At 59.7% G+C, this 53,706-nt stretch carries 67 protein-coding genes (2 of these 67 cut by a window edge); 25 read left to right on the top strand and 42 right to left on the bottom strand.

What is annotated here, in order from left to right; translation table 11 throughout:
- Window positions 1-434, top strand: partial view of an electron transfer flavoprotein subunit beta/FixA family protein gene (locus tag ACR0C6_RS18920; protein WP_171637528.1) — the 3' portion only. Its footprint begins 325 nt before the window's first position; 434 of the gene's 759 nt are visible here — the last part of the coding sequence; its start codon lies beyond the left edge, outside the window; its stop codon occupies window positions 432-434.
- Window positions 434-1,363 carry an electron transfer flavoprotein subunit alpha/FixB family protein gene (locus tag ACR0C6_RS18915; protein WP_480620673.1) on the top strand — a complete coding sequence of 310 codons (930 nt, stop codon included), beginning with the start codon at window positions 434-436 and terminating at the stop codon, window positions 1,361-1,363. The genes ACR0C6_RS18920 and ACR0C6_RS18915 overlap by 1 nt, the downstream gene beginning before the upstream one ends.
- Window positions 1,364-1,413: 50 nt before the next feature.
- Here ACR0C6_RS18915 and ACR0C6_RS18910 read toward each other — a convergent pair whose 3' ends face one another.
- Window positions 1,414-2,217: a DUF6473 family protein gene (locus tag ACR0C6_RS18910; RefSeq protein ID WP_480620672.1), complete on the bottom strand. Its 804-nt coding sequence runs from the start codon at window positions 2,215-2,217 to the stop codon at window positions 1,414-1,416.
- A gap of 162 nt (window positions 2,218-2,379) precedes the next feature.
- Between ACR0C6_RS18910 and ACR0C6_RS18905 the strand changes: the two genes are divergently transcribed.
- Window positions 2,380-3,255: a 3-hydroxybutyryl-CoA dehydrogenase gene (locus ACR0C6_RS18905; protein WP_152457106.1), complete on the top strand. Its 876-nt coding sequence runs from the start codon at window positions 2,380-2,382 to the stop codon at window positions 3,253-3,255.
- A gap of 84 nt (window positions 3,256-3,339) precedes the next feature.
- Here ACR0C6_RS18905 and ACR0C6_RS18900 read toward each other — a convergent pair whose 3' ends face one another.
- Genes ACR0C6_RS18900 through ACR0C6_RS18865 form a run of 8 tightly spaced genes read right to left on the bottom strand, consistent with a single transcriptional unit; the run spans window position 3,340 to window position 9,098 of the window.
- A complete protein-coding gene (locus ACR0C6_RS18900; protein ID WP_480620670.1) occupies window positions 3,340-4,230 on the bottom strand; it encodes a lysophospholipid acyltransferase family protein in 891 nt (296 codons plus the stop codon).
- 39 nt (window positions 4,231-4,269) lie between these two features.
- Window positions 4,270-4,539: an HPr family phosphocarrier protein gene (locus ACR0C6_RS18895; protein ID WP_152457104.1), complete on the bottom strand. Its 270-nt coding sequence runs from the start codon at window positions 4,537-4,539 to the stop codon at window positions 4,270-4,272.
- A gap of 16 nt (window positions 4,540-4,555) precedes the next feature.
- Window positions 4,556-4,948, bottom strand: a complete 393-nt coding sequence (locus tag ACR0C6_RS18890; protein ID WP_480447476.1) for a PTS sugar transporter subunit IIA — start codon at window positions 4,946-4,948, stop codon at window positions 4,556-4,558.
- On the bottom strand, window positions 4,945-5,826 hold the full coding sequence (gene rapZ / locus ACR0C6_RS18885; protein ID WP_171120239.1) for an RNase adapter RapZ: 882 nt from the start codon (window positions 5,824-5,826) through the stop codon (window positions 4,945-4,947). Before rapZ ends, ACR0C6_RS18890 begins: the two co-directional genes overlap by 4 nt.
- Window positions 5,823-6,293 carry an HPr kinase/phosphorylase gene (locus ACR0C6_RS18880; protein ID WP_171364565.1) on the bottom strand — a complete coding sequence of 157 codons (471 nt, stop codon included), beginning with the start codon at window positions 6,291-6,293 and terminating at the stop codon, window positions 5,823-5,825. Before ACR0C6_RS18880 ends, rapZ begins: the two co-directional genes overlap by 4 nt.
- A gap of 4 nt (window positions 6,294-6,297) precedes the next feature.
- Window positions 6,298-8,016, bottom strand: coding sequence for a sensor histidine kinase (locus ACR0C6_RS18875; RefSeq protein ID WP_152457100.1), 1,719 nt, complete (start codon window positions 8,014-8,016; stop codon window positions 6,298-6,300).
- A 32-nt stretch (window positions 8,017-8,048) separates the two neighbouring features.
- On the bottom strand, window positions 8,049-8,753 hold the full coding sequence (locus tag ACR0C6_RS18870; protein ID WP_480447475.1) for a response regulator transcription factor: 705 nt from the start codon (window positions 8,751-8,753) through the stop codon (window positions 8,049-8,051).
- 21 nt (window positions 8,754-8,774) lie between these two features.
- Window positions 8,775-9,098, bottom strand: a complete 324-nt coding sequence (locus ACR0C6_RS18865; protein ID WP_171169149.1) for a hypothetical protein — start codon at window positions 9,096-9,098, stop codon at window positions 8,775-8,777.
- Here ACR0C6_RS18865 and ACR0C6_RS18860 point away from each other — a divergent pair.
- The 3 genes from ACR0C6_RS18860 to ACR0C6_RS18850 all read left to right on the top strand — a co-directional run bounded on the left by ACR0C6_RS18860 (window position 9,097) and on the right by ACR0C6_RS18850 (window position 11,923).
- Window positions 9,097-10,695, top strand: coding sequence for a phosphoenolpyruvate carboxykinase (locus tag ACR0C6_RS18860; RefSeq protein WP_171205751.1), 1,599 nt, complete (start codon window positions 9,097-9,099; stop codon window positions 10,693-10,695). The two genes, ACR0C6_RS18865 and ACR0C6_RS18860, sit on opposite strands and share 2 nt — an antisense overlap.
- Before the next feature lie 358 nt (window positions 10,696-11,053).
- Entirely contained in the window at window positions 11,054-11,344 is a 291-nt protein-coding gene (locus tag ACR0C6_RS18855; RefSeq protein ID WP_171205750.1) for a hypothetical protein, read from the top strand.
- Window positions 11,345-11,368: 24 nt separating this feature from the next.
- Complete coding sequence (locus ACR0C6_RS18850; protein WP_480447474.1) at window positions 11,369-11,923, top strand: hypothetical protein; 555 nt, start codon at window positions 11,369-11,371, stop codon at window positions 11,921-11,923.
- A 4-nt stretch (window positions 11,924-11,927) separates the two neighbouring features.
- Here the strand turns inward: ACR0C6_RS18850 and ACR0C6_RS18845 are convergent, their stop codons facing one another.
- A complete protein-coding gene (locus ACR0C6_RS18845) occupies window positions 11,928-12,692 on the bottom strand; it encodes a TSUP family transporter (protein ID WP_480620666.1) in 765 nt (254 codons plus the stop codon).
- 144 nt (window positions 12,693-12,836) lie between these two features.
- Between ACR0C6_RS18845 and ACR0C6_RS18840 the strand changes: the two genes are divergently transcribed.
- The 3 genes from ACR0C6_RS18840 to ACR0C6_RS18830 all read left to right on the top strand — a co-directional run bounded on the left by ACR0C6_RS18840 (window position 12,837) and on the right by ACR0C6_RS18830 (window position 15,765).
- Window positions 12,837-14,528, top strand: coding sequence for an acyl-CoA dehydrogenase family protein (locus tag ACR0C6_RS18840; protein WP_480620664.1), 1,692 nt, complete (start codon window positions 12,837-12,839; stop codon window positions 14,526-14,528).
- 249 nt (window positions 14,529-14,777) lie between these two features.
- A complete protein-coding gene (locus ACR0C6_RS18835) occupies window positions 14,778-15,332 on the top strand; it encodes a hypothetical protein (RefSeq protein WP_480447472.1) in 555 nt (184 codons plus the stop codon).
- Window positions 15,333-15,372: 40 nt separating this feature from the next.
- Entirely contained in the window at window positions 15,373-15,765 is a 393-nt protein-coding gene (locus ACR0C6_RS18830; protein ID WP_480620662.1) for an META domain-containing protein, read from the top strand.
- On the opposite strand, the gene recO is transcribed toward ACR0C6_RS18830, so the two are convergent.
- Window positions 15,749-16,474: a DNA repair protein RecO gene (gene recO / locus ACR0C6_RS18825; protein WP_480620660.1), complete on the bottom strand. Its 726-nt coding sequence runs from the start codon at window positions 16,472-16,474 to the stop codon at window positions 15,749-15,751. The two genes, ACR0C6_RS18830 and recO, sit on opposite strands and share 17 nt — an antisense overlap.
- Window positions 16,475-16,668: 194 nt before the next feature.
- Here recO and ACR0C6_RS18820 point away from each other — a divergent pair, with 194 nt between their 5' ends.
- Entirely contained in the window at window positions 16,669-16,920 is a 252-nt protein-coding gene (locus ACR0C6_RS18820) for a hypothetical protein (RefSeq protein ID WP_152457090.1), read from the top strand.
- A gap of 290 nt (window positions 16,921-17,210) precedes the next feature.
- Entirely contained in the window at window positions 17,211-17,600 is a 390-nt protein-coding gene (locus ACR0C6_RS18815; protein WP_152457089.1) for a VOC family protein, read from the top strand.
- A gap of 56 nt (window positions 17,601-17,656) precedes the next feature.
- Here the strand turns inward: ACR0C6_RS18815 and ACR0C6_RS18810 are convergent, their stop codons facing one another.
- The 3 genes from ACR0C6_RS18810 to era all read right to left on the bottom strand — a co-directional run bounded on the left by ACR0C6_RS18810 (window position 17,657) and on the right by era (window position 19,325).
- Window positions 17,657-17,980 carry a SemiSWEET transporter gene (locus ACR0C6_RS18810; RefSeq protein ID WP_152457088.1) on the bottom strand — a complete coding sequence of 108 codons (324 nt, stop codon included), beginning with the start codon at window positions 17,978-17,980 and terminating at the stop codon, window positions 17,657-17,659.
- A gap of 110 nt (window positions 17,981-18,090) precedes the next feature.
- Window positions 18,091-18,420, bottom strand: a complete 330-nt coding sequence (locus ACR0C6_RS18805) for a DUF1491 family protein (protein WP_480620658.1) — start codon at window positions 18,418-18,420, stop codon at window positions 18,091-18,093.
- Complete coding sequence (era, locus tag ACR0C6_RS18800) at window positions 18,417-19,325, bottom strand: GTPase Era (RefSeq protein WP_480620656.1); 909 nt, start codon at window positions 19,323-19,325, stop codon at window positions 18,417-18,419. The genes ACR0C6_RS18805 and era overlap by 4 nt, the downstream gene beginning before the upstream one ends.
- 159 nt (window positions 19,326-19,484) lie before the next feature.
- Here era and ACR0C6_RS18795 point away from each other — a divergent pair, with 159 nt between their 5' ends.
- Complete coding sequence (locus tag ACR0C6_RS18795; protein ID WP_480620654.1) at window positions 19,485-20,867, top strand: multicopper oxidase family protein; 1,383 nt, start codon at window positions 19,485-19,487, stop codon at window positions 20,865-20,867.
- 2 nt (window positions 20,868-20,869) lie between these two features.
- Here the strand turns inward: ACR0C6_RS18795 and ACR0C6_RS18790 are convergent, their stop codons facing one another.
- The 10 genes from ACR0C6_RS18790 to folK form a co-directional block, all read right to left on the bottom strand.
- Window positions 20,870-21,388: a GNAT family N-acetyltransferase gene (locus ACR0C6_RS18790; RefSeq protein WP_171229133.1), complete on the bottom strand. Its 519-nt coding sequence runs from the start codon at window positions 21,386-21,388 to the stop codon at window positions 20,870-20,872.
- Between the two features lie 4 nt (window positions 21,389-21,392).
- On the bottom strand, window positions 21,393-22,085 hold the full coding sequence (gene rnc / locus ACR0C6_RS18785) for a ribonuclease III (RefSeq protein WP_152457083.1): 693 nt from the start codon (window positions 22,083-22,085) through the stop codon (window positions 21,393-21,395).
- Window positions 22,082-22,921 (bottom strand): signal peptidase I, encoded by an 840-nt coding sequence (lepB, locus tag ACR0C6_RS18780; protein ID WP_480620652.1) that lies wholly within the window; start codon window positions 22,919-22,921, stop codon window positions 22,082-22,084. The genes rnc and lepB overlap by 4 nt, the downstream gene beginning before the upstream one ends.
- 60 nt (window positions 22,922-22,981) lie before the next feature.
- Window positions 22,982-23,401 (bottom strand): holo-ACP synthase, encoded by a 420-nt coding sequence (acpS, locus tag ACR0C6_RS18775; RefSeq protein WP_171642249.1) that lies wholly within the window; start codon window positions 23,399-23,401, stop codon window positions 22,982-22,984.
- On the bottom strand, window positions 23,398-24,021 hold the full coding sequence (locus ACR0C6_RS18770) for a LysE family translocator (protein WP_480620650.1): 624 nt from the start codon (window positions 24,019-24,021) through the stop codon (window positions 23,398-23,400). The genes acpS and ACR0C6_RS18770 overlap by 4 nt, the downstream gene beginning before the upstream one ends.
- Window positions 24,018-24,764, bottom strand: a complete 747-nt coding sequence (locus ACR0C6_RS18765) for a pyridoxine 5'-phosphate synthase (RefSeq protein ID WP_480620648.1) — start codon at window positions 24,762-24,764, stop codon at window positions 24,018-24,020. The genes ACR0C6_RS18770 and ACR0C6_RS18765 overlap by 4 nt, the downstream gene beginning before the upstream one ends.
- Window positions 24,757-25,455, bottom strand: a complete 699-nt coding sequence (locus ACR0C6_RS18760; RefSeq protein ID WP_152457077.1) for a DUF2062 domain-containing protein — start codon at window positions 25,453-25,455, stop codon at window positions 24,757-24,759. Before ACR0C6_RS18760 ends, ACR0C6_RS18765 begins: the two co-directional genes overlap by 8 nt.
- Window positions 25,456-25,471: 16 nt before the next feature.
- Entirely contained in the window at window positions 25,472-27,604 is a 2,133-nt protein-coding gene (locus tag ACR0C6_RS18755; protein ID WP_480447467.1) for a RelA/SpoT family protein, read from the bottom strand.
- Between the two features lie 26 nt (window positions 27,605-27,630).
- A complete protein-coding gene (rpoZ, locus tag ACR0C6_RS18750) occupies window positions 27,631-27,984 on the bottom strand; it encodes a DNA-directed RNA polymerase subunit omega (RefSeq protein ID WP_117869873.1) in 354 nt (117 codons plus the stop codon).
- A gap of 94 nt (window positions 27,985-28,078) precedes the next feature.
- Window positions 28,079-28,648 (bottom strand): 2-amino-4-hydroxy-6-hydroxymethyldihydropteridine diphosphokinase, encoded by a 570-nt coding sequence (gene folK, locus ACR0C6_RS18745; protein ID WP_480447466.1) that lies wholly within the window; start codon window positions 28,646-28,648, stop codon window positions 28,079-28,081.
- Window positions 28,649-28,789: 141 nt separating this feature from the next.
- Here folK and ACR0C6_RS18740 point away from each other — a divergent pair, with 141 nt between their 5' ends.
- From ACR0C6_RS18740 to ACR0C6_RS18710, 7 genes are all read left to right on the top strand, one after another.
- Window positions 28,790-29,365 (top strand): LabA-like NYN domain-containing protein, encoded by a 576-nt coding sequence (locus ACR0C6_RS18740; RefSeq protein ID WP_117869875.1) that lies wholly within the window; start codon window positions 28,790-28,792, stop codon window positions 29,363-29,365.
- Between the two features lie 190 nt (window positions 29,366-29,555).
- A complete protein-coding gene (ispH, locus tag ACR0C6_RS18735; RefSeq protein ID WP_480447465.1) occupies window positions 29,556-30,506 on the top strand; it encodes a 4-hydroxy-3-methylbut-2-enyl diphosphate reductase in 951 nt (316 codons plus the stop codon).
- On the top strand, window positions 30,503-30,955 hold the full coding sequence (locus tag ACR0C6_RS18730; RefSeq protein WP_152457073.1) for a DUF3429 domain-containing protein: 453 nt from the start codon (window positions 30,503-30,505) through the stop codon (window positions 30,953-30,955). Before ispH ends, ACR0C6_RS18730 begins: the two co-directional genes overlap by 4 nt.
- Window positions 30,952-31,539, top strand: coding sequence for a class I SAM-dependent methyltransferase (locus ACR0C6_RS18725; RefSeq protein WP_480620645.1), 588 nt, complete (start codon window positions 30,952-30,954; stop codon window positions 31,537-31,539). Before ACR0C6_RS18730 ends, ACR0C6_RS18725 begins: the two co-directional genes overlap by 4 nt.
- The gene (gene rnhA / locus ACR0C6_RS18720) at window positions 31,532-31,999 is read left to right on the top strand and encodes a ribonuclease HI (RefSeq protein ID WP_171232686.1); all 468 of its coding nucleotides are present in this window, start codon (window positions 31,532-31,534) and stop codon (window positions 31,997-31,999) included. Before ACR0C6_RS18725 ends, rnhA begins: the two co-directional genes overlap by 8 nt.
- The gene (locus ACR0C6_RS18715) at window positions 31,996-32,619 is read left to right on the top strand and encodes a trimeric intracellular cation channel family protein (RefSeq protein ID WP_171642261.1); all 624 of its coding nucleotides are present in this window, start codon (window positions 31,996-31,998) and stop codon (window positions 32,617-32,619) included. The genes rnhA and ACR0C6_RS18715 overlap by 4 nt, the downstream gene beginning before the upstream one ends.
- A gap of 65 nt (window positions 32,620-32,684) precedes the next feature.
- Window positions 32,685-33,287, top strand: coding sequence for a COG3904 family protein (locus ACR0C6_RS18710; protein WP_480620643.1), 603 nt, complete (start codon window positions 32,685-32,687; stop codon window positions 33,285-33,287).
- A gap of 1 nt (window position 33,288) precedes the next feature.
- Here the strand turns inward: ACR0C6_RS18710 and speB are convergent, their stop codons facing one another.
- The 6 genes from speB to def (ACR0C6_RS18680) are packed head-to-tail and all read right to left on the bottom strand — an operon-like array spanning window position 33,289 to window position 36,578.
- The gene (gene speB / locus ACR0C6_RS18705) at window positions 33,289-34,110 is read right to left on the bottom strand and encodes an agmatinase (protein ID WP_480620641.1); all 822 of its coding nucleotides are present in this window, start codon (window positions 34,108-34,110) and stop codon (window positions 33,289-33,291) included.
- Between the two features lie 60 nt (window positions 34,111-34,170).
- Entirely contained in the window at window positions 34,171-34,407 is a 237-nt protein-coding gene (locus ACR0C6_RS18700; RefSeq protein ID WP_171120279.1) for a GlsB/YeaQ/YmgE family stress response membrane protein, read from the bottom strand.
- A gap of 1 nt (window position 34,408) precedes the next feature.
- A complete protein-coding gene (locus tag ACR0C6_RS18695; RefSeq protein ID WP_170344822.1) occupies window positions 34,409-34,645 on the bottom strand; it encodes a hypothetical protein in 237 nt (78 codons plus the stop codon).
- A gap of 6 nt (window positions 34,646-34,651) precedes the next feature.
- Window positions 34,652-35,566, bottom strand: coding sequence for a methionyl-tRNA formyltransferase (gene fmt / locus ACR0C6_RS18690; RefSeq protein WP_480620639.1), 915 nt, complete (start codon window positions 35,564-35,566; stop codon window positions 34,652-34,654).
- 2 nt (window positions 35,567-35,568) lie between these two features.
- Window positions 35,569-36,063: a peptide deformylase gene (gene def, locus ACR0C6_RS18685; RefSeq protein ID WP_152457064.1), complete on the bottom strand. Its 495-nt coding sequence runs from the start codon at window positions 36,061-36,063 to the stop codon at window positions 35,569-35,571.
- Entirely contained in the window at window positions 36,060-36,578 is a 519-nt protein-coding gene (gene def, locus ACR0C6_RS18680; protein ID WP_480447460.1) for a peptide deformylase, read from the bottom strand. Before def (ACR0C6_RS18680) ends, def (ACR0C6_RS18685) begins: the two co-directional genes overlap by 4 nt.
- A gap of 94 nt (window positions 36,579-36,672) precedes the next feature.
- Between def (ACR0C6_RS18680) and ACR0C6_RS18675 the strand changes: the two genes are divergently transcribed.
- Window positions 36,673-37,845 carry a MalY/PatB family protein gene (locus tag ACR0C6_RS18675; protein WP_171120287.1) on the top strand — a complete coding sequence of 391 codons (1,173 nt, stop codon included), beginning with the start codon at window positions 36,673-36,675 and terminating at the stop codon, window positions 37,843-37,845.
- A gap of 165 nt (window positions 37,846-38,010) precedes the next feature.
- Here ACR0C6_RS18675 and ACR0C6_RS18670 read toward each other — a convergent pair whose 3' ends face one another.
- A complete protein-coding gene (locus ACR0C6_RS18670) occupies window positions 38,011-38,364 on the bottom strand; it encodes a hypothetical protein (RefSeq protein ID WP_170344817.1) in 354 nt (117 codons plus the stop codon).
- A 213-nt stretch (window positions 38,365-38,577) separates the two neighbouring features.
- On the opposite strand from ACR0C6_RS18670, the gene ACR0C6_RS18665 reads away from it, so the two are divergent.
- Complete coding sequence (locus tag ACR0C6_RS18665; protein WP_480447459.1) at window positions 38,578-39,567, top strand: glutathione S-transferase family protein; 990 nt, start codon at window positions 38,578-38,580, stop codon at window positions 39,565-39,567.
- Here the strand turns inward: ACR0C6_RS18665 and ACR0C6_RS18660 are convergent.
- Entirely contained in the window at window positions 39,549-39,911 is a 363-nt protein-coding gene (locus ACR0C6_RS18660) for a response regulator transcription factor (protein ID WP_117869888.1), read from the bottom strand. The genes ACR0C6_RS18665 and ACR0C6_RS18660 overlap by 19 nt on opposite strands.
- 185 nt (window positions 39,912-40,096) lie before the next feature.
- Between ACR0C6_RS18660 and cobD the strand changes: the two genes are divergently transcribed.
- From cobD to ACR0C6_RS18645, 3 genes are read left to right on the top strand one after another with little or no spacing between them, the layout of a single operon-like run.
- The gene (cobD, locus tag ACR0C6_RS18655; RefSeq protein ID WP_152457059.1) at window positions 40,097-41,062 is read left to right on the top strand and encodes a threonine-phosphate decarboxylase CobD; all 966 of its coding nucleotides are present in this window, start codon (window positions 40,097-40,099) and stop codon (window positions 41,060-41,062) included.
- Entirely contained in the window at window positions 41,059-41,979 is a 921-nt protein-coding gene (gene cbiB, locus ACR0C6_RS18650; RefSeq protein ID WP_480447458.1) for an adenosylcobinamide-phosphate synthase CbiB, read from the top strand. The genes cobD and cbiB overlap by 4 nt, the downstream gene beginning before the upstream one ends.
- Before the next feature lie 12 nt (window positions 41,980-41,991).
- Entirely contained in the window at window positions 41,992-43,155 is a 1,164-nt protein-coding gene (locus tag ACR0C6_RS18645) for a lytic murein transglycosylase (RefSeq protein ID WP_480620636.1), read from the top strand.
- Between the two features lie 13 nt (window positions 43,156-43,168).
- Here the strand turns inward: ACR0C6_RS18645 and ACR0C6_RS18640 are convergent, their stop codons facing one another.
- The 5 genes from ACR0C6_RS18640 to ACR0C6_RS18620 form a co-directional block, all read right to left on the bottom strand.
- Window positions 43,169-43,966 carry a class II glutamine amidotransferase gene (locus ACR0C6_RS18640; protein ID WP_152457056.1) on the bottom strand — a complete coding sequence of 266 codons (798 nt, stop codon included), beginning with the start codon at window positions 43,964-43,966 and terminating at the stop codon, window positions 43,169-43,171.
- 135 nt (window positions 43,967-44,101) lie between these two features.
- Complete coding sequence (locus ACR0C6_RS18635; RefSeq protein ID WP_152457055.1) at window positions 44,102-44,452, bottom strand: hypothetical protein; 351 nt, start codon at window positions 44,450-44,452, stop codon at window positions 44,102-44,104.
- A gap of 53 nt (window positions 44,453-44,505) precedes the next feature.
- On the bottom strand, window positions 44,506-47,961 hold the full coding sequence (locus tag ACR0C6_RS18630; RefSeq protein WP_480620634.1) for a chromosome segregation SMC family protein: 3,456 nt from the start codon (window positions 47,959-47,961) through the stop codon (window positions 44,506-44,508).
- A gap of 140 nt (window positions 47,962-48,101) precedes the next feature.
- On the bottom strand, window positions 48,102-48,527 hold the full coding sequence (locus ACR0C6_RS18625; protein WP_480620632.1) for a hypothetical protein: 426 nt from the start codon (window positions 48,525-48,527) through the stop codon (window positions 48,102-48,104).
- A gap of 26 nt (window positions 48,528-48,553) precedes the next feature.
- Complete coding sequence (locus tag ACR0C6_RS18620) at window positions 48,554-49,747, bottom strand: aminotransferase-like domain-containing protein (protein WP_480620630.1); 1,194 nt, start codon at window positions 49,745-49,747, stop codon at window positions 48,554-48,556.
- A gap of 150 nt (window positions 49,748-49,897) precedes the next feature.
- On the opposite strand from ACR0C6_RS18620, the gene ACR0C6_RS18615 reads away from it, so the two are divergent.
- A complete protein-coding gene (locus ACR0C6_RS18615; protein WP_152457051.1) occupies window positions 49,898-50,668 on the top strand; it encodes a FadR/GntR family transcriptional regulator in 771 nt (256 codons plus the stop codon).
- A 42-nt stretch (window positions 50,669-50,710) separates the two neighbouring features.
- Here the strand turns inward: ACR0C6_RS18615 and ACR0C6_RS18610 are convergent, their stop codons facing one another.
- From ACR0C6_RS18610 to ACR0C6_RS18590, 5 genes are all read right to left on the bottom strand, one after another.
- Complete coding sequence (locus ACR0C6_RS18610) at window positions 50,711-51,544, bottom strand: hypothetical protein (RefSeq protein WP_480620629.1); 834 nt, start codon at window positions 51,542-51,544, stop codon at window positions 50,711-50,713.
- Between the two features lie 201 nt (window positions 51,545-51,745).
- Window positions 51,746-52,306: a F0F1 ATP synthase subunit B gene (locus ACR0C6_RS18605; protein WP_152457049.1), complete on the bottom strand. Its 561-nt coding sequence runs from the start codon at window positions 52,304-52,306 to the stop codon at window positions 51,746-51,748.
- Window positions 52,307-52,311: 5 nt separating this feature from the next.
- Window positions 52,312-52,863: a F0F1 ATP synthase subunit B' gene (locus tag ACR0C6_RS18600; protein ID WP_171169212.1), complete on the bottom strand. Its 552-nt coding sequence runs from the start codon at window positions 52,861-52,863 to the stop codon at window positions 52,312-52,314.
- 86 nt (window positions 52,864-52,949) lie between these two features.
- Window positions 52,950-53,174 (bottom strand): F0F1 ATP synthase subunit C, encoded by a 225-nt coding sequence (locus tag ACR0C6_RS18595; RefSeq protein ID WP_005981269.1) that lies wholly within the window; start codon window positions 53,172-53,174, stop codon window positions 52,950-52,952.
- Between the two features lie 48 nt (window positions 53,175-53,222).
- Window positions 53,223-53,706 carry the 3' portion of a F0F1 ATP synthase subunit A gene (locus ACR0C6_RS18590; RefSeq protein ID WP_152457047.1) on the bottom strand. It continues 275 nt past the right edge of the window, so the window shows 484 of its 759 coding nt (coding positions 276-759); its start codon lies beyond the right edge, outside the window; its stop codon occupies window positions 53,223-53,225.

The following is a 53,706-nucleotide window of genomic DNA, read 5'->3' as shown; positions in this document are numbered from 1 at the left end:
TCGAGGAAGAGCAGCCCGGCATTGTTCTGGCAGGCAAGCAGGCGATCGACAACGACATGAACGCCACTGGCCAGATGCTGTCGGCGCTGCTGGGTTGGTCCCAGGGCACCTTTGCGTCCGAGCTGGACATCGAAGGCGACACCGCCAAGGTCACCCGCGAGGTCGATGGCGGGTTGCAGACCATCAGCGTCAAGATGCCCGCCATCATCACCGTTGACCTGCGCCTGAACGAGCCGCGCTATGCGTCGCTGCCCAACATCATGAAGGCGAAGAAGAAGCCGCTGGATGAAAAAACCGCCGCCGATTACGGCGTCGACGTCACGCCGCGTCTGGAAATCGTCAAAACCGAAGAGCCGCCGGCACGCGCGGCAGGCATCATCGTGGGCTCGGTTGACGAGCTGGTCGAGAAACTCAAAGAAGCGGGGGCTGTGTAATGGCTGTACTTCTGCTTGCCGAAGTGAACAACGGCGAACTGGCGATGGATGCGACCGCAAAGGCCGTGACCGCCGCGAAAGTGCTGGGTGACGTAACCGTTCTGGCCGCAGGCGGGTCTGCCGCTGCTGCCGGTGAGGCCGCGGCCAAGATCGACGGTGTCTCCAAGGTTCTGGTCGCCGAGGATCCGTCGCTGGGCCACCGCCTGGCGGAATCGACCGCAGACCTGATCGTGGGCCTGGCCGATGGTTACGAGCACATCGTGGCACCGGCCACCACCGACGCCAAGAACGTGATGCCCCGCGTTGCAGCCCTGCTGGACGTAATGGTGATCTCGGATGCCTCCGGCGTGGTTGACGGCTCGACCTTCGAGCGCCCGATCTACGCGGGCAACGCGATCCAGACCGTCAAGTCGAACGACGCCAAGAAGGTTGTCACCCTGCGGACCGCCAGCTTTGACGCGGCCGGCGAAGGCGGCTCGGCCCCAGTTGAAACCGTTTCGGTTCCGGGCTCCGAAGGTCTGTCGTCGTGGGTCGAGGACAAGGTTGCCGAAAGCGACCGTCCGGAACTGACCTCGGCGGGCGTTGTTGTTTCGGGCGGCCGTGGTGTCGGCTCGGAAGAGGACTTCAAACTGATCGAAACGCTGGCCGACAAGCTGGGTGCGGCGGTTGGTGCGTCGCGTGCGGCCGTTGACTCGGGCTATGCGCCGAACGACTGGCAGGTGGGTCAGACCGGCAAGGTTGTTGCCCCGGATCTGTATGTCGCCGTCGGTATTTCGGGCGCAATTCAGCACCTGGCCGGCATGAAGGACTCGAAGGTCATCGTGGCGATCAACAAGGACGAAGAGGCGCCGATCTTCCAGGTCGCCGATTTCGGCCTGGTCGCAGACCTTTTCCAGGCGGTACCGGAACTGACCGAAAAGCTCGGCTGAACCGGATATCCGGATTGATCTGCAAAGGCTCGCCAACAGGCGGGCCTTTTTCAGTTCAGGTTCCGCAAGACGATCATCAGGTGTTCAGCAATTTCTCGGTGCGCGGACGGGCCGATCATATGTTCCGCAATCGGCTGCTGAAGCGTTCCGAACATAACATCTTCGAGAGCATCCGATCGCGCGGATACAGCGACCGAAACCTCGACGACATCAGCGCATAGCGGGCGTAGCTGTTCGATCATGTCGGCATCGGGCACGATATGGTCGACATGCGATCCGGTTTGCCGCTGCACATGCAGCCAAAGCAGGACAACGCCGGGTTCGATCCGTTCTATCAAGTCCCCGGTGGCGCGTATCCAGACCTCTCGCAGTTCCTGCGCTACGACTTCGATTCGAGCGTCTTCTGTTGCGCTCAGCCGCTCCAACAAATGGCGCACAAAATGGATTTCCGTGAAGTCAACATCCGGGTACAGCCCCAGCAAGTCCGCGGTGGGTTCAAGGAACCGATCGTTGCGACGCGGGTGTACGCGGTAAAACCGGTTCGATTGGCGCAGAAGATCGGGCACTTGCAACACGCATAGGTCTGACTGATTGGCCAGAGTCAGCACCCCGGGATCAGTGGACAACGCTTCGATTCCGCAAAACAGGCTGCCGAAGTTGGCGCATGGCTTTCCCAATCGCTTCTCAAGCACGGCAGGAAACGGGTTATCGACGAATCTGCCGAAAGTTTCCTCTCCTCCCAGACAGGCCACATAGGGCTGATCCAACGTGCCGGGTGGACCCCGGAACCAAAGTTTCGAATTGGCATATTGGCAGGCGGACTCCCTACCGCTGTTTGTCTGATGAAAGCTCATATCAAGCCCCCGTTTTCTCACCCGGTGCCATCTTGTGGTCATAGATATTGAGATTTTCCTAATGCGCGCATTTGAAGCGAAATTGACCGCCTTGATCCTCTTGCCGCCTGCCCCGGTCTGCCGATACTGTCGCGGTATCCTACAGGGCAAAGGCAGCTGAACATGGAAGTTAAATCGGTCGGGGTGATTGGTGCGGGGCAAATGGGCAACGGCATTGCCCATGTTATGGCGTTGGCGGGATACGACGTCTTGCTGAACGATGTCAGCCAGGATGCTCTGGAAAACGCCATTGCCACGATCGAAGGTAACCTGGCGCGGCAGGCGTCGCGTGGCAAAATCACCGACGAGGCGATGAAGGCTGCGCTGAAACGGATTACGACCACGCTTGATCTGCCGAAACTGGGTCAAACCGATCTGGTTATCGAGGCAGCAACCGAGCGGGAAACGATTAAGCAGGCGATTTTCGAGGACCTCCAGCCGCACCTGCTGCCGCATACGATTCTGACGTCAAATACATCCTCGATTTCCATCACCCGCCTGGCAAGCCGCACGGATCGGCCCGAACGATTCATGGGTTTTCATTTCATGAACCCTGTCCCTGTTATGCAGCTGGTGGAATTGATCCGCGGCATCGCCACGGATGAAGAAACATTCAACGCCTGCAAAGCGGTGGTGGATCGGTTGGGCAAAACGGCGGCCAGCGCAGAGGACTTTCCAGCATTTATCGTGAACCGGATCCTGATGCCTATGATCAACGAGGCGGTCTACACACTCTATGAAGGTGTAGGGAACGTTCAATCCATCGACCAGTCAATGAAACTTGGGGCGAATCATCCCATGGGCCCGCTGGAATTGGCGGACTTCATCGGGTTGGATACCTGTCTGGCGATCATGAACGTGCTGCATGACGGGTTGGCTGATACCAAATATCGTCCCTGTCCTCTCCTGACGAAATATGTCGAGGCCGGGTGGCTGGGGCGCAAGACCGAGCGCGGTTTTTATGATTACCGAGGCGAAGTTCCGGTACCTACACGCTGAAGGGGGCCAGCCCCCCTCGCCCGGACTTTGTCCGGGCTCACCCCCGGGATATTTTTGGCCAGATGAAGACGCGGATCAGGTCTGTTACGACTTGCCCAGAGACATGGTGTGATTTCTGAGCCAGGCCATGAAACCGCGCGGATCGCGCTCCAGCAGCTCCATATCGTGGTCCGAAATCGGTTCGCCGATCACCGGCGACTGTGGTTTGTTGCAGGATCGGACGATCTCATGCAGCAACAGTCCCTGCCGAAGAATGGCAGAGACACGGTTGGCGATCTGATACCAGCGTGAATTGCAGCCCGGAAAGAAAATCGGCACCACGCGCGCGCCCGAACGGCGGATCATCTTGGCAGTGAACACGTTCCATTCCCGCTCGATCGCAGGCCCGAACCAATCATCCGAGGACATCACAACACCGGATGGGAACAGTGCCACAACGCCGCCGTTTTTGAGATGCTCCATAGCTTTGCCGCGCATTTCCAGCATCTTGGCCTGCGCCTCGGGGTCATGGGGAAACGGAACCGGAATCATGAATGACGTGGCCGCTTCGTCCAGACCCGTCAGAACCGAACGGGTCAGGATGCGGTAATCGCTGCGTACCCGGCCGATCAGTTCTGCCAGAATCATGCCATCAACCATTCCGTGCGGGTGGTTGGCGACGACAACAACCGGGCCGGTCTTGGGAATGCGGTCAATCTGCTCCTGCGGTGTGGTCAGGTCGATTCCCATAGTCTTGAGGGCACCACCCCAGAACCGCTGGCCGCGGTAGTATTCGTTCTTTTTTTCGAACTTGTTGACCATGCGCAAAATGGTCAGCTTGCCTGTGCACCATTCGATGGCCCGAATGGCGGTCGCTGTCCAGGCATCGTCGAATGAATTCGCATAGGTCAGCGTTCTACGGTCGTAGATCTCACCCTGATCTGTGGTCCCATCCACCACCGGGTTTGTCTTGGTCTCGTGCGTCGTTTCCGCCAATTCCTGGTCTTCCCGTTCTTCCTGTCCCGGCGGGGTGGCTTAGAACCCCTCTCCGAACTTGTCGTTCACAAGCGTTTCCAGAGCTTCTGCCAATGCCTCAGCATCCGGCCCGGACGTCTCGACGTCAATAGTTGTTCCGCGCGATGCTGCCAACATCAAAAGACCCATGATGCTGTCGCCTGATGCAGAAAGTCCGTCTTTTGACACCTCAGCATGTGCATCGAACCCCTCTACAACCTCAACCAGCTTTGCCGAGGCGCGTGCATGCAGGCCCTTTTCATTGATAATTTTCAGGCTTCGGCTCGTCATATTCAATAATCCGTTTTTAATCCAATGTCACATTCTGCGCATTGATGTACTTCCGTCCAGCCTCCATTGCCTGACGGACGGCATCACCAATGGGCAAGTGGCGACTTTTGGCCAATTTGATCAGCATCGGCAGGTTTGCCCCATACAGAATACGCCGGTCCTGAGGCGCGCAGGCACGCAGGCTGAGATTCGAGGGGCTTCCGCCAAAGAGGTCGGTGACAACAACGACACCATCGCCGGTGTCCACTTCGTCAGCGGCACGGCAGATTTCGGCCTGTTTTTCTTCCCGGTCATGGTCAGCCTCGATCGCGACCGCCACGAGACTGGCCTGTGGTCCGACCACGTGTTGTGTGGCGGCCAGGTATTCCTGAGCCAACCCACCATGTGCAACGATCACAATTCCGATCAATCCGACCTCACATTCAACGACCGACGTTCCATCTCGCGATGCCTAATTGCCACCTGCTGCCCATCTTCCGCAAGGGCCTTTGCAACGGCCTCTGCCAGGGCAACTGATCTGTGCTGGCCCCCTGTGCACCCAAACGCCACGGAAAGATGCGCTTTGCCCTCGGCCCGAAAGGCCGGCAGCAACAGGGTCAGCAAGTCCAGCACACGTTCAAAAAACGGTAAGTAGTTAGCGTCTGATTGCACATAGTGCGCAACGTCAGGGTTTCGACCATCCGCTGCGCGAAATTCCGGGCGCCAGTACGGATTCGCCAGAAACCTGCAATCGAACACCATGTCCAATCCACGCGGAAGGCCACGTTTGTAAGAAAAGGATTCGATGGAAACCGCCAGATGCCGCCCGCCTTGCGGGGCGAACCAGTGCTCGACCTCTTCCCGCAGCTGATGCACGTTCAGAAGGCTGGTGTCGATCAGCGTATCCGCAATCTCTCGTATCGGCGCCAGCAACTCTTTTTCGCGCTGAACGCCGGTTTCCGGGCTGGCATTCTTGGCTACGGGATGCCGCCTTCGGGTTTCTGAAAACCTGCGCACCAGAACATCATCACTGCAATCCAGGTACAGAACCGTCAGATCGACCTGCGCCAAGCGGCCCAGCTTTTCAGCCAATTCTATGAAACCGATCGTCGAAAAATCACGGTTACGGGCATCTATACCCAATGCCATCGGACGGTCGCTGTCAGCACTGTCGAGCAAGCGCGACAAAAGACCCATTGGCAGATTGTCGATGGCTTCAAAGCCCAGATCTTCCAGCACATGAATGGCCGTGGATCTTCCTGCCCCGGAGGGCCCCGTGACAAGTACGATCCGCCTTTGCGATGTCATGAATTCGGCCATTCCGGGTTTACGCGCCCATTTCCTAGAAGCTGCATCATCGCTACAGCCAAGTTGGGCACGCCCGCGCCCCGAAGCAAGGGAACAGTTTGCCTCAGCACGGAAACCGTCAAAGGGTCGGGCAGACGCTCGGGCTCTGGCTGATCCAGATCCACAACGTAATCCAGCGGAACCGGACCACTGGGTTCGGCTTTGATCAGGCCAATTTGGCGCGCCTCGATCAAACCGCGGATCTGCGATACGGCCGAAGCGATCACCCGATTCTGCCGCATCTCCAAATTGACTCGGTCATCGGCGACCAGTTTCGCGCCGAACGCCATCATTTGCAACGCCAGCCCGGACTTCCCTGTGCCGGAAGCACCGATGATCAAAAGCCCGCGTCCGGCAACCGAAACGCAGGAGGCATGAACACAGGCGCTGCCCTGATCTTTCGCGAGTGACAACGAATCAATATGCATGGATTTAGACGGGCAACCCCACGACAAAGCGGGCACCCAGCGGATCCGATGTAATATCGGCCTCTGTCGGGCGGATGTTCTCAGCCCAGATCACCCCGCCATGGGCTTCGACAATCTGCTTGGAAATCGCCAAGCCGAGGCCAGAATTATTGCCGAAATGTTCCGCCGGACGCTGCGAGTAGAAACGCTTGAACACTTTGGTAAGCGCCTGTTCGGGAATCCCCGGGCCGGTGTCTTCGACAACCACCAGCACGCGGTTGTCCCGCTGCCGGACCCAGACGCGAATTGCGTCATTTTCCTCGCAGAACGAAATGGCGTTGGTGATCAGATTGACAAAGACCTGCGCAAGACGCGCTTCCAGCCCGTTGATCACAATTGGCTCAGAGGGAAGATCCGTAATGTAATCGATGCCCTTGGAGCGTGCATCTTCACCCAGATACTGGCCGAGATTGCCCAGCAGCTTGAGCAGGTCAAAGGGCTGCTCTTCTTCCTTGACCAGTTCCGCATCCAGACGCGACGCATTTGATATGTCGCTGACCAACCGGTCCAGACGCCGTACGTCATGCTCGATCACGTCCAGCAGCTTGTCGCGCTGATCCTCGCGCTTGACCATCCGCAACGTTCCCACGGCGGATTGCAGGCTGGCCAGCGGGTTTTTGATTTCATGGGCGACATCGGCGGCAAACTGTTCGTTTGCGTCGATCCGGTTGTAGAGCGCGGTCACCATACCCCGCAAAGCGCGGCTGAGGCGTCCGATTTCATCAGGACGGGCGCTGAGGTCGGGAATGCGAATGCGCCCGGGATTGACACCCGTGCCCCGGTCCTTGCCCATCTCTGCCGCGGATGCCAGATCGGCCAGCGGGTTGGCAATGGTCGAGGCCAGGACAAGGCTGAGGCCCACGGAAACCAGCAGGGCCACGACAAACATCTGAAGAATGCGCTCCTGCTCGCGGCGGGCAAGCGCGTCGATTTCACCAGCCGGGCCGGTAATCGCCACCGCGCCGGCGGGTACATCCTGATAAAGAATTGGTGCCGCAGCCACGATGACCGTCTCACCCGCGCCATCCTGTACCGCCTGCACCTGACTTTGACCGGCAATCGCTTGTGGAATAATGGTCTGAACACGCTGCGCCAACGTCGGTGCCTCGGTTTCAGTCGACCAGTTGAGCAGGTTTGACAAACCCGTCCAAACGGCATTCAGCGTGTCGCTGATCACCGTACTGCCGGTCTGCATCTCGGCCTCGGATTGCAGAAGAACCGGCATGTCAGAGGCTTGCGGGGCACCACGTGTCCAGCCGATCAGCGTGCCACTGGCGTCATAAACAAAAACCTCGCCCCCTTCGGGCAAGGTGAGGCCAGACAGGGTATCCTTGACGTCCAGGTTCCCGGCATTCTGCCCGGATTGCTGTGCGCCCTGACGCAACTGGGTTTCAAAAACGTTGCTGACAAGTTGCGCATCGCCCAGCAGATTGCGGGCGGTCTGCTGAACCTTCTCTTTTCGCGAGTCGTCCAGATACAACAACCCTGTGACCAGGATCACCAGAGCGATCAGGTTGAACGTGATGATTTTGCGCGCCAGGGGCGAACCACGCAGCGAAAACAGGTTTCTCCGCGATCGCTTTTCCCTCAGCTCCGCTGACTCGGGGTCCTGGGGAATGACCCAGTCATCCCCAAGAACGACGTCACCGTCGCGCAATTCGCTGGCTTGTTCGGTGTCGCGCACGAGACCCCATTACCTCTTGCAGGCGGCCGCGCCTATTCTTCGTTGTACCGGTAACCGATACCATACAAGGTCTCAATCGCCGAGAACTCGGGATCAGCCGCACGCATCTTTTTCCGCAGACGCTTTATGTGGCTGTCGATCGTCCGATCATCCACATAGACCTGATCATCATAGGCGACATCCATCAATTGGTCGCGGCTTTTGACGAATCCCGGACGTTGGGCCAGGGCCTGAAGCAGCAGGAACTCGGTCACGGTCAGGGACACATCATTGCCCTTCCAGCTGACCGCATGGCGCAGCGGATCCATTCTCAGGTCGCCGCGTTCCATGACTTTGGTGTCACTGCTGTTGGATGCGACCGCATCGCCGCTTGTGGCCTCTTGGCGGCGCAGCAAGGCCCGAATGCGTTCGACCAGCAGACGCTGCGAAAAAGGCTTCTTTACATAGTCATCCGCGCCCATGCGCAGGCCCAGCACCTCGTCGATCTCATCGTCTTTCGAGGTCAGGAAGATCACCGGCATCTGCGTCTTCTGACGCAGCCGTTGCAACAGATCCATGCCGTCCATCCGCGGCATCTTAATATCCAGAACAGCCATGTCCGGCAGTTTCTTGTTGAACGCATCCAACGCGGCCTGGCCATCATTATATGTTTCAACCTCGAAACCTTCGGCTTCGAGGGTCATGGATACAGACGTAAGAATGTTTCTATCGTCATCCACAAGTGCAATCTTTGACATCGGGCTCACCCCTATTCCTGCTCACTCGCGCAATAATTCGCTTATTTGTAAGGCATTGTTGGCGGTTTTAAGACGCCGAATCAATCCGTAACTGCGAATCATGCCTTTGTTGCGGCAGGTCTGCGGCAAATTTGCCTTGATGCCCGCAAAAATCTGCCCGCTTTTCCGACATTGAATTTCTGATGGCGCTAAACCCGAACTTGGTTGCGCTAACTGCGTCAAACCCGCCTGTTCATGCCATGAACGACCGTGATAAGACGCGCTCAGCCGCCGGTTTTCCCGGCTCACTGCCCCAAAGGCGCAACGGCCAACGACCTTCGCGCCGCCACAGGAGAAGACACACATGACATCTGGACGGGTTAACCCGCAATTCCGCCTCGAAGATCAGGGCATCGAGGGTCTGGGCAATGTCTATTACAACTTCATGGAACCGGCGCTGATCGAAGAGGCGCTGAAGCGCGGCGAAGGCACACTTGGCAATGGTGGAGCGTTCCTGGTTACCACCGGCAAGTTCACCGGCCGGTCACCCAAGGACAAACACGTCGTCAAGACCGACAGCGTTGCCGACACCATTTGGTGGGAAAACAATGCCGAAATGAGCCCCGAGGGCTTTGACGCACTGTACGAAGACATGCTGGCCCACATGAAGGGCCGCGACTATTTCGTACAGGACCTCGTCGGTGGCGCGGACCCGGCTTATGCGATCAATGTACGAATGATTACCGAACTGGCATGGCACAACCTGTTCATCCGCCACCTGCTGCGTCGCCCGGACCGCGAAGACCTGGATGAGTTCACGGCCGATTTCACCGTCATCAACTGCCCCAGCTTTCAGGCCGACCCGGCAAAGCACGGTTGCCGCAGCGAGACCGTGATTGCAATGAACTTCGACCGCAAACTGATCCTGATCGGCGGCACTGAATATGCCGGTGAAAACAAGAAGTCCGTTTTCACCCTGCTGAACTACATGCTTCCCGAAAAGGGCGTGATGCCGATGCATTGTTCGGCCAACCATGCTGTTGGCAACCCGGTCGATACGGCCGTGTTCTTTGGCCTGTCCGGCACCGGAAAGACCACCTTGTCCGCCGATCCTTCGCGCATTCTGATCGGGGATGACGAGCACGGCTGGTCCGATCGCGGTACCTTCAACTTCGAAGGCGGTTGCTATGCCAAGACCATCAACCTGAATGCCGAGGCAGAGCCGGAAATCTACGCCACCACTTCGAAGTTCGGAACCGTGATCGAAAACATGGTCTTCGACCCCGAAACCAAGGAACTGGATTTCGACGATGACTCGCTGACCGCCAACATGCGCTGCGCCTATCCGCTCGAGTATATCTCGAACGCATCCAAAAGCGCACTGGGTGGTCACCCGAAGAACATCATCATGCTGACCTGCGACGCCTTCGGCGTGCTGCCTCCGATCGCGCGGCTGACGCCGGCCCAGGCCATGTATCACTTCCTGTCAGGGTTCACGTCAAAAGTGGCCGGGACCGAACGTGGCATCACCGAGCCGCAGCCAACATTCTCGACCTGTTTCGGCGCGCCGTTCATGCCCCGTCGCCCTGAGGAATACGGCAACCTGTTGCGGGACAAGATCGCCCAGCACGGCGCGACCTGCTGGCTTGTGAACACCGGCTGGACCGGCGGCGCCTATGGCGTGGGCAGCCGGATGCCGATCCGCGCGACACGCGCCTTGCTGACCGCCGCTCTGGAAGGGTCTCTGCGCGACGCCGAGTTCCGCAAGGATGCCAATTTCGGCTTTGACGTTCCAGTCTCTGTCCCGGGGGTTGCCGAAGTTCTGCTGGACCCGCGTCGTACCTGGGACGATCAGGCAGCCTTCGACAAACAGGCCGAAAAACTGGTGCAGATGTTTGCCGAGAACTTTGAACAATATCTGCCCTTCATCGACGACGACATCAAAGCCGTCGCAATTGGATAAGACAGGAAGAGGGGCCACAGCGCCCCTTTTTTATTTCGCCCACTGTACTTCTTGCTAAGGTTGTTTGTCGCAAAAAGCACATACAATTGCGTTGTTTCAAAATGCAATTTGCGCTAGCCCTGATAGTCGCTGAGACGAAAAAACCCGGCACTTTTGCGCCGGGCACTGACTGAAATTAGATTGGGAGTCGCTCATGTGCGCACACTCACAACGCTGGATTGAGCAACCTAATCAGTCACCTAGTCTAAGCGAGAGGGGATGAGTGTCAATACGAGACTTGCTGACTTGCGCGTCATTCAGCATGGCTCAAACAGTCGCAATTAGGCGGCAAATGACACGGCAAACGATAGGTAACATTATGACTGAGATCTCGAAACTCACCGAACTGCGCAAGCTGATGCAAAGCATGGAGCGTACATTAGGCTTGGAGAAACTATCTCCGGTTGAACGCGACATCTACTATGCCGCCGAAGAGCTTTCCAAGTCCGATCAGGAGGTGCGCACATTCGGTTTGATCGAGCACACGTTGGTTCAAAGTGTTTCGCGCCCAACATTCTTTCGCGCGCTGAAATCGCTGGTCGAAAAAGGCTATCTTTCTCAAAGCGGCAGCGCCAACCGGGGACGGTACGTCGTTCATGCACCCAAATGATGCGATCCACCCGCGCAAGAGGCCGTGATTACTTTGCGCGGGTGGGCTACTGAAACGCTTTTGGCCTCTTTGGCCTATGTGCTGGCGTCGTTCCTTACATTCGCCGTCCTGATGCCGTTGCAGAACGTGTTTTTCCCGGAATACCCAAGCCGCGCGAGCCTGTTGTTTCTGCCGCATGGCGTGCGGGTTCTGACAGCCTGGCTGTTGGGGTGGCGCGCCGTTTTCGCATTATTGCCCGGCGTGTTCATCGTTTTTGCCTATTTGGGTGGAACGGATGTCTTCCTGCCCAGCCGCCTGATGGCCATGGCGATTGCGGTTCTGACGGTCCCGACCGTGTTTTATCTTCTGAAGGCAATCGGGTGGGATCTGTTTCCCCGTCCGGATCGCAAACCCTGTTGGATATGTGTGATGGGCGTCGGAATCGTAACGTCCTTCCTTGTCTCCGGGTTGACCAACCTGGCTTTTGGCAGCGCGACGGTGGAATATATCGCATTCCTGATCGGCGATATCTCGGGTTTGTTCTTCCTGATGCTAGGCCTGTATTTTGCTTTTTGGCTCGCCGACAAGCGGCCGAGTTGACGCGTTACCCCACCAAACCGCGTCGAAGCAGGTTCAGGCCCGCAATCAGCAAAACCAACAAGGTCGCTTTGCGAAAACTTGCCTGATCAATACGGTCCTGCAGCTTCATGCCTATCCACATCCCGGCCAGGGCCGGAACGATCAGGGCTGCCGAAAACTCAAGTGTTTCTGCATACAGAATGCCTGATCCAAGATGTGCGACAAGCAACAAAACCGCCCCCAAACCGTAGATTACGCCCTGAATTCGAATCTGTTCGGTCTTGGGGGTGTTCAGCGCCGTCAGATAGGCAACTGTCGGAGGCCCCCAAACTCCTGACATGCCCCCAACAAACCCCGCTACGCCACCTACCACAGCCTCGACTGCGGTCGAGGGTTGGTTCAACGCCATTCTGAACCCCAGAACCTGTAACAGCGCAAAAACTGACACAAAGCCGCCCATCAGAACCAGAAAGACAGACCCCGGGATCAATGCGACCAACTGTGCGCTGAGCAGCAGAAGAAGACCGCCAACAACAAGGAAAACCCGAAAGCGCCGAATCGAGGCGACCGCGGCGACACGGCCACCGCGTAGGGCCTGCAGCCCATTGGTCACCAGCGTCGGCAGAATAAGTCCCGCCAGGGTCAGATCCGGCGGCAGAAATGAATTCAACCCCGACACCAAAATCATGGGCATCGCGAAACCAACCATGCCTTTGACCCATCCAGAGGCAAACGCGATTGCCATGGCCATCAGCAGTTCCTGCGGGGAAAGAATGGAAAACAGGGTCATGTCCCCTAGATATCATCTGGATTTTCTTCTGCATTGCAAAAATGTTGGGGTAATATTTGAACTTTTTCGTAGCGTAATAAGTATTTTTGTTGCGCTGCACGTGCAGCATGATATGACCAGACGACCGAGGAAAGGACGCGATTCATGGCCCACGACGGACAGGATATGACCGAGATGACAACTGCTGCAGTTTTGCCCGATCTTCTGAACTTGACCCGGGCTGCCGTACCCGCGGTAGCAGCCGTTTTTGAAAAAGCCCGCGAATCCGTGCGCGGCATGGTCTCGGCGGATGGCCGTATCTCTGGTGCATTGATCGAGGCAAACCAGACCGCCGCGCATGGACTGGCATGGCTGGCCACGTACAACCAGTCGCTGCAACAGATGCAGCGCTGGGCCGAAGCACTTCAGGCCGAAGGCAAGTTCGGCGAACTCGAGCAGTTGCTTCACCAGATAGCCTTTGGCGAGTACCTGCATCAGGTCGCTGGTGGCATCCCGATGAACCAGGGCGAAGTCGTGCGCCTTCAGGATATGGGCCTCGGCTGGGATGCGCTGTCGGGCTTTCAGTCGTCCGAAGTACAGACCTTGATGGCGCAGGCGAATTCACAAGCCGCACGTAGCCGTTTGGTCGAGCTAATGCAGGATCAGGCCGGCGCCACAATGTTCGGCGCGTCGGGCCTGGACGAAGAACTTGAAATGATCCGCGACCAGTTCCGCCGCTATGCGCAGGAAAAGGTCGAACCGTATGCCCATGAATGGCACCTCAAGGATGAGCTGATCCCGCTGGAAATCATCGAAGAACTGGCGGAAATGGGCGTTTTCGGGCTGACCATCCCGGAAGAGTTTGGCGGTTTCGGACTGTCCAAAGCATCCATGTGCGTCGTTTCCGAAGAACTGTCGCGTGGCTATATCGGCGTGGGCTCGCTGGGCACCCGTTCGGAAATCGCGGCCGAGTTGATCATCGCCGGCGGCACGGACGAGCAAAAGGCGAACTGGCTGCCAAAACTGGCCAGCGCCGAAATTCTGCCGACGGCTGTCTTCACTGAACCCAACACCGGTTCGGATCTTGGCAGCCTGCGTACCCGGGCCGTGAAGGACGAGAACGGTGATTACCGGATCACCGGCAACAAGACCTGGATCACCCACGCCGCGCGGACCCACGTCATGACCTTGCTGGCGCGGACCGATCCCGACAGCACAGATCACCGCGGCCTGTCCATGTTCCTGGCGGAAAAGACACCCGGCACGGACGACAATCCCTTCCCCACCCCCGGCATGACCGGTGGTGAGATCGAGGTTCTGGGCTATCGCGGCATGAAGGAATACGAGCTGGGCTTTGACGGCCTCCACGTCAAGGGTGAAAACCTGCTGGGCGGTGAAGAAGGCAAGGGTTTCAAACAGCTGATGGAAACCTTTGAAAGTGCCCGCATCCAGACCGCCGCGCGCGCCATCGGCGTGGCGCAAAGCGCGCTGGATATCGCCATGCAATATGCCATCGACCGCAAGCAATTCGGCAAATCGCTGATCAACTTCCCGCGTGTCTCGGGCAAGCTGGCAATGATGGCGGTCGAGATCATGATCGCGCGCCAGCTGACCTATTTCAGCGCGTGGGAAAAAGACCACGGCCAACGCTGTGACCTTGAGGCGGGCATGGCCAAGCTGCTGGGCGCCCGCGTGGCCTGGGCAGCCGCCGACAACGGGTTGCAAATCCACGGCGGAAACGGCTTTGCACTGGAATACAAGATCAGCCGCGTTCTGTGCGACGCGCGCATTCTAAACATTTTCGAAGGGGCGGCCGAGATTCAGGCACAGGTCATCGCACGACGTCTGCTCGGGTGACCGGAACCGGCGCCCGTTTCCCCAACTGACCCGGCCGTTGCGCCGGGTCTTTTTCTTGATTTTTGAGGTTTTGTACGCCTCCTACCCGCGGACCTTCCGTTTTGTACGGACCATTTCTGCATCTCTGACCGGCAGGACAACGACGAGCTGTGTCCGCAGCAATCCAAACTTCCCCTTTGATCCCGGCCCATTCGCCGTTAGAGCGTCAGATTGACCCGACCAAAACCCGATCAGCACCTGGTACACCGCATGACCCGATCCTTCTTTGCACTTTGCGCCACTCTGGCGGTGCTCGTTCTTGCGGGCTGCACCACCCCTGCGCCAACGGCCGATCAGAGCGATGTCGAAGCGCTTGCCCGGTCGATCCGAATGCTCGGTCCGGATGTCGATCCGACCGAGGCTCAGAGGGCGGCCACCATCGCCTATTCCTACTCGCAGCAGTTGGCGCGGGATTGGAATGTCACCGACCCCGCCATCATCCACAACGCCAAGGTCATCAACGGGTTCCGCGAAAAGGGGCTGTGCAACGATTGGGCAGAAGCCATGACCAAGCGGCTGCGGCAGGAAAACTTCCGAACATTGGATCTGCACTGGGCCACGTCGCCACCGACGTCTTTTCGCATCATCCACCATTCGGCATTGATCAGCGCCAAGGGGGATTCGATGTATGACGGCATCATCCTTGATCCCTGGCGCAACAGTGGCGCGTTGTTCTGGGCGCCGGTGCGTGAAGATACGCGCTATAACTGGAAACCCCGGCAGGAAGTGCGTGCGCAACTGTTGAACGGGTCTCTTCCCTACTGATCCGGTTCCAACGACATCCCCTATGCGCTAAGACCCAGCCATGACTCGCCTGATCCTGACCCTGCCCTTGTTGGCATTGTTCCAATGTGACAAAGACGAAACCGTCGCCGCCTATGGTGCGGCGGACCAGATTTGGGTTCTGAGAGAGATTGATGGTCAGCCCTATGAGGCGAGCGCTCTGCTGCGGTTTCCCGAAGAAGGCAGGATTGCCGGGAACGCTCCGTGCAACAGCTATGACGGAACACTCAACGCACCCTACCCGTGGTTTGAGGTTCAGAACCTCAACGCGACGCGCGCCGCCTGCGCGGGGCTCGAAGCGGAGGGGTTCTACTTTGCCGCCCTCATGGCCATGACCCAATCCGAGGTTTCAGGCAATGTGCTGATCCTGCGCAATGAGGACGGGCACGAGATGGTGTTCACAGCCGCCGAGTGACCTGATCCACGAACCGGGCCCGCGCTTCGGGCAGCGGATTATGCCCCAAAGACGGAGCAACGCGGTGCTCCAGAAAATATCCGGTCGTGCGCAGGGCCTCTGCGACCTCGGCATCGGGCGCAGTGCCTTCACCTCGCAGACAAGGCGGCAGAGGCAACAGCTTGTCCGCCCATTCCCCGGCGCCATTGGCGCTGACAGAACGGCCTGTTTTGGGGGATACATAGATCAATCCTTCGGTCACACCGGTCACGGCGCAGGTTGTCAGATCAAGGCCAAAGCCAAGTTCGTCAAGCAACGCGAGCTCCCACCGCAGATAGGCCAGAGGCCAGACTTCATCCTGCCCCAACAGATCCATCAACTGTTCCGTCCGGGAATAAAGCGCGGGGTGTGGTTCCCGTTCGGGCAGACAAAAGGACAACAGCGAAACGACCGCGTTCAGCCCGGACAGTGCCAGCCGCCCTGAAAACGCGGCTGCCGCGCGGGACCGCAGGGGTTCGACCTGAAAGGTGCCGATATGTTCTTCCAGCCGCGCGCGCCAAAGCACGTCCAGTTGCGCCCCAGGTTGCAGGATCGGTGCGATCTTGCGGCTGGTCCCGCCACGCACCACACCGGCGTGACGCCCGTGGCCTTCGGTAAAGACCTCGATGATCGCCGCTGTTTCACCATGGCGGCGTAATGTCAGGAGTATTCCGTGATCGCGCCAGTCCAAAACCTGACCCTGTTGCTGGTTTGGTTGGTTCGCAGAAAATCCCAAGCGACGTTGGCGCGCAAGACCGGAAGTGCTTCAACCCCTTTTCAGCGCGCGTTCTTTTCCAAAGCCGCCATAGTTTTGTGACTTCGCGCCACCCGGCTTGTACGCGTTTTTACGACCCCCAACTGCGCTTCAACAGAAGGGGCCGCACCATGATCGATGACGAACCGAAACCCGCCACATACTACGACGAACGCGAAATCTGGACACCGGACCCAACGGCGGCCGACATGCAGGTCTATGAGACATTTGCGTCGACCGTTGTCGAACTTGTGCAGGTGCTGGATGACAACAAGCCGATGTTGTCGAGGGATGTCTACGCACGCTTTTCTGCGTCTCTGCTGCACCTGTCCAGGGTGTTGGGCGAGTACGAAGACGGGTGGAACGGCGGACATGGCGCGTGATCCCAAGACATGCAAAGACTGAAGGGCAGAGCATCGGCTTTTCATTGCAACGGTCCGGCACGATATAGCGACCAGACCTGACCACGGTGGTTTCCGTTGTGCCTCAACATGAACCCGCCGCCATTCTTCAGATCACCAATGTGCCCCGCCAGAACGCGCCTGCTGCCCCTTGGCCGATGGAAACCCCGTCTGTCGTCCGGGGTGTCGCCAACTGCGGGTAAAAGAATGCGTTGCTTTAATCCCGTTCAGGCCATAATGTTCTTCTTATGTTCTAAAGTGGAATTCCCAAAATGTCTCTTAATTACGTCATGATCGGTTCCAACGACGTTGCCAAGGCACGCAGCTATTACGACGCGGTTATGCCCCGGATCGGCGGAAAGGTCGTCGCCGAGTATATGCCGCATGCTGTATGCTATGAGCTGCGCGGCGGCGGATGCATATGGGTCGCGACACCGTTCGACAAAAAAGACGCGACCATCGGCAACGGAAACATGGTTGGCCTGTTGTGCCAAAGCACAGAAGAAGTGCGTGATGCGCACGCGGCCGCGCTTGCAAATGGCGGAACAAACGAAGGTGATCCGGGGGACCGCCCCCAATATGGCCCAAACTTTTTTGGTGCCTACGCACGCGACCCTGACGGGAACAAGATGAGCTTTGTCTATTTTGGCGACGCGGATTGATGAACCCGCGCATCGGCTGCGACCGCAAACAAGAAAGTCCCAAGCCAGCGTGAAGTTCAGAACGTCACACCCGCATGAACCAGAATTCCTATGACCATCAGCAGGTTCAGCACCATCGAGATACCGTTGCCCACATAGATGGGCAACTTGCCCACCACCAGACCATACGCAAACCACAGGAAGGACAGCCCGGCATAAAGCGACCAGGACAGAAGCGACTGACCAGTAGCGTGTTCTGAATGGGTAAAGTAGAGCTTGACCAGTTGCGGAAGCGTGGCAAAAGGACCAACAACCCCAACAAAGACCATGAAGCTTTCGAACCGCTGCATCCAGTGGCCGAGTTCCGATTTTTCCAGTTTCTCAGCAAGCGTTTCAGCCACGAAAGCACCTCTTGGTTGCGCCTGTCCACAGGGCAAGCCAGCCCTGCCAGTGTAATTGCCGGGGTAAAATAGTCATTTTGGTCTCTGCGTCAAAGACCCTTCAGTACTGGTCACTCCAGCCCTTCTTCGCCCAGCAGGTGCCGCCCCTGCCGGTCTTCGACCTCGATCACCCAGAGGTCGGGGTCAAAGCTGCGTTGGCGCTGGATGGCTAGGTCCACGTCACCTTCAAGACCGGACGAGAGTTCGACCCATTTCCGTTCGCCACTCATCAGATCAAAGCTGCGTTGGAAGGCAACGGCCTGCCCGTCCAGTGTGTTCAGCTTGACCAGAACTGCGCCTGCGGTGTCATCGCCATGGGCCACCACATAGGCCGGGATATCCTGAAATCGCAGCCGCGCCAGATAGGCGTGAACCCAGAATTCCGCCGTCAGCCGCGTCATGCGTTTCCGTCTTTGAAATCCAGCCCCATTTCCGAATACCGCTCGGATTCTTCCAGCCAATTGGGCCGGACCTTCACTTGCAGGAACAGGTGGATCCTGCGGTCGAGGAACTCTTCCAGCTCGGCCCGCGCGGCCTGGCTGACGGCTTTGATCGTCTCACCCTTTTTGCCCAGCACGATGCCTTTGTGACCGTCGCGCATGACATAGATGACCTGATCGATCTTGGCAGAGCCGTCTTTGCGCTCTTCCCAGTTTTCGGTCTCGACGGTCAGTTGATAGGGCAATTCCTGATGCAGGCGCAGGGTCAGCTTCTCGCGCGTCATTTCGGCGGCGATCATGCGCAGGGGCAGATCAGCGATCTGGTCTTCGGGATAGAGCCAGGGGCCCTCGGGCAATTCAGAGGCCAGCCATTTGCGCAGGTCCTCGACGCCATGGCCCTTTTCAGCAGAAATCATGAAGGTTTCGGCAAACGGATAGCGTACGTTCAGGTCACTGGTCAGCGCCAGCAGCTTCTCGGACGGCACCTTGTCGATCTTGTTGATGGCCAACGCGATCGTGCGGCCCTGCCCGATCTCTTCCAGGCCTTCGAGGATGCGCTCGACGCCTTCTGTGATACCGCGATGAGCCTCGACCATAAGCACAACGATGTCGGCATCCGCAGCCCCGCCCCATGCGGCGGCGACCATGGCGCGATCCAGGCGGCGACGGGGTTTGAACAGGCCGGGCGTGTCGACGAAAACCAGCTGCGCGTCGCCCTCCATCGCCACGCCGCGGATACGCGCGCGGGTGGTCTGCACCTTATGCGTCACGATCGAAACCTTGGCCCCGACCATGCGGTTCAGCAGGGTGGATTTGCCCGCATTGGGCTCTCCGATCAGGGCAATAAATCCGGCGCGTGTGGTCATGAGTCTGGCGATCCTGTTTGCAGGTGCGCACCCCTATAGCAGAAAGGTCCGGCGGACCAGAGGGATTTGTCGCATTGCAGCCTTGCGTTTGAGGTGTCAGATGGACGCGGACGCCCAGCCAATCCCAGCCCGGCATCAGATCCGTACAGTGAGGTTTTCATGAAACGTCGCGAGTTTCTTCTTGGAAGCAGCGCCGCTGCCGGTGCTTTGGGTTTGGGAGGGTTGTCTCTGGCGGCCAGCGATCCCGTGTCCGAACTGGTGGTACAACCTGCCAGCTATCGGTTGCGCGGTCAGCGGACCACGGGGATGGTCAGCTTGTCACCGGATGCGCCGCCGCCGGTTCTTTACGGGCGCCAGGGCGAAACATTGCGTCTGACGGTGCGCAATACACTACCCGATTATACTGCCATGCATTGGCACGGGCTGCGCATCCGCAACGAAATGGACGGTGTGCCCTATCTGACCCAGATGCCCATCGGCGAGAACGAAAGCTTTACCTATGAACTCACGCCGCCGGATGCGGGCACGTATTGGTATCATCCCCATTGCATGACGATGGACCAGATGGCCCGTGGGCTGACCGGAGTGATGGTGATTGCCGAACCGGAAGACCCGGGATTCGACAGCGAACAGGTGATCAATCTGCGGGATTTCCGGCTGGACGAAGACGATGCGTTTCTGCCGGCCTATACCGCCCGCGGCGCGGCGCGGGCCGGCACGTTCGGCAACGTGCAGACCGCCAATTGGCAGAGCGAGGCAGTATATGACCACGCTGCGGGCAGCCTGGTGCGCGTACGGGTGGTCAACACGGACACGACCCGTATCTACAACTTGCATCCCGAAGGGGCCGAGACTCGTATCATCGCATGGGACGGACATCCGGTAGAAACAGACGTGACACGGCCCACAGCAGCCCAGCCGCTCTTGCTGGCCCCGGGTCAACGGGTGGATTTGGCCGTTCGGATGCCGGACGACGAGGGGCAATCAGCCCTGCTGATGGCAAAGTTTCCTGGGCAGAAACACCGCGCCATGGTCCGGTTGCGGGCCACGGGACACTCCATCGCGCGAGACCTGCGAGAGCTGCGCCCATTGCGGGCAAACCCTGTCCCGCGCCCCGATCTTGATCAGGCCGAGTTGCATGAGTTCGTGTTCGGCTGGACCCCGGAAGGCGGCGCCCCGAATGACGGGTTCTGCGGGTCTTTGGGCTATAGTTTCTGGTCGATCAACCGCACGCCCTGGCCGGGCGATGCGGCGCAGGGAACCGGGCCGCTGGCCGTTCTGCAACGGGGCAAGAGCTATGTTCTGCGACTGCGCAATGAATCGCCCAATCTGCACCCGATCCACCTGCACGGGCTGGCCTTCGTTCCGCTAACGTCGAACCTGCGCAAACTGCCACCGTTGCTGTCTGATACCATGTTTTTGCTGAAAGACGAGACCGTCGACATCGCGCTGGTCGCGGACAATCCCGGCGACTGGGCGTTTCATTGCCACGTGATCGAACACCAGAAAACCGGGCTGACCGGGTTCATCCGGGTGATTTGACGCTAGCCCAGTGGTGGCAGGTTCAACGCTAGAACGTGGTTCGGATAGACTTGGTTCGCGATACGGAAATCCGTGACGCCGACCTGACGGAAACCTTTGGACAGGTAGAAATCGATGGCCGGAGCGTTTTCGGAATTGGTCGTCAGCCAAATTTCGGTGCGGCCTTTGTTACGGCAATGGTCGATGGCCACCTGCAACAAAGCTGACCCGATGCCCTTTCCGTGGTGACGCGGCTGCACGTAAAAGGTCACGATCTCAAGATCGGACAGCCCGTCGATCGGGGCGGGACGGCCCTCTGCCAACCGAATGTACCCATCTATGCCATCGCGGTTTTCCGAAACAATCAGAAGGTCCTTGCCTTCTTCAAGCAGCGCTTCGAACCGTGCAGCGGTGAACTCGGACAGTGCGAACTCGGCGAAGAAGGCGCTCACGCCATGGCGCAGATAGGTGCTGATCCAGACTTCGATCGACAGCGCCGCCAGGCTGGCGGCGTCCGATTTCCGGGCTGGTCTGAGCCGCATGTACCTAGGAAGACCCGGCCGGGCTGAGCTGTTCCAGCAGAGCTTTCGCCGCCGCCTGTTCGGCCTGACGTTTGGATCCCGCGGTGGCCTGCGCCTCGGTGCCGTCCTGAAGACGGGCCGCAATGGTGAAGATCGGGGCGTGGTCCGGGCCACTGCGTTTAACCTCGACGTATGAGGGAGGCTTTTGCCCACGCGCCTGCGCCCATTCCTGCAAAGAGGTCTTGGCGTCACGCGCATCTGCCTCGACCTTGTGGATGCGGTCCCCCCAAAGCGCCAGGATGACATCGCGGGCAGCCTCGAACCCGGCATCCCGATAGATGGCGGCGATCACGGCCTCCATCGCGTCGCCCAGCAGCGCTTGCTTGCGACGGCCACCGGACAGCATCTCGGACCGGCCGAGTTTCAACACCGCGCCCAGATCAATCTGACGGGCTACATCAGCGCAAGCCTCTTTGCGGACCAGTGCATTGAACCGTGGGGCCAACTGACCCTCGGACGCCTTTTTGTCGGCCTCAAGCAGCGCAGTGGCCATGACCAGGCCCAGAACGCGGTCTCCCAGAAACTCCAGCCGCTGATTGTCAGGTCGGGTGGACGAAGACACCGAGCCATGGGTCAGCGCGCGCACCAGCAGTTCGGGGTTTTTGAACTCATACCCCAATCGCCGCTGGAACGCCTTTATTTCAGCCGAGAGCTTCAATTGACCGCCTTGAAGAACCGATCACTGCGCCATGTCCAGAAGAACAGCATCGAACGACCTGCGGACGAGAACATGATCCGGTCGGCACGACCGATCAGGTTTTCGTAAGGCACGTATCCGACACCACCGGCAGATTGCGGCAGACGGCTGTCGCTGGAATTGTCACGGTTGTCACCCATGAAGAAATAATGGCCCTCGGGCACGGTATAGATGCCGGTATTGTCCGATGCCTGGTTGCCGATGTTCAACACGTCATAAGACACACCGTTGGGCAGGGTTTCGATCAGGCGCGACTTTTCACAGGTGCCGCCTATTCCAACAGGGCCGTTTTCACAGCGGGGGCGCAGGCGCTGCGGGCCTTGCGGTTCGGCAATTTCAGTAAACACGCCGTCGGGCTGCTGAGGAATCGGAGTGCCATTGAGGATGATCTGGCCATTGCGGACCTGGATCCGGTCGCCCGGCAACCCAATCAGGCGCTTGATATAATCACGTCCGGTGACCGGATGGCGAAAGACGATGACATCGCCACGTTCGGGATCACCGCCCCAGATACGGGTATTGTCTTCGCCCTGCATCCAGCCACAGATGTCTTCGGCATCCACGTTCAGGCCGACGCTTGGGATGATCAGGCTGGGGCAGGATGCGTAGGAATAGCCATAGGCCATCTTGTTGACGAAGAGGAAATCGCCGATCAGCAGCGTCTGCTTCATCGAGCCCGAGGGGATCCAGAACGGTTGAAAGAAGAGGGTGCGGAACACGCCGGCAATCAGCAGCGCGTAGACGATGGTCTTGATCGTCTCCCAGACGGGATTTCCGGTTTTGGCGTCCTCGGCCATTCTGCTCGCTCCAGTTCTTTGCTTGGCTTCGCTGCTACATGCGGGGGGGATGGGGGCAAGTCAAGGCTGCGCGGCCTGATCTTGAACCGGACGCGCCTCGATCACCACAAAAGCCTGCGCCCAGGGGTGATCATCCGTCAGGGTGACGTGGATGATCGCCTCGTGCCCGTCGGGGGTCATTTCCTTGAGGCGCTCGGCGGCCCAGCCGGTCACGTGCATCACCGGTTGGCCGGTGCGCAGATTGGTGACGGCCATGTCCTTCCACGCGATGCCCATGCGCAGACCGGTGCCCAGCGCCTTGGAACAGGCCTCTTTCGCGGCCCAGCGTTTGGCGTAGGTTCCGGCGGTATCAACACGGCGTTCGGCCTTGCGCTGTTCGGTGTCGGTGAAGACACGATTGCGGAAGCGGTCGCCGAACCGGTCGAGCGTGCCCTGGATGCGGTCAATGTTTGCGAGGTCTGTGCCGATGCCGAGGATCATGACAACCGCACCGTCAAAATCTTGTAACTCGCGACCCCGAAGAACCCGGCAAAGGCGAAATCGAACCAGCGGCGGGCGCGGCGGTAGGTTCGGACCATGCGCTCGGAGGAAAACAGGAAGGCATAGCCGATGAAAACCATCAGCGATCCGGCATAGAGCATGGCGAAATAGCCCAGCAGCATCGACAGGCTGGCATCATTGGGCGCGACGATGGCATAGATCGAGCCCCAGCTGAGGATCGCCTTGGGGTTCGTCAGGTGGATGGCGGCACCTTTGGCGAAGATCGTCGGCAGCGAACCTGTGGCCGGTTTGCCCAAAGCGACCTCATCCGCTGTCATCGCGCGGCGCAGGGCCTTGAGGGCCAGCCAACCCAGATAGGCCACGCCGATATAGCGGATCACCTCGAAAACCCAGACATTGGCCAGCATGATCGCCGACAAGCCAAGCGCTGCGGCAATGCCCCAGGCGGCGGACCCGGCACAGATGCCCAGCGCAAAGACCAGACCGGCGCGGCGGCCTTCGTTCATGGCGGTTCCGGCAATGCCCATCGTGGCAGGCCCCGGAGAGCCGCCCGCCATCAGCCAGGCCAGCCAGATGGCGACAAAGCCGGGCGTGATCACGCGCGCGCCTCGTCCATCAGGCGACGCATTTCCTGAATGGCCGGGGTCAGGCCCAGAAAAATCGCCTCGCCAATCAGGAAATGACCGATATTCAGCTCTTTGACTTCTGGGAAGGCGGCAACCGGTTTTACGGTGTCATAGGTCAGGCCATGGCCCGCATGAACCTCGAGCCCCAGCGCATGGGCGAAGGTGGACATCTGGCGCAGCGACTCAAGCTCGCGTTCGGCATCTTCCATGCGACCTTCGGCATGGGCGTCGCAATAGGCGCCGGTGTGCAGCTCGATCACTTCGGCACCGATGCGATGCGCAGCTTCGATCTGACGCTGATCGGCGGCAATGAAGATCGACACGCGGCAGCCGGCATCACGCAGAGGCGCGATGAAATGCGCCAGCTTGTTTTCCTCGCGCGCGACTTCAAGCCCGCCTTCGGTGGTGCGCTCTTCGCGCTTTTCGGGCACGATGCAGACCGCGTGCGGTTTGTGGCGCAGGGCGATCTTCTGCATCTCGGGCGTTGCGGCCATCTCAAAATTCAGCGGCACCGACAGAACCTCCATCAGCCCGTCGATATCGACGTCCGATATATGGCGCCGATCTTCGCGCAGGTGCGCGGTGATGCCATCCGCCCCCGCTTCTTCCGCCAGTTTGGCGGCGCGCAGCGGATCTGGATAATCCCCACCTCGCGCATTGCGCACGGTGGCCACGTGATCGATGTTCACACCCAGACGCAGATGGTTCTCAGACATCACTCGATTCCTTTTGCATGTTCTTGCCCGAGCCTAGAGGCTCTGCCGAGGAAACGGCAGCCGAATCTTCGGCCAAACGCTTGATTTCCTCGAACTTCGCCTTGATCCTGGCGCGGCGGCGCTGCTGATACGTCAGGATCAGCGGCAGGCTGAGGTAATAGCAGATCACCCCCGCAACGACGCCCGGAATGATCCCACCGATCATGTAGGGATAGAAGACGTCATCGTAGAACTGCGACAGCCCGTGCCAGTCGGCCACGCGATCCGTAAACAACGCCAGAAAATTGTTCTTGAGATCCCCTATGGCGCTGGCGAATTTGCCCATCAGCCCTTGTGTGTCGCCTTCTTCGTATTCGGTACCCAGCAGGAAATGCCCGGTCTGAAGACAGATCACCCCGATCGGAACATAAGTGAGCGGGTTGCCGAAAAACGTGCCGCTGAGCGCGGCCAGAATGTTTCCCTTGATCAGCCGGGCACCGATGGCGGCGACAAGAAAATGCAACCCGTAAAACGGCGTAAAGGCGGCAAACACCCCTGCCCCGATGCCGCGCGCGATCCGGTCAGGGGTATCCGGCAAGCGCCGGACGCGGTGTTTCACGTAATGGAAGGCGCGGGTCCATCCGCCACGCGGATAGACGAAATCCGATGCGATCTGGACTGGAGAGCGTCGGTCTCGGCGCTTGAATACCACCCGTGATCACCCCTTCTCAGCCAGCCGCAACCGAAGTTTTGACCTGATCCCGATACCGTTCGACCGCAGCAACATCGCTTTCCGCCTCCAGCATCAGCATGAGTGAATGAAGCTGTTCAAGGTCGCGCAGTTCGACATTGATCAGAAGGCGGTAAAAATCCGGTTTGCGATCGACAAACTCGAGGTTCGAGATATTGGCCTTTTTCTCGCCGATCAATGTGCAAATACGCCCCAGAACCCCGGCATCGTTGCCAATGGTCAGATCCAGCGTCGCGCCATAGACGGCCGGGTGCGTGCCCGAGTGCCAGTGCAGATCGACCCACCGGTCAGGTTCGCCTTCGAACTCGCTGAGCCGGTCGCAATCGATGGCATGCACGACCACGCCCTTGCCCCGATAGGTGATGCCGACGATGCGTTCCCCCGGCAGCGGCTGACAGCAGGGGGCCCGGTCGAACTTCTGCCCCGGCTCCAGGCCGATCACCGCGCGGCGCAGCGGAATGGCGTCGCCTTCGTCCTTGGCAAGTTCGGGATAGACGGCCTGAACCACCTCGTGCGCAGTCAGTTCGGCACTGCCAAGGCGGGCCAGTAACTCGTGCCGATCTTTCAGGCGCAGGTGTTTTGCCGCGGTATCGAGTGCTTTGTCAGTCGCCTTGCGGCCCACATGCTCGAACCCGGAACGGGCCAGTTCTTTGCCCAGCTTGATGAATCGTTCCCGATCCACTTCGCGCAGGGCGCGGCGAATGGCGGTACGGGCCTTGCCGGTGACTGCAATCTCCAGCCACGTGACCTGTGGCGTCTGACCATCGGCGGTGATGATGTCCACGGACTGGCCATTTTTGAGCCGCGTCCAGAGCGGAACGCGGATACCATCAACCTTGGCCCCAACACAGGCATGACCGATCCGGGTGTGAATGGCATAGGCAAAATCGATCGGCGTCGCGCCACGCGGCAGCTTCACCACGTCGCCCTTGGGGGTGAAACAGAACACCTGGTCCGAATACATCTCGAGCTTGACGGCCTCGAGGAAGTCTTCGTGATCTTCCTCGTTGTCGAACTGCTCGGTCAGATTGGAAATCCATTTGGCCGGGTCGACGGCGAACGGGTTCTCGGTGCGCACACCGTCGCGATAGGACCAATGCGCCGCAACCCCGGTTTCGGCCACGTCGTGCATCTGGCGGGTGCGGATCTGGACCTCGACCCGTTTACCGTCCCGGCCCGACACCGTGGTGTGGATCGAGCGGTAACCGTTCGATTTGGGCTGGCTGATATAGTCCTTGAAGCGCCCCGGCACCGCGCGCCAGCGCTGGTGGATGGCACCCAGGGTTCGATAGCAGTCTTCCTCGGTCTGGGTGATGATGCGGAACCCATAGATATCTGATAGGCGCGAGAAGCCCTGATCCTTTTCCTGCATCTTGCGCCAGATCGAATAGGGTTTCTTGGCGCGGCCGAACACCTCGGCCTCGATCCCGGCCTTTTCCAACTCGTGCCGCATGTCGCCGGTGATGCGATGGATCACGTCGCCGGTTTCGCGTTGCAGGGTGATAAAGCGGCGGATGATCGACTGGCGGCCTTCAGGGTTGAGGACACGGAAAGCCAGGTCTTCGAGTTCCTCGCGCATCCACTGCATACCCATCCGGCCCGCAAGCGGTGCGTAGATATCCATCGTCTCGCGGGCCTTGACGATCTGTTTTTCGGGACGCATCGCCTTGATCGTCCGCATGTTGTGCAAACGGTCGGCGAGCTTGACCAGAATCACGCGCAAGTCCTTGGACATGGCCATGAACAGCTTGCGGAAGTTCTCGGCCTGCTTGGTCTCGCGGCTGGACAGTTGCAGATTGGTCAGCTTGGTGACGCCGTCGACCAGTTTGGCGACTTCATCCCCAAAAAGTTCAGCCACCTTGCCATAGTTGGCCTTGGTGTCTTCGATCGTGTCGTGAAGCAGCGCCGTGATGATGGTCGCATCATCCAGACGCTGTTCGGTCAGGATGGCGGCAACGGCAACGGGATGGGTGAAATAGGGCTCGCCGGAATGGCGGAACTGCCCTTCGTGCATCTGCTGGCCAAATTCATAGGCCAGCGCAATGCGGTCAGCATTCGTCTTGGGATTGTAGTTGCGGACCAGCGCAATCAGATCGTCAGCAGAAATCATCCGGTCCGCACCTTCGTCTCCAGGGCTTACCCCTGCCCTTGAGCCTCCATCAGAGCGCGCAGGAGCTTCTCTTCCGACATGTCATCCATGGCGGGTTTGTCCGTTTCGGCACCCATCAGCAGCGCCATCTGATCTTCTTCGGGCTCGTCAACCTCGATCTGGGTCTGGTTGGCCTCGATCAGGCGCTCGCGCAGTTCGTCCGCGCTTTGGGTTTCGTCGGCGATCTCACGCAGAGACACGACAGGGTTCTTGTCGTTGTCGCGGTCAACGGTAATCGCTGCACCGGCGGAAATCTCACGCGCCCGATGGGCGGCGAGCATCACCAGCTCGAACCGGTTTGGAACCTTGTCTACGCAATCTTCAACCGTCACGCGGGCCATTGGGCGCTCTCCGTTTCTGAATCCATGTCAGGAAGGGGTCTATCTAAGCGCGAATCCGCGCCTTGACAAGCAGGAAATGCTGCATTTGCACGGATCACAGCGCCGTGACCGCCGCAACCTCTGCCGCGGGAAGGGTCTGGATCATCTCGCAGACCGTGCGACCCAGAACCGGATGGCGCCAGTCGGGCACGATATCGGCCATCGGCACGAGGACAAAGGCGCGATCCTGAAGGCGCGGATGCGGCAAGATCAACTGATCCGGTGCCTCTTGCCTTTGCGCGTCGGTCGGCAGGGTCCGCCAGCGATCAAACGTGGCGCGATCCGGCAGGACCTGATCTTCGAAACAGACCAGATCCAGATCCAGCGTCCGCATCCCCCAGCGCTGCACCCGTTCACGCCCGAATTCCTGTTCCACCACGTGCAGCACCTGCAACAGCTGCGAAGGAGATTTCTCGGTCGCAATCAGCGCCGCAGCATTCACATAGTCCGGGCCGGCCCCGGCGGGAAAGCACGGGGTGGAAAAAAAACGACTGACGGAGCGAATCACCACATTGTGACGCGATAACGCGTCAAGCGCGTTCTGAAGTGTTACAGCGGGACCGTTTCCTCTCAAATCGAGATTTGCGCCCAGCGCAACAACGGCATTTGGCATGGATTTGCTCATGTGATACCCTACATTCGACCCATTGCATACTTGCGATAATCGACAGAAGTTCTAATTATAGGCGTACCAGAGCGCGTCATTTTATCACTCACTCACTCACGTAACGCGGCGCGCACTGGATTATACCGGAAGGGAACATTTATGTTTTATAAAGACGAACGGCTAGCGCTGTTCATCGACGGCTCGAATCTTTATGCCGCGGCAAAAGCACTCGGTTTCGACATTGACTACAAACTTCTGCGGCAGGAATTCATGCGCCGCGGCAAGCTTCTTCGGGCCTTCTACTATACAGCGCTGCTGGAAAACGACGAGTATTCGCCGATCCGTCCATTGGTTGACTGGCTGCATTACAACGGCTTCACTATGGTCACCAAACCGGCCAAGGAATACACCGACAGCATGGGGCGTCGGAAAGTCAAAGGAAATATGGATATCGAACTTACCGTCGATGCCATGGAACTGGCGCCGCGCGTCGATCATATCGTGCTGTTCTCGGGTGATGGGGATTTCCGCCCGTTGATCGCCAGCCTGCAACGGCAGGGCGTGCGCGTATCGGTGGTTTCGACTATCCGCAGCCAACCGCCGATGATCTCGGACGAACTGCGCCGCCAGGCCGACAATTTCATCGAGCTGGAGGATCTGCGCGATGTCATCGGTCGCCCGCCGCGTGAAATGCCGACGGAGCATCGCAGCGTCGCTGTTGCCAGCAACAGCTGACAAGGCGACAGGCCTGTCATGATGGGGAAAAATCGCGCGGTCAGGACATCGGTCCTGGCCGCGCTTCTTTAACAAGGTACAGGTGCTTAAACATCACCCGAGTAGCAACGATTCGTGTCAGATGAATGACAATGTCCTGTCTGGACCAAGGCCGGGAAAAGACTTACCTGTGCCTCAAGGAGACAGCCTGATGAAAAAGCCGCCACTGACACTTTACCTTGCCGCCCCGCGCGGGTTCTGCGCCGGTGTGGACCGTGCCATCAAAATCGTTGAGATGGCTTTGCAGAAATGGGGCCCACCGGTCTATGTGCGCCACGAGATCGTGCATAACAAATTCGTGGTCGACGGCCTTCGCGCCAAAGGGGCCGTTTTCGTCGAGGAATTGCAGGAATGCCCCGATGACCGCCCGGTGATCTTTTCCGCCCACGGGGTGCCAAAATCCGTTCCCGCCGAGGCTGCCCAGCGCGAGATGATCTATGTTGACGCCACCTGTCCTCTGGTTTCCAAGGTGCATGTCGAGGCGCAGCGCCACGCGGACGCGGGGTTGCAGATGATCATGATCGGCCACAAAGGCCATCCCGAAACCGTGGGCACCATGGGGCAGTTGCCCGAGGGCGATGTGCTGCTGGTCGAGACCGTGGACGACGTGGCCACGGTGCAGGTGCGTGACCCGGATAAGCTGGCCTTTGTCACCCAAACCACCCTTTCGGTCGATGACACCAAGGATATCATCGCCGCCCTTCGGGCCCGATTCCCGGCCATTGTCGGACCGCACAAGGAAGATATCTGTTATGCCACCACCAACCGGCAGGAAGCGGTGAAAGCCGTGGCCCCCAAGGCGGATGCCTTGCTGGTTGTGGGCGCGCCGAACTCGTCGAACTCGCGCCGCCTTGTCGAGGTTGCCTCGCGCGAGGGGTGCCAGTACGCGCAGCTGGTCCAGCGCGCAACCGAGATTGACTGGCGCGCGCTCGAGGGTATCTCGACCGTGGCTGTCACCGCAGGCGCGTCGGCCCCGGAGGTTCTGGTAAACGAGGTGATCGAAGCGTTCAGCGCGCATTATGATGTCACCGTCGAGCCGGTCGAAACCGCCGTTGAAAACGTCGAGTTCAAAGTCCCCCGCGTGTTGAGGCAACCGGCGTGAACGGAGTACCGAAAGCGCCTCTCTATCTGGGGCTGGCGGGACTTATCCCGTTTGTCTGGGGCGCCCTGACCTATCTGAACAGCGACCTGAATGCCTGGGGCGCGCAAACCTTTGGCCCACGTTTCGTGGGGCCTTATGTGCAGCTTTTCTATGGATCGGTCATCCTCAGCTTCATGTCCGGTGTTCTCTGGGGTTTTGCCACCAAGACATCGGGCAGCAAAGCGGCCCTGTGTTATCTGTTGTCGGTTCTGCCCGCGCTTTGGGCCTTTGCCATGACAGGCGGCGGGCCGGTCAATGCGGGCACCAATCTGATGTATGGGTTCGCTGGCTTGTTGTTGCTGGATGCCCTGTTTTCCTACTGGCGCCTGACACCGGTCTGGTGGATGCGGTTGCGCATCCTGCTGACCGCGGTCGTATTGGCCAGTCTTGCAGTCGGAGTGTATCTGTGACCGATGAACGCACAATCAACGCCTATACAAACAAGGTGGCCGAATATCTGAAAATCCCCCTGCCGCCCGAACAGCTTGAGGCCCGTCAGGCTTTTGCCGATGCGGTTGGCGCAGGCGGCTATGTACTGGATTTGGGGTCCGGGCCGGGGTCGGACAGCGGGTTCCTGATGCGTCAGGGGCTGAAGGTTCGCGCGCTGGATGCCACGCCAGCCTTTGTCGAACATGCGCGGGAAAACGGTGTGGATGCTTATCTGGGTACGTTCGATGACGTCACCGAGACGGCCGAATTTGACGGTGTTTACGCCAGCTTTTCCCTGCTGCACGCGCCGCGCGCTGATTTCCAGCGGCATCTGACTGCGATCCACAGGGCTCTGAAACCCGGTGGACAGCTGTTTCTGGGGATGAAGCTGGGTACTGGTGAACACCGGGATGATCTGGATCGTTATTATTCTTATTACACCGAGGCCGAGATCGAGGACGCCTTGAACAAGGCAGGGTTCACGATTGACCGCGCAGTCCATGGCATGGGCAAAGGCCTGGCCGGATCGTATGACGGATATATTCTGGTGTTCGCCCATGCCTGAATTGTTTGCGTATACGGATGGTGCCTGTTCCGGAAACCCCGGCCCCGGAGGCTGGGGCGTGCTGCTGCGCGCGATGGACGGGGACAGGGTTCTGAAAGAGCGTGAGCTGAACGGGGGCGAGGCCGAGACGACCAATAACCGGATGGAATTGCTGGCCGCCATCAGCGCGCTTGAAGCGCTGGAACGACCGTCGAAGATAACCGTCGTCACCGACAGCGCCTATGTGAAGAACGGCGTCACCGGCTGGATTTTCGGTTGGAAACGCAACGGCTGGAAAACCTCGAACAAGAAACCGGTCAAGAATGTCGATCTTTGGCAGCGTCTGGATGAGGCGCAGGAACGGCATGATGTGACATGGGAATGGGTCAAGGGCCACGCAGGCCACCCCGAGAATGAAAAAGCTGATGAGCTGGCCCGGGCCGGAATGGCGCCGTTCAAACCGAAGAAGGCACAGGCGTGACCGCGCTGACGCTGCTGGACTATGCCTCGGTTCTGATCTTCGCGTTGACGGGGGCACTGGTGGCCAGCCGTGCCCAGCTGGATCTGGTGGGATTTGCCTTCATGGCCTGCCTGACTGCCGTCGGGGGCGGCACTGTACGAGACCTTTTGCTGGACCGTCACCCGATCTTTTGGGTCGGGCAGCCGGATTACATCCTGATCGCAGTCGCGGCGTCGGTCCTGGTGTTCTTTACCGCACATCTGGTGGAAAGCCGCTATAACTGGCTGGTCTGGCTGGACAGTTTTGCACTGTCAGTGGCTGTCGCGGCCGGAACCGGCGCGGCGTTGACGCTGGATCAGTCCGGGGTCATTGTCGTTTTGATGGGTGTGACGACCGGATGCCTGGGCGGGTTGATGCGCGATGTGGTCTGCAACGAAGTGCCGCTGGTGCTGAAACAAGGTGAGCTCTATGTGTCCTGCGCCTTTACAGGCGCCCTGACGGCAGTTCTGGCTGCCAGATTGGGGGCAGAGCCTGCGTTTTCCCTGGCTCTCTGCGCCTTGGTGTGCTGGGCGTTGCGCGCCGGGTCGTTGATGTTTGGCTGGCAATTGCCGGTCTACAAAAGCCGGCCGCCGCGCAACTGAGCCCGACAGTGGACGCCAAAGCGGCATGCTGTTACCCCTTTTGAAAGCACAGCCCGGAGGCCAACGTGACACTTAGACTTGCATCCATCACAGCCTGCCTGGCCCTGCTCGCCTCATGCGGCGCGTATTACACCCCTGTCAGTTTTGTTGCGCAGGGCGACCAGATCATCGCCTCGGGCACGATTGACGAGACAACGCTGTCTGCCTTTGAGGAAGTGACAGCCCAAAACCCCGAAGCCCGCACTTTGGTTCTGCAATACATTGAAGGATCGGTTGATGATGACGCCAATGTCATCTTCGCCCGCGAAGTGCACAGGGCCGGGTTCGATACCGTTGTTCCATCGAACGGGCTGGTGGCCAGCGGTGGCACCGACCTGTTCCTGGCCGGAAACCGCCGCGTGCTGCAACCGGGGGCCTGTGTCGGTGTCCACAGCTGGGCCGGGTCGGGTCTGGTGGCGACCGACTTGCCCGAGGACGATCCAGAACATGACCGATACCTGGACTATTTCAAGGATATCGGCGTGGACGAGGAGTTTTACTGGTACACCCTGTTCGCAGCCCCGGCCGACAGCATGCACTGGATGACCGCTGCCGAGGCGAACCGGTTCGATTTGACCACCAGGGGTGCTCCGGCACTTGGGTCTGCTACGGTGTGCGACGAACGGTAAGTCAGCCGTTCAGCAAGCGCGCGCCGATTTCCTTGACGAATTTCGCGGCCACCATCGCCGTCATGCCATAGGGGTCGCGATGCGGGTTGAGCTCGACGATATCCGCTCCGACCAGCTGACCTTTGAACCGGTGGATCAGGTCGATAACCTCGCGCGTGCTCAGCCCACCGGGTTCATGGTGCGAGACGCCCGGCGCAAAGGCCGGGTCCAGCGCATCCAGATCAAGGGACAGGTAGACCGGGCCATCGAATGAAATCTGCAAGTCGGGGCGCCAGTTGCGCATGTCGGTCACCTCGACGCCGAACTTGTCGGCCTGTTCGCGCTGATGGGCGTTCATGGTGCGGATGCCGACCTGCACCAGACGCTTGACCGGGCAGGTCTCCATCACCCGGGCAAAGGGGCAGCCATGGCCGAGCGGTCCGATATCCTGCGTGTCGTACAGATCCGGGTGGCTGTCGATATGCAGGATATTCAGGCCTTCGTACCGATCCGCATGGGCCTTGATCAGCGGATAGGCCACCGAATGGTCGCCGCCCAGCGACAACAGGCGCGCGCCGGTTGCGATCCGTTTCGCCGCTTCGGCCTCGATCCGGTCAATCGGTTCCTGCCCGCGCATTTCGAACACATCCAGATCGCCGGTATCCCTGAATTTGGTGCTTGCACCCAGATCGGTACCATCCTCGGCCGTCAGGTTGGCCGCACCGGAATGCAGCGCCTCGCGGATGCGTCCGGGGGCGAAGGCCGGCCCTTGCAGGAACGAGGAATGCAGATCCAAAGGAACGCCCATCAGGGCAACATCACCCGGCTTCAAATCATACGGCATCATCATTCCCCTTTTTCGTTGAAGGCGATCTGGACGGAGGAAAGACGCCGGGTCAAGGGGTTAGCGGCGCAGGTAGGTCTGCCAGATCCAAATCACCAGCAACGCACCCAGAACCGCCCCGACAAAACCAGACAGCCACCCCATAACGGTTACAAGAAACCGCAGCAGCATCCCTCCGATCAGGGCGCCTGCGATACCGATCAGCATGGTCGTCGGGATATCCGCCTCGATCCGCATCAGGCGGGTGGCCAGAAACCCTGCCGCTGCACCGATGATGATCAGGGCGACGATTGGCATGTCACTTCCTCCAGTGGGTCGGCACGATGATCAAGGCACCAACAGAGGAAATCACCGCATCCAGCCCCGGAGGACCAAAGCTGATGCCGAACATGATACGGACGAAATAGAACAGGAACGCCCCGCCCACACAGATGATGATGGATTGCAAATAGCCGTTATGGGTGAAACCGGTCTGTTCGGACAGATACCCGACGATCCCGGCAATCACGACAGTGCCCATCATCACCATGAACATATGGCTTTACTCCGAAGACATCCGGGTGCCGATCGGGATTGGCCAGCCCCGCAGGAACGTTTCCTTATCCTGCGCGCCTTTGCCCGCCCTTTGCAAGCGCAGCAGCTCTATGGCGCCCTGCCCGCAAGCCACATACAGATCGTCATTCAGAACTTCGCCCGGCGCGCCCTGCCCTTCGGCCAGACGCGAAGCGAGGAGCTTTACCCTGTTGCCGTCGATCTCGGTCCAGGCCCCGGGAAAGGGCGACAGGCCGCGGATCTGCCGATCGACCTCGACCGCGGGGCCCGACCAGTCCACGCGGGCCTCGGACTTGTCGATCTTGGCGGCATAGGTGACACCAATCTCGGGCTGCGGATCAGGGGTCAGGCCGGGCAGCTTTGCCAGCGCCTCGACAATCAAAGCCGCGCCCATCGCCGAGAGCCGGTCATGCAGTTCCGCAGTGGTTTCCTCGGGCCCGATATCGGTGGCCTGTCGCAACAGAACGGGGCCGGTATCAAGGCCCGCCTCCATTTGCATGATACAGACGCCGGTTTGCGCATCGCCCGCCATGATCGCGCGGTGGATCGGAGCCGCCCCGCGCCAGCGCGGCAACAGGCTGGCATGAATGTTCAGGCAGCCATGAGCCGGCGCATCGAGGATGGGCTGGGGCAGGATCAGCCCATAAGCCACAACCACCGCCACATCCGCGTTCAGTGCCGCAAAACTGTCCTGTTCCTCGGCCGGTTTCAGCGAGGTTGGGTGACGCACGTCCAGACCCAGCGCCTGGGCCCGCGCGTGGACCGGTGTCGGGCGATCCTTCTTGCCCCGCCCCGCCGGGCGCGGGGGCTGGCAATAGACGGCGGCGATCTCATGCCCGGCCTCGACCAGCGCATCCAGAACCGGCACCGAGAAGTCCGGGGTTCCCATGAAAACAATGCGCATCTTTACCCCTGTTTCTTGGCTTTGCGCAGCAGCATGTCGCGTTTGACCTTGCTGAGCCGGTCAAAATACATCCGGCCATTCAGATGGTCGATCTGGTGCTGGACACTGGTGGCCTCGATGCCGACAAAATCGCGACGGTCCACCACGCCCTGCTCGTTCAGGAATTTGACAGTCACTGCACGCGGGCGTTTTACCGTGGCCGACACGCCCGGCAGGTTCGGACTGGCTTCTTCATGTTCACGCAGTTCGATCGAGCTGTGCAGGATTTCCGGGTTCGCCAGACGCACGGCCTTGCCCCGCTCGGCCGACCCATCGACCACGGCCAGACGCAACATCACTCCGATCTGCGGCGCGGCCAGACCGACACCGGGCATGGCCTCCATCGTGTCTATCATGTCCTGCCAAATCCGGCGAATGTCATCGGTGATTTCAGTCACCTCATCCGCCTTTGTGCGCAAGCGTTTGTCGGGCCAGGGCAGACAGGTGCGGACGGTCATGCGCGCGCCCGTTCACGTTTGAGCTTTTGCATCTTGCGGGTAATCATCTGCCGTTTCAGCGGTTTTAGGTAATCGATGAACAGCTTGCCGTTCAGATGGTCGATTTCATGCTGCACGCAAGTGGCCCAAAGCCCGTCGAAAGTCTCCTGTCGCAGGTTTCCCTTCTCGTCCATCCAAGTGACATCGACCACCTTGGGGCGGGTCACTTCGGCATATTGCTCCGGGATCGACAGGCACCCTTCCTCGTAAACATTGTTTTCCTCGGAAGAGGCGATGACCTCGGGGTTGAACATGATCAGCGGGCGCGGGGTCTCGCCTTCTTCCTTGATGCAATCCAGCACGATCAACCGTTCCAGCACACCGATCTGCGGCGCGGCAAGGCCAATCCCGGGCGCGTCATACATGGTTTCCAGCATGTCGTCAGCCAGCGTGCGCAGCTCGTCCGTCAGGTCGGATACGGGCGCGCAGACCTTTTTCAGGCGGGGATCGGGATGGATCAGGATAGTGCGTTTCATGAGGCTGATTTAGGCCATCCCGCCCCGCGCCGCAACGCCCCCCTTGCACCTGCCCGATTTGCGGTTAGCTTTCGGTCGAGAAAATGGAGCAGACATGACTTTCAACGACCTGATCGACCGCCGGGGCACCAACAGTTCAAAATGGGACAAGATGGAAATGCTGTATGGCGTCTCGCCCGAGGACGGTCTGGCCATGTGGACGGCCGATTCCGATTACCAGACGGCACCCTGCGTGATCGAGGCCGTGCGCAAGGCCGCAGATCACGGCGTGTTCGGCTATTCATGGATGCACCCGGACTATCTGGCCTCGGTTCAATGGTGGATGAAAACCCGCCATGATTGGGAAATCGACACGGATTGGATTCTGACCACCCAGGGCTTGGGCAATGCAATCGCCCTGTCGCTGGATGTCTGGACCGATCCCGGTGATGGCATCGTGATCTTCACCCCCGTTTACCATGAGTTTGCCCACAAGGTGAACAAATCGGGCCGCCGGGTCGTAGAATGCCCTTTGGTGCGGGACGGGGAAAGTTACGGCCTGGATCTGGACGACGCCCAGTCCCGGCTGGACGGGTCCGAGAAAATGCTGCTGTGGTGTTCGCCGCAAAACCCGTCGGGTCGTGTCTGGACGCCCGACGAGTTGCAGGCCGTGGCCGCGTTTGCGGAACGGAACGGTTTGATCCTTGTATCGGACGAGATTCACCACGATCTGGTCTATCCCGGCGCCAAATTTGTGCCGATGGACGTGGCGGCCCCGGATGCACGCCCTTGGACCGTGACGCTGACTGCGGCGTCGAAGACCTTCAACATCGCCGGGCAGCGGACCGGCAACATGATCATTCCCGATCCCAAACTGCGCGCGGCCATGAAGCAACGGCTGCAAACATTGGATTACGATCCCGGCGCGTTGGGCGTGGCGATGATCACCGCCGCCTACAGCCCCGAAGGGGCCGAATGGGTAGATGCCCAGATCGCGCATCTGGAGGGGAACAGGCGTCTGTTCGATCAGACCATCACCGAGATTCCGGGGCTCTGGTCGATGCCCTTGCAGGCGACCTATCTGGCCTGGGTCGATTTCTCGGGCACCGGCATGGATCACGCTGAATTTGTCCGCCGGTTGCGCGAGGACGCGCGGATCGCGACATCGTCAGGCCCGGGTTTCGGCACTGGAGGGGAAACGTTTGAACGATTCAACCTCGCCACGCAACGGGCGCGGGTCGAGGATGCTTGCCTGCGGCTGAAACGAGCCTTCGGTGATCTGCAATAAGTACGTGCCGGCCAGAGCTTGAAAGACCTGCCCTGTTTTCACAGGTGCCGGTTGCCTTGGTTGAGTCCGCTTTGGCCCGCGCGTGCCTGTCTTTAGGCTGGCACCGATGGCCTCTGGCATCGACCAAACCCCGGGCCAAATCGGAACACCGGTTGAAATTCGCCCCTAGTCGTCATGCCCCAGCAGTGCAATCGGCGCATCGGGCGCGCGGTAAAAGTCTAGCGGCGCGCTGTCATGGGCGGCCGTGCTGCGTTTGAATTCATACCGCATCTCACCGCCTTCATCCTCATCCGCGACGATGAGGCATTGATAGAGGTGGTTGGCCCCGTCAAAGATATCAACAAGCCCGCGCAAGCGCGGCGTGGTTTCCGCCTCAACCGTAAAACCGTCTTTCCACAATTTGAGTATTTTGTAGGTATTGTCGCCCATCTCCACCCGTAATCGGCTGGCTTTTTTCAATGTGGCGATTCGGGCCGCGTCTAACTCGGCGCGTATTTCCTTTGAAACATAGGTACTCATTAATCCGTTCCCCCGTGAATGACTTCTATTGTGCGGGATAAGTTGTAAAAATCCAGTGAACCACGTCACAGAAGCACGATCCGGCCGAGGTTTGTTGCACAGAAATCCCGAACTCGACTGTGCGCGGATGCAGAGCATTTGCGCGGGCGCTCGCATAGGAAGATGCAAGCCCTGGCCCTATGTTTTTCAAAACGCACATGCGGAGGAAAAGACATGGGCCTGCTGGTCGACGGAAAATGGCAAGACACCTGGTATGATACCGAATCCACGGGCGGTGCATTCAAGCGCAGCGCCGCGCAGTTTCGCAATTGGTTGACAGCTGACGGCGAGGCGGGACCATCAGGCAAAGGCGGGTTCAAAGCAGAACCCGGGCGCTATCACCTTTACGTCAGCTATGCCTGCCCCTGGGCCCATCGCACGCTGATTTTTCGCGAGTTGAAAGGGCTGAGCGATCTGATCTCGGTGTCGGTCGTGCATCCGGACATGCTTGATCAGGGTTGGACCTTTGAAACAGACGCTCACGGCGCGACAGGAGATGACCTTTACGGGCTGGGCTTCGCGCACCAGATCTATACCAAAGCCGATCCAGCCTATTCGGGGCGCGTGACCGTGCCGATCCTGTGGGACAAGCGGCAGGAAACCATCGTGTCGAACGAAAGCTCGGAAATCATCCGCATGTTCAATTCGGCCTTCGACGAGGTCACCGGCAATACCGATGATTACTGGCCCGAAGCGATGCGCAGTGAAATCGAAGAGGTCAACGCGCGCATCTATTCAGACGTCAACAACGGCGTCTACAAGTCCGGCTTTGCCACCTCGCAAGCGGCCTATGACGCCGCCGTGGGCCCGTTGTTCGACACGCTGGACTGGCTGGAAGATCGTCTGGCCCGGAACCGTTACCTGATGGGGGATCGGATCACCGAGGCTGACTGGCGGCTGTTTACGACGCTGATCCGCTTTGATCCGGTCTACCATCTGCATTTCAAATGCAACAAGCGGCGCCTGATCGATTACCCGAACCTATGGGCCTATACGCGCGAACTGTACCAATGGCCCGGCGTGGCGCCCACCGTGAACATGACCCATATCGTGCGCCACTATCACTACAGCCATGACGGCATCAATCCGCACCGGATCATTCCGGTGAACCCGGTGCTGGATTACACAGAACCGCACCGCCGCGATCAGCGCCCTGCGGCGTAATGCTCGACCATCGCCGCCAGATCCTCTGGCGGTGTTTCGCTTTGCACATAAGCACAGGCGTTCGGGCTGTGGGCAAATATCGATCCATCCGAGAAGAAGGTGGTGTTGGTCACAAAGATCACCCGCGCCTGGGGGCGGCGATAGCTTGCAAAATCGGCCACGGCCAATGCACTTCCGGTTTCCAGAACCAGATCCAGCACGATGATTTCGAAATCCGTGCCGTACAGCGCCAGAATGGCGGCTTCCTGCGTCTCGACCAGCGTGACCTCGGCGCCCTGCCGTTCCAGATGCCTTTTCCAGACCCGACCAAGGTCGGGATTACTCTCAACAATCAGAACTTTCATTTGCAACAACCTCGGCACTTGGTATGGTGAGTGGTGCCGACCCCCGTGGTCCGTGATCTCGTTATTTCCTTAACAAAGTGTTAACAGCAGCCCCACAGGCCCGTGAACAGGCGGATTTGCTTGTGTAAGAGGCGAAAATCCGCTTGAAGCGGTCCAAAAGCGGTAATTTCTCGCAGAGAGAGCAGATGAACACTTTGGACGAAGATCTGGATCCACGCGCGGTTCGTGACCATGGCGGCGGGTTGGACAAGGCGATTGTCAAATATGGCGGGCAACGCACCGACTGGATCGATCTGTCCACCGGCATCAATCCTCATGCCTATCCCGTGTCCGGCCTGACGGCCGGGGATTGGGCCGAATTGCCGGATCACGGGGCGTTTGAACGGCTCAGCGATGCCGCGCGCCGGTTCTGGAACGTGCCGCAGCGTGCCGCGATCCTGCCCGCGCCCGGAGCGTCGGCGATCATCGCGCGTCTGCCGGCTCTGGCCGCGACGGGTACGGTACAGATCACGCCGCCCACCTATAACGAACACGCCGCCGCCTTTTCGGCGCAGGGGTGGAAGGTACGGCAAGACGCGCCCAGCGACACCCGCGTGATCGTACATCCGAACAACCCGGACGGGCGAATCTGGCAGGAAAGCGACGTATCGGCACCACTTACCGTGATTGACGAAAGCTTTTGCGACGTCATGCCGGACAAGTCCTTGATCCATCTGGCCGACCGCCCCGGCGTGATCGTGCTGAAGAGTTTTGGCAAATTCTGGGGGCTGGCCGGGGTAAGGCTGGGGTTTGCCATCGGACGGCCGGATATGATCAGTCGGTTGAACGATCTGACCGGCCCTTGGTCGGTATCAGGCCCGGCCTTGCGGGTCGGCACACAGGCTTTGATGGACAACCGCTGGGCGGACGCCACGCGTGCGCGTCTGGCTGACGAGGCCTCAAGGCTGGATGCGCTGGTCACGAGAAAGGGGGCCAAGGTGATCGGCGGCACCAGCTTGTTCCGACTTTATCAGGTCGACAACGCCGCCCATTGGCAAGGCCGTCTGGCACAGTCCCACATCTGGAGCCGCATCTTCCCCTATTCTGAAACCTATCTGCGCCTTGGGCTCCCGCCCGAGGATGGATGGAACAGGTTGGAGGCCGCCCTGTGAGCCCTGGCCTGATGCTGGTCTGTGCCATGTGTCTGGACGCAGCACTGGGGGAACCCGACTGGCTCTGGTCGCGCGTCAGGCATCCGGCGGTGATGATCGGCAACCTGATAGGCTGGCTGGATACACGCCTGAACCACGGGGCCCAGCGCCGTTCAAAAGGGGTGGGTGTGCTTGTCCTGCTGGTTTGCGGCGCAGGGGCGCTTGGCTGGGGTTTGTCCCTGTTGGGGCCGGTGATTGAAATCCTGGTCTGCGCGATCCTGTTGGCGCAAAAATCGTTGGTCACCCATGTGCGCGCCGTGGGCGAAGGGCTGATGGCCTCGCTGTCAGAGGGGCGGGCACGGGTGGCCATGATCGTCTCGCGCGATACACGGGACATGACCGAGGCACAGGTGGCACGCTCGGCCATCGAAAGCGCCGCTGAGAACGTCAGCGACGGCGTCATCGCGCCTGCTTTCTGGTTTCTGATTGCCGGGTTGCCGGGGCTGCTGGTCTACAAGGCGGTGAACACGGCCGACAGCATGATCGGATATCGCAATGAAACGTACCGCGCGTTTGGCTGGGCTTCGGCACGGTTCGACGACCTGCTGAACCTGATTCCGGCCCGCCTGACCTGCGTGATGATCGTGGCGCTGTCGGGCCAGTGGTCGCGCTGGCGCGAAGTCTTGGCAGATGCGCACCGTCACATCTCGCCCAATGCGGGCTGGCCCGAGGCCGCCATGGCCCGCGCGCTGAACGTCGCCCTGGCCGGGCCGCGCAGCTATGACGGCAAGGTGCGGGATCTGGCATGGGTCAATGGCAACGCTCAGCGCGAGATCGGAGCTTTGGACATTTTCCGCGCATGTCGCATGTTGTGGCGTGTTTGGGGGCTTGCGCTTGGGCTCGTGTCGGTGTCGGTTGGGATCGACCTGATTTACTGACGGACATTTGTCATGCGTTTTCTTTCCGGCCTGATCGCCGCCACCCTGTTTGCCCAACCTGCCCTGGCCCAATGTGGTGGTGGCTTCAATTCCTTTGTCAAAGGGCTAAAGACCGAGGCCGTGCAGCAAGGCTTTGACAAATCCACCGTGAACGCGTTTTTCAAAGGCGTGCAGCAGGACAGCGCCGTGCTGAAGGCCGATCGGGCGCAGGGGGTGTTTCAGAAACCCTTTATCGAGTTTTCCCGACGGCTGATCTCGGCCAATCGGATCGAACGCGGGCAGGCGATGTCGCGCAAATATGACGCGGTGTTTGACCGGATCGAAAAGCAATACGGCATCTCACGCGGGGTGTTGCTGGCCTTCTGGGCGTTCGAGACCGATTACGGATCATTTCAGGGCGACTTCAACACCCGCAATGCACTGGTGACTTTGGCCCATGACTGCCGTCGCCCCGACCTGTTCCGCCCTCAAATCTTCGCCGCCATCGAACTTTATCAGAATGGTGATTTCGACCCGGCCCGCACAACGGGCGCATGGGCCGGCGAAATCGGTATGGTCCAGATGCTGCCGCGTGACATTCTGGAAAACGGTGTCGATGGTGACGGCGACGGGCGTGTCCGCCTGAAAACCTCGGCCCCGGATGCGCTGATGTCCGGCGCCAAGATGCTGTCGAATCTGGGCTGGCGCGCAGGCGAACCGTGGTTGCAAGAGGTCACGGTGCCCGCGCAGATGGACTGGTCTTTGTCCGGCCCCGGCAAGCCCCGGTCTGTGGCCGATTGGCAGGCCATGGGCGTTCAGGCACGCAGCGGGTCGCTCGCAAACCTGCCTGCCTCGCTGATCCTGCCCCAGGGGCACAAAGGCCCGGCCTTTCTGGCCTATCCCAACTTCGACGTCTATTTCGAATGGAACCAGAGCTTTGTCTATGTCCTGACCGCCGCCTATTTCGGAACACGTCTGGAAGGGGCGCAGATCTACGATGCCGGCAATCCCGCACAGGGTCTGAACGGTGCACAGATGAAGCAGCTGCAAAGTAAGCTTCAGGCCAAAGGGTATGACGTTGGCAATGTCGACGGGATCCTGGGCGCTGGCACGCGGGCGGCCGTGCAGGCGGAACAGAAGCGGCTTGGCCTGCTGGCCGACGCGTGGCCGACAGTGGATCTATTGAACCGGCTTTAGGCAGCAATCACGCTTACGCGACCCATTCCCGTTGCTGCGGAACACAAGGCGCAAAGGCGCGCGTCGTCACCGTGGCACCCTCGGTTTCGATTGCCGTGTTGGGCTGTATCTCGAGCCATCCCTCGTTGATGGCATCCAATGGCTCGGACGAAATGATGATACCGTCTTTGCAGGCCTTGTAGTGCAAGCTGGGCGCAAACCGATCCGAGGCATATCGGGCCGCAAAAACCCGTTTGCCGTCCGACCAGCAGGCGGCAAACCGAAGATAGGGTGATGCTCCGCGGCGCCTGGAAAGGGCTTCGACCCGACCGACCGCACGCGCCATTGCACCCACAGGATCGGTGTCCAGCCCCTCGCCATGAGCGATGAGAAAGATCGCCTCGCTCTCGGTTGCGCCCATACGATGCAGGTACAGATGCGCCGGGATCATGGCATCAAGCTCTTGCCGGATTCGTTCATGACCCCCGGCCTGACCGTTATGCATGAAACTCCACCTGCCGACGCCGAAGGGGTGACAGTTGTTGCGCGAGGTCGCCGTACCCGTCGAGGCCCGTACATGGGCCAGAAACAGCCGGGATTTCGTGTGATGCGCCAATTGCTTCAGATTGGCATCGGACCACGCCGGATGGGTGTCCTTGTAAAAGCATGGCGTGTCACGATCAGAATACCATGCCAGACCGAACCCATCCGCGTTTATCGGAGTTTTTCCGATCAATGCGTTTCGGCTTTGAATGACAAGCGATTGTTCTTGCTCGAGGACCAGTTCGTCCAGATATCGCTGCTGCCCAACCCAAGCCAAGAATCGGCACATGTGCCTGTCTCCGTCCGTCAGTGAAAATTTTCGGGACGATACCACCTTGGTTGTCAGTTTTTCTCCCATACACCATCCGATTTGTCGGGTTTTCCCTATCAAATGCACGGAAATTGCAAAAATTTCAGATCAATTTCACTTACTACGCACCGGATACCGATCGCCTTTTTCGTCAATCAGGATCAACCTGCCCCCGTTGCGCACATACAAATCGCATCGGCTGAACCCATTGCGGTACGCGATGCACACGCTGCCATCATCGGAAATCGCGTAAGTTCCAAAGGCAGAATCTCCGCTTGCATATGTATAGGAATAGGCGCCCCCGGCCGAGAATTTGGCCTGTCCGTCGTCGTAAAAGGTCAGCGTCTGCCCCGCCAAAGCATCAAGCTCTGCGGCTGTAAGGGGCGTGTCCCCGGTTTTGACAGGCCAGTCGGCTGCAAAAACAGGGCCGGCGGCGATGAGGGCGGGGATCAAAAAGCGCGTCATGCGCTCACGTTAGCGCGATAAAGCCGCAACCGTCATAAACTTCCAGTGAGCGGTCAGGCGACCATCTGTTCGGCCTTCTTCAGATCGACCGAAACCAGCTGGCTGACGCCCTGTTCCTGCATCGTGACACCGAACAGGCGATCCATGCGCGCCATGGTCACCGCGTGGTGGGTGATGATCAGGAAACGGGTGTCAGTCTGGCGGCACATCTCGTCCAGCAGGTCGCAGAAACGGGTGACGTTGGCGTCATCCAGCGGCGCGTCGACCTCGTCCAGCACACAGATCGGCGCGGGGTTGGCGAGGAAGACGCCAAAGATCAGCGCCGTTGCGGTCAGGGTCTGTTCCCCTCCGGACAACAGGCTGAGGGTCGACAGTTTCTTGCCCGGCGGCTGGCACATGATCTCGAGCCCCGCATCCAGCGGATCGTCGCTTTCGACCATGACCAGATTGGCCTCGCCACCGCCAAAGAGGTGCTTGAACAGCATGGCGAAGTTCGAGTTGACCTGTTCGAACGCGGTCAGCAGACGCTCGCGCCCTTCCCGGTTGAGGCTGGCGATGCCGATGCGCAGGGCTTTGATTGCCTCTTCCAGATCGGCTTTTTCACCGCTGAGCGTGTCGAACTCTTCTTGAACCTCCTTGCTGTCCTCTTCGGCGCGCAGGTTCACCGCACCCATTGCGTCGCGTTGGCGTTTGTGGCGGTTCACTTCGGATTCCAGAACATCCGCAGCAGGCATCTGGTCGGGGTTTACATCCAACTGATTCAGTAACTGGTTCGGGGTCAGCTGCTGATCTTCGGCAATCCGTTCGGCCGCCGCGACAACACTTTCCTTGGCCGCGTCACAGCGCGCCTCGGCCGCGGCACGGCTTTCGCGCGCTTCTGATGCCAGACGCTCGGCCTCCCGTTCGGCCAGAACGATTTCACGGTGCATAGCCTCGGCTTCGGCCAATTTGTCGGCGGCTTCGGCGCGCCGTGCTTCGGCGGCTTCGATCTGTTCGTTCAGCTCCTCACGCGCCTCGGCGATTTCGCCGGGCACGGCCATGGCCTCGGTCAGCTCTTCTTCCGAGCTTTCCTTGCGCTCGGCAAGTTCGGAAATCCGCTTTTCAGCCGTTTCCAAACGGTGGCGCCACCCGCTGAGATCTTTCGCGACCTCCTGGGTACGACGCGTGCGAGCGTCCCCCTCACGGCGCAGCTCGTCATGGGTCGAACGGTGGGTCAGCATGGTGATCCGCGCCGCCTCGACCGTCTGCTTGATGTCTTCGACCTGTGCGCGGGCACTGTCGAGATCACCCAGACCGGCCAAAGCCGCTTCGGCGTCGCGCAGTTGCGCGCGGGCGGCCATGGCGTCGTCCTTGTGGCGGTCAACGGCGAGGGTCAGGGTTTCCAGCTTGCCCTGGGCCAGATTGCGGTCGGCTTCGGTCCGCGACAGTGCGCGCGCGGTTTCGGCCATGCGCTGATCAGCAGCACGGCGGGCCTCACGCGCGCGCCGGTCAGCCTCGGTCACATCCGCCAATTGCTGAGACAGCGCCTCATGCGCGGCACGGGCACCGTCAGCCTGTGCTTCGGCACGGGCAAGGTCCTGTTTCAGTGCTTCCAGCCTGTTGAGCTGCTCCAACCGCAGAGCAGCAGCACTTGGCGCGTCTTCGGCCCAGGCACGGAACCCGTCCCAGCGCCAAAGGTCGCCCGAGCGGGACACCAGACGCTGGCCGGGTTTCAGCGATGCCTGCAACCGTGCGCCCTGATCCGCATCCACCAACCCGATTTGCGCAATGCGTCGGCTGAGACGATCGGGGCCCGATACATGAAGCGCCAGAGGCTCGGACCCTTCAGGCAATGGCTGGTCGCTGTCATATCCAGCCACCTGCACCCAGCCGGATGGCCCGTCACCCTCGACCAGCGGCGCGCGAAGATCGTCGGCCAGAGCAGCGCCCAAAGCCTTTTCAAAGCCGGGTTCGACGCGCAGCAGGTCCAGCACCTGGCCGCCTTCCGCCGTGTCGCGTTCCACCAGCTTGGCCAGCGCCGTGGTTTCGGCCCGGATCGCGCCCAGCTCGCCTTCTGCCTCGGACCGTCGCGCCCGGGCCTCGGCTTCGCGCGCTTGCGTTTCGTTGCGCAGTTCATCCGCCGCGGCAAGCGCCTCTTCGGCGGCTTCGACTGCTTCACGGGCTTCTTCTTCGCCCGATTGGGCGTCTTCAAACGCCTCGCTGGCGCGGATCAGGGCCGTCTTGGCCTCGTCCACGGCTTTGCGGGCTTCTTCCTCTTCACCCTCGGATCGGGCCAGTGTCTTGCGACTGTCTTCGACCAGACGCTGGGCGGACTGGTGCCGGGCAACAAGACGGGCCATATCTTCGGTTTGCTGCGACAGGTGGTCTTCGCGTTCCTGTAGGATCGAGGCTGCCTCGCGGGCGATTTCCGCCGCTTCAGCCACTTTCTCATCGTGACCTTCTGCCGCCTTGGCCAGTTCGCGCGCTTCCCATTCCAGCCGTTCAATCATTTGTCCCGCATCGCGGTTCAATCCGGCTTCGCGTTCGATATCGTTGGCCAGCTGCTGGATTCGGTTGGTCAGCGTCTCGATCGCTTGACGGGCGCGGGTTTCCTGATCGGACAATTGATCGCGCTGCACCTGCTGGCGTTGCAGCACGGCGGCGGCAATGGCCTCCTCCTCGCGCAGCGGCGGCAGGGTTTCCTCGATCTCGGCACGTTTTGCGGCAGCGGCGCGGGCTTCAGCCTCGGCACGGGAGGCTTCGGTGATCCGCTCACGCAGTTTTTCTTCGGCCTGCTGGCGGGCCATGTCGGCCTCTTTCCAACGTCGATACAGCAGCATCCCCTCGGCCTGGCGCAGCTGTTCGCCAATTTCACGATAGCGGGCCGCCTGACGGGCCTGACGCGCAAGCTGGGCCAGTTGTCCGCCCAACTGCTCCAACACGTCATCGACGCGGGTCAGGTTGGCTTCGGTGCCTTTCAGCTTGAGCTCGGCCTCATGGCGACGCTGATACAGGCCCGAGATCCCGGCGGCCTCTTCCAGAATGCGGCGACGGGCACGCGGCTTGGCGTTGATCAGTTCGGCAATGCGGTTCTGCCCGACCAAGGCGGGCGAATGCGCACCGGTCGAAGCATCGGCAAACAACATCTGCACGTCGCGCGCACGAACGTCCTTGCCGTTCGCCTTGTAGGCGCTGCCCACATCCCGGGTGATGCGGCGAACGATTTCCAGTTGATCGCTGTCGTTGAACCCCGACGGCGCCAGACGTTCCGAGTTGTCCATTGTCAGGACAACTTCGGCAAAGTTGCGCGCGGGTCGCGTGGCCGCCCCGGCAAAGATCACGTCTTCCATCGCGCCACCGCGCATGGATTTGGGGCGGTTTTCGCCCATCACCCAACGCAAAGCTTCCAGAAGGTTGGATTTGCCGCAACCATTCGGGCCCACCACACCGGTCAACCCGTCCGCGATGATCAAATCGGTCGGATCAACAAAGCTTTTGAAGCCGGTCAGTTTGAGCTTGCTGAAACGCAATGGCTGCGTGTCCCATGATTCCTGTGCATTGGAAGTCTGCGCAAGGGATGGGGTCTGAGTCAACGGAGTTGCGCAGGATATGGGATATCAGCCCGAGTTATCCACAACATCTTGCCGAAATACGCAAGAACGCGCGCATCTCAATACGGCGTGCATTCAAAGATCTGATACCCGCGCTCGCCGCCGACGTTTTCATAAAGACCAAAGTCGATGCATTCGTAATTAGGGGTCGAGACGGCCGTCAGCAAAAGCCGCTCACCCGCATCGCGGTCACACCCCAAAACCCCAACGGTCACGGCTGCATCCCCCAGCACGTCCAGAATGGGACATCCCGAAACCTGCGCCATCGCCAAAGCGGCGCGATCCCGGACCGGGCCCAGCCGAGGGGCGTATTGCGCGTTGATCCGCACAGCCTCGGCCAGGTCGCCGCGCACACGCACATCAAAGACACTGCCATTCACAGCCACGCGCGTGGCTGGAACGTCGCGGAAATGCGGAGTGCCGGCGGCGCAGGCGGCCAGCAAGAGAGGTGCGAGGAACCGGATCATGCCGCAGAGTTGCAGCATTTTGGTTAACAGAACCTTTCCGGACGTCAGGCCCGCAGCACCTCTCCCAGTCGGCGAATGCCTTCGCGAATTGTCGCCTCGTCAGAATTTGAAAAACTGAGACGAATGGTATTTGCCCCGCTGCCATCCGGGAAGAACGCCTGCCCCGGAACAAATGCCACTTTGACGGTGTCCAGCGCACGCGCCAGCAGGTCAGAGCCAACCATCCCCTCGGGCAACGTGACCCAGATGAACATTCCCCCCTCGGGACGTGTCCATTCCACCCCGCCAGGCATATGCTGTTCCATCGCGTTCAGCATCACATCACGACGGGCGCGATAGACGTTCCGTACTTTCGGAATATGGGTGTCGAAACAGGCCTGCGCCACCTGATGCACGGCCATCTGGTTGATGGTCGCGGAATGAAGGTCGGCTGCCTGTTTCAGCAGCACCATCTGGGAAATGACTGGCTTGGACGCAACGACCCATCCCATGCGCAAACCCGGCGACAGCGTTTTCGAGAAACTGCCGCAATAGATCGTCCGACAGTCCTCGATTGACCCTTTGCGGGCCTGCTCCAATGACAGTATGGGGGGGATCGGATCCCCGTCATAGCGCAGAGCCTGATAGGCTCCGTCCTCTATCAACGCGCAATCCAGTTCCTCCGCCAGATCCAGCAAAGCCTCTCTGCCCTGGAAATCCACGGTTTCTCCTGTCGGGTTCGCAAAATCCGCCGACAGATAGGCAAATTTCACTGCGCCTTCGCCCGCTGCGGCCTTGTACTCCGTGGCCCCCTGATTGCCATTGAGCCGGTCAAAGCGTGGCTCGTAGGCGTTGAATGCAGCCAGCGCGCCCAGATAAGTGGGCCACCCGACCAGGGCTGTGTCACCGGGGGACAGGAACAGCTTGCCCAGATAGTCCAGCGCCTGCTGTGACCCCGAGGTGATCAGGATGTTGTCGATGTCACAGGCCACTCCGATTTCGCGCATGTGCTGCGCCAGCCACTGCCGCAATGGGACATAGCCTTCGCTGACCGAATATTGCAGCGCCTGCGCTTGCAAATCCGGCCCCAGGGCCTGCTGAAACGCCTGAGCAAACGCATCGGCGGGAAACAGTGCGGGATCAGGAATCCCACCGGCAAAGGAAATGATGCCGGGTTGGTCAAGCAGCTTCAGCAATTCGCGAATCTCTGACGCTTTCATTCGCGAGGCCCGGGTGGCAAACAAAGGGTGTTGGGACATGAGGCTCCTCCGATCTCAATTCGGCGCAGCCTAAGCTCTCCACTATTAAAGTCAATATTACTGACCTAATTATTCAATGGATGCGACCGGGGATTCTTGAACAGCACCGACGTCCATGGTCAAATGAATTGACCAATTTCGGAAGATGCGATGCCATTTCACAAAGTTCAGACGGAAAAGCTGTCGCTCGCAGTCGTTCGCCAGATCGAGCTTTTGATCCTGCGAGGCATCCTGCGCCCCGGCGAGCGCCTGCCATCCGAGCGGGAGTTGGCAGAGCGCATGGGCGTTTCGCGCCCGTCCCTGCGAGATGCAATTTCCGACCTTCAGGAACAGGGGCTTTTGACCGCGAAAGCCGGATCCGGGATCTATGTGGCCGAGGTTCTGGGCTCTGCCTTTTCACCGGCACTGATCCGCCTGTTCGGCAGCCATGAGGAAGCCGTATTCGATTACCTGTCCTTTCGCCGTGACATGGAAGGGCTGGCGGCGGAACGGGCCGCGCGCCTGGGATCAGACAGCGACCTGAAGGTCGTTCAGGCGATCTTTGACAAGATGCAGGCGGCCCATAACCGAAACGCTGCGAATGACGAGGCGCAGCTGGACGCCGAGTTCCACATGGCCATCATCGAAGCCAGCCACAATGTGGTGATGCTGCACATGATGCGCTCGATGTATGACCTTCTGGTGCAGGGGGTGTTCTACAACCGTCAGACCATGTTCCGTCAGCGCGCCACCCGCGAGGCCATCCTGGATCAGCACCGCGCCATCAATGCGGCGCTGCAAGAGCGTGATCCCTTGGCCGCCCGAAATGCAATCGAACGCCATTTGGATTTTGTGGAACGCTGCATGGCGGACCAGCAAAAGGCCGATCGGAACGAAGCTATTGCGCAACAAAGGCTGCAACACGAAACTGGGCGGGGCTGAGCGCGGTCCGGATTTTGCAGACTTGGCAGGGCAAGGCCGGGACTAGGCAGCGCCTGACGCGGCTGGCAGCAGATGTCGGGGGAACGGCGCGCCGCTGCCTTCTCCCAGACGGTCCTCCGCGGCCAGTGTCGTCAGCGCCGGGTCGATGAACAGCCTTGCGCCGCGATCTCTCAGACGTTTGTGCAGCATTACATGTTCGCACACCTGTTCGCCTTTTTCGTCCCGGCAAGAATAGCGCAACCCTCGCAACGCGCGGGATTTATACAACCCGGCACCGCCGAATGCGCTGTCGACCGGGATCAGGGGCGTATCGGCAGCAATGTGAAACTGGCGGTCAAAAACAGCGGACTTCATGACGGACCGGCGCCACTTGCGACGCCCGAACAGCGGCCGGCGCGTGCTTTGAATGCGTTGCCACACGTCTTCATCACACCAGCCCGAACAACGCAGGGCGTAGATATCGTCATATGCTGGTTTTGGATTGGCGAAAACGCCCTCCCACAACGGGGCGACCCGCTGCGCTGCTATCAGAACCGCCTGGGCATCCAGGCAGGTATTCGGACCATCCAGATCCAACACCAGCGTCAACTCCAGGTCCGTGTCCTGATCCTCGAGTTTTTTGAGAACTGCATTTCTGGCCGCCGTGATACGCTCGACCCGGTTTGGCAATTCTGACGCAAGACCATCCAGCTGCAGGATATCAACATACCGGCTTTGACCCGCATAGTCGGACAACACTTGATCCGTACCGTCCGTGTTGTCGTTCGTGGCAATGGTGACGGTGAACCGGTGCAACTGCGCAGACAGGTTTTCGATTCTGTTGATCGTGTCGATCAGCGCTGACCCGCCATTTCGGACGACGCCGACAATATTCATCGAAACTGCGTTGCCTGACACCGCCTGTCTTTCCCTGTTGTTTTCACGCCCCCATCAGGGCGCTCCTATCAACCTGATCCCCGGCAGGTGGTAGGATTCGGAGTGTTTGAAACAACAGAAACAGAAGCATGGCAAAAACAAAAGACCCGACAGCCAAAAGCTCTCGGGTCGTCTGTATCACGTGTCTGTCGGGGTCACCCGTCAGTGCAGCTTGGCATCCACATCTGCAATCGATGCATCGATCAGCTTGTTGGCCTGCGCTGCGGTCATTTGCTTTGCCAGAACCGAGCTGGCCGCCGAAACCGCAACCGATACGGCCTGATCACGCACTTCCTTCAGTGCAGACGCTTCGGCCGAAGCGATCTGGTCCTGAGCTGCGGCCAGACGACGCTCGATCGACTTTTCCAAGTCAGCTTTCGCCTGTTCTGCCGCCAAGGCCGCGTCTTCCTTCGCTGCCGCGACGATCGCATCGGCCTGCCCCTGAACTTCACGCTGCTTGCGCTCGTACGAGGCCAGCAAACTGCGGGCTTCTTCATGCAGAGCACGGGCTTCGTCAAGTTCGGATTTGATGCCTTCGGCACGTTTGTCCAGCGCGCCACCGATCATACCGGGGACCTTGAAGTAGAACAGGACCGCGATGAAGACGATGAAGCCCAGAAGGACGACAAAGTCGGTATTGCCAAGCGAAAAGAACGGGCCGCTTGCAGCCAGCGCGGGGCTGGCGGCACCAACGGTCAGGATAAGGGCAAGAGTGTTCCGCATGTCACTTATCCTTTCGTCTGTGCGTCTACTGCACTGTCGATGGCTTTGGCATCTGCCTCGCCGCCCAGTGCGGTGACCAGTTCAGCCGCCGTATCCTTGGCAACCACTTGAATGCTTTCCAGCGCACCGGCACGGATTTCGGCGATTGCCTTTTCCGATTCAGCCGCCTTGGCAGCGATTTCCGCATCCGCCTTGGCAATCGCGTCATCCAGTCCAGCCTGAATTTCAGCGCGTGCTTCGGCAGCGATACGCTGCGCTTCGGCACGGGCATCGGCCAGCGCCTTGTTATAGGCCTCTTCGGCCTCGACCGCCTTGGCCTTCAGATCTTCGGCCGCAGCCAGGTCATTTGTAATGGTCCCCTGACGTTCAGCCAGGATTGCCGCGATGCGCGGCAGGGCCACGCGGGACAGGACCAGAAAGATGACGACCAGCGTAATGACCAGCCAGAAAATCTGGTTGGGGAACCAATCGAAGCAGAGCTGTGGCATCCCGATGGCAGAGCCATAGGAGTCGACGCACGAGCCAGCTACCTCTTTTGTAAGGGGTTCAGTCGCCATGATATCCTCCGTCGGAAACTTGTCTTTACAACAGGTGGGCCGCTATGGCTTGGACCCACCTGCGCGTAAGGATCAGGTTCCGCAGATTATACGGCGAACATCAGCAGCAGCGAGACCAGGAATGCAAAGATCCCCAGGGCTTCTGCGAACGCGATACCGATGAAGAGGGTTGCGGTCTGCGAAGCAGCCGCCGAAGGGTTGCGAAGGGCGCCGGCCAGGAAGTTGCCTGCTACGTTGCCCACCCCGATTGCGGCTGCGCCGGAACCGATTGCTGCCAGGCCTGCGCCGATGTGTGCGAGATCGCCTTCCATGATGTATCTCCTTACGAATTGGAAGTTTCGATGTTGGGGTATCGGACCTTAGTGCGAAGGATGCAGCGCATCTTTCAGATAAACACAGGTCAGAATGGTGAATACGTAGGCCTGAATGAAGGCCACCAGGACCTCAAGACCATACATAGCGGTGATCGCCAGAACCGACACGGGCGAGATCACGGCAATCGCGGCGAAGCCCGCGAAAACCTTGATAACCGCGTGGCCAGCCATGACGTTGCCGGCAAGACGAATGGAGTGGCTGACCGGGCGCACGAAGTACGAGATCAGCTCGATGATCGCCAGGATCGGGCGCAGCGCCAGAGGCGCGCTGGAGACCCAGAACAGACCCAGGAATGCGGCGCCGTTTTTCACGAAACCCAGCACGGTCACGGTCAGGAACACGGCCAGCGCCAGCGGGATGGTCACGGCAAAATGCGACGTGGTGGTGAACGAGGTCGGGATCAGCCCCAGGAAGTTCGCGCAGACGATGAACATGAACAGGGTCATGACATAGGGGAAGTATTTCACG

Source organism: Ruegeria sp. AL12 (assembly GCF_056540885.1).
Note: the sequence above shows the minus strand (reverse complement) of the source record. Positions and strands in the feature narration are given on the sequence as shown.

What these genes read in the sequence shown, in the direction of transcription:
- ACR0C6_RS18610 (WP_480620629.1), bottom strand. Translation starts at nt 51,544, where the DNA reads ATGAATATTGTCGGCGTCGTCCGAAATGGCGGGTCAGCGCTGATCGAC.
- ACR0C6_RS18635 (WP_152457055.1), bottom strand. Translation starts at nt 44,452, where the DNA reads ATGACGCGCTTTTTGATCCCCGCCCTCATCGCCGCCGGCCCTGTTTTT.
- ACR0C6_RS18595 (WP_005981269.1), bottom strand. Translation starts at nt 53,174, where the DNA reads ATGGAAGGCGATCTCGCACACATCGGCGCAGGCCTGGCAGCAATCGGT.
- acpS (WP_171642249.1), bottom strand. Translation starts at nt 23,401, where the DNA reads ATGATCCTCGGCATCGGCACAGACCTCGCAAACATTGACCGCATCCAG.
- ACR0C6_RS18855 (WP_171205750.1), top strand. Translation starts at nt 11,054, where the DNA reads ATGACTGAGATCTCGAAACTCACCGAACTGCGCAAGCTGATGCAAAGC.
- ACR0C6_RS18625 (WP_480620632.1), bottom strand. Translation starts at nt 48,527, where the DNA reads ATGCTGCAACTCTGCGGCATGATCCGGTTCCTCGCACCTCTCTTGCTG.
- fmt (WP_480620639.1), bottom strand. Translation starts at nt 35,566, where the DNA reads ATGCGCATTGTTTTCATGGGAACCCCGGACTTCTCGGTGCCGGTTCTG.
- ACR0C6_RS18765 (WP_480620648.1), bottom strand. Translation starts at nt 24,764, where the DNA reads ATGTCTGAGAACCATCTGCGTCTGGGTGTGAACATCGATCACGTGGCC.
- ACR0C6_RS18815 (WP_152457089.1), top strand. Translation starts at nt 17,211, where the DNA reads ATGTCTCTTAATTACGTCATGATCGGTTCCAACGACGTTGCCAAGGCA.
- ACR0C6_RS18675 (WP_171120287.1), top strand. Translation starts at nt 36,673, where the DNA reads ATGACTTTCAACGACCTGATCGACCGCCGGGGCACCAACAGTTCAAAA.
- ACR0C6_RS18835 (WP_480447472.1), top strand. Translation starts at nt 14,778, where the DNA reads ATGACCCGATCCTTCTTTGCACTTTGCGCCACTCTGGCGGTGCTCGTT.
- ACR0C6_RS18895 (WP_152457104.1), bottom strand. Translation starts at nt 4,539, where the DNA reads ATGACGAGCCGAAGCCTGAAAATTATCAATGAAAAGGGCCTGCATGCA.
- ACR0C6_RS18915 (WP_480620673.1), top strand. Translation starts at nt 434, where the DNA reads ATGGCTGTACTTCTGCTTGCCGAAGTGAACAACGGCGAACTGGCGATG.
- folK (WP_480447466.1), bottom strand. Translation starts at nt 28,648, where the DNA reads ATGAGCAAATCCATGCCAAATGCCGTTGTTGCGCTGGGCGCAAATCTC.
- def (WP_152457064.1), bottom strand. Translation starts at nt 36,063, where the DNA reads ATGACCGTCCGCACCTGTCTGCCCTGGCCCGACAAACGCTTGCGCACA.
- era (WP_480620656.1), bottom strand. Translation starts at nt 19,325, where the DNA reads ATGACCACACGCGCCGGATTTATTGCCCTGATCGGAGAGCCCAATGCG.
- ACR0C6_RS18670 (WP_170344817.1), bottom strand. Translation starts at nt 38,364, where the DNA reads ATGAGTACCTATGTTTCAAAGGAAATACGCGCCGAGTTAGACGCGGCC.
- ACR0C6_RS18665 (WP_480447459.1), top strand. Translation starts at nt 38,578, where the DNA reads ATGGGCCTGCTGGTCGACGGAAAATGGCAAGACACCTGGTATGATACC.
- ACR0C6_RS18795 (WP_480620654.1), top strand. Translation starts at nt 19,485, where the DNA reads ATGAAACGTCGCGAGTTTCTTCTTGGAAGCAGCGCCGCTGCCGGTGCT.
- ACR0C6_RS18640 (WP_152457056.1), bottom strand. Translation starts at nt 43,966, where the DNA reads ATGTGCCGATTCTTGGCTTGGGTTGGGCAGCAGCGATATCTGGACGAA.
- ACR0C6_RS18830 (WP_480620662.1), top strand. Translation starts at nt 15,373, where the DNA reads ATGACTCGCCTGATCCTGACCCTGCCCTTGTTGGCATTGTTCCAATGT.
- ACR0C6_RS18695 (WP_170344822.1), bottom strand. Translation starts at nt 34,645, where the DNA reads ATGTTCATGGTGATGATGGGCACTGTCGTGATTGCCGGGATCGTCGGG.
- ACR0C6_RS18820 (WP_152457090.1), top strand. Translation starts at nt 16,669, where the DNA reads ATGATCGATGACGAACCGAAACCCGCCACATACTACGACGAACGCGAA.
- ACR0C6_RS18880 (WP_171364565.1), bottom strand. Translation starts at nt 6,293, where the DNA reads ATGCATATTGATTCGTTGTCACTCGCGAAAGATCAGGGCAGCGCCTGT.
- ACR0C6_RS18860 (WP_171205751.1), top strand. Translation starts at nt 9,097, where the DNA reads ATGACATCTGGACGGGTTAACCCGCAATTCCGCCTCGAAGATCAGGGC.
- ACR0C6_RS18660 (WP_117869888.1), bottom strand. Translation starts at nt 39,911, where the DNA reads ATGAAAGTTCTGATTGTTGAGAGTAATCCCGACCTTGGTCGGGTCTGG.
- ACR0C6_RS18645 (WP_480620636.1), top strand. Translation starts at nt 41,992, where the DNA reads ATGCGTTTTCTTTCCGGCCTGATCGCCGCCACCCTGTTTGCCCAACCT.
- rnhA (WP_171232686.1), top strand. Translation starts at nt 31,532, where the DNA reads ATGCCTGAATTGTTTGCGTATACGGATGGTGCCTGTTCCGGAAACCCC.
- rpoZ (WP_117869873.1), bottom strand. Translation starts at nt 27,984, where the DNA reads ATGGCCCGCGTGACGGTTGAAGATTGCGTAGACAAGGTTCCAAACCGG.
- ACR0C6_RS18910 (WP_480620672.1), bottom strand. Translation starts at nt 2,217, where the DNA reads ATGAGCTTTCATCAGACAAACAGCGGTAGGGAGTCCGCCTGCCAATAT.
- lepB (WP_480620652.1), bottom strand. Translation starts at nt 22,921, where the DNA reads ATGGCCGAGGACGCCAAAACCGGAAATCCCGTCTGGGAGACGATCAAG.
- ACR0C6_RS18615 (WP_152457051.1), top strand. Translation starts at nt 49,898, where the DNA reads ATGCCATTTCACAAAGTTCAGACGGAAAAGCTGTCGCTCGCAGTCGTT.
- ACR0C6_RS18605 (WP_152457049.1), bottom strand. Translation starts at nt 52,306, where the DNA reads ATGCGGAACACTCTTGCCCTTATCCTGACCGTTGGTGCCGCCAGCCCC.
- speB (WP_480620641.1), bottom strand. Translation starts at nt 34,110, where the DNA reads ATGCCGTATGATTTGAAGCCGGGTGATGTTGCCCTGATGGGCGTTCCT.
- ACR0C6_RS18840 (WP_480620664.1), top strand. Translation starts at nt 12,837, where the DNA reads ATGGCCCACGACGGACAGGATATGACCGAGATGACAACTGCTGCAGTT.
- ACR0C6_RS18600 (WP_171169212.1), bottom strand. Translation starts at nt 52,863, where the DNA reads ATGGCGACTGAACCCCTTACAAAAGAGGTAGCTGGCTCGTGCGTCGAC.
- ACR0C6_RS18865 (WP_171169149.1), bottom strand. Translation starts at nt 9,098, where the DNA reads ATGTGTGTCTTCTCCTGTGGCGGCGCGAAGGTCGTTGGCCGTTGCGCC.
- def (WP_480447460.1), bottom strand. Translation starts at nt 36,578, where the DNA reads ATGAAACGCACTATCCTGATCCATCCCGATCCCCGCCTGAAAAAGGTC.
- ispH (WP_480447465.1), top strand. Translation starts at nt 29,556, where the DNA reads ATGAAAAAGCCGCCACTGACACTTTACCTTGCCGCCCCGCGCGGGTTC.
- cobD (WP_152457059.1), top strand. Translation starts at nt 40,097, where the DNA reads ATGAACACTTTGGACGAAGATCTGGATCCACGCGCGGTTCGTGACCAT.
- ACR0C6_RS18805 (WP_480620658.1), bottom strand. Translation starts at nt 18,420, where the DNA reads ATGACGCGGCTGACGGCGGAATTCTGGGTTCACGCCTATCTGGCGCGG.
- ACR0C6_RS18870 (WP_480447475.1), bottom strand. Translation starts at nt 8,753, where the DNA reads ATGTCAAAGATTGCACTTGTGGATGACGATAGAAACATTCTTACGTCT.
- ACR0C6_RS18740 (WP_117869875.1), top strand. Translation starts at nt 28,790, where the DNA reads ATGTTTTATAAAGACGAACGGCTAGCGCTGTTCATCGACGGCTCGAAT.
- ACR0C6_RS18755 (WP_480447467.1), bottom strand. Translation starts at nt 27,604, where the DNA reads ATGATTTCTGCTGACGATCTGATTGCGCTGGTCCGCAACTACAATCCC.
- rapZ (WP_171120239.1), bottom strand. Translation starts at nt 5,826, where the DNA reads ATGACATCGCAAAGGCGGATCGTACTTGTCACGGGGCCCTCCGGGGCA.
- ACR0C6_RS18700 (WP_171120279.1), bottom strand. Translation starts at nt 34,407, where the DNA reads ATGCCAATCGTCGCCCTGATCATCATCGGTGCAGCGGCAGGGTTTCTG.
- ACR0C6_RS18845 (WP_480620666.1), bottom strand. Translation starts at nt 12,692, where the DNA reads ATGACCCTGTTTTCCATTCTTTCCCCGCAGGAACTGCTGATGGCCATG.
- ACR0C6_RS18790 (WP_171229133.1), bottom strand. Translation starts at nt 21,388, where the DNA reads ATGCGGCTCAGACCAGCCCGGAAATCGGACGCCGCCAGCCTGGCGGCG.
- ACR0C6_RS18620 (WP_480620630.1), bottom strand. Translation starts at nt 49,747, where the DNA reads ATGTCCCAACACCCTTTGTTTGCCACCCGGGCCTCGCGAATGAAAGCG.
- ACR0C6_RS18905 (WP_152457106.1), top strand. Translation starts at nt 2,380, where the DNA reads ATGGAAGTTAAATCGGTCGGGGTGATTGGTGCGGGGCAAATGGGCAAC.